Consider the following 57,671-nt stretch of genomic DNA (forward strand, 5'->3'; position numbering starts at 1 on the left):
CCGCGACGTGCTCGTGGCCGTGAACGCGCGCAAGGTGCGCTACGCCGTCGACAAGGTGCGAACGGCCACGAGGTAGCCGTCCCCGGCCGTCCCGCTCGAGGCGGTGCGGGCGGTGCGTGCCGTGCGGGCCCTCAGGTGGTCCGGCCAGGTCCTGCCGTGACCGCGTCCTGCCCCGCGCTCGTGCTCCGTCGGACGACCGCGCCGTCGGGCACGTCGCCGTCCGGGCCGTCGGGCGCGGGGTCCCCGGCCGCGTGGAGCGCGGCGAGCGTGAGCAGGGGCACCGCCGGGATCAGGGCGATGAGAGCGATGCGCACCCCGAAGTCGTTGACGACCGACCCGGCCACGCACACGATCCACAGCGCCAGGACCGTCGGGCGCAGGAGCGGCCAGGCCGCCTCGGTGCGCGCGAACCAGCGCGGCGTGAACCGGCGCGGCGCGAAGAGGAGCAGGGCTGCCGCGACGAGCACGAGGATCGTGATCCAGACGGGCACGCCGCCCAGCACCGACCGGAGCGCGTAGCCCGCCTTGCGCAGGAGCGTCTCCCAGGCCGAGCCGTCGACGACCTGCTCGACGAAGCGGCCGAGGTGCGAGCGCTGGTCCGCGGGGCGCAGGTAGTCCAGCACGCCGACCGCGGCCACGGCCGCGACGCCCGCCGCCGCCACCACGAGGAACCGTCGCCACGTGACGCGCGCGCCCGACGCCGCGAGGCCCAGCACCGCGAAGGCCGGCACGACGACGAGCCCGCCACCGAGGTCGGCACCGAGCGTCGGCCACACGTCGACGACCATGGTCACGACGCCGATCCCGGCGACGACCGCGGCGGCCGTGCGCGGGCGCTCGCGCCGCACGAGCCACTGCGCGAGCGCCGCGGCGAGCACGAGAGCCGCGACCGCGTACACGGAGAACGTCGGGTTGCCGAAGCCGTAGAACCGCGCGCCGAACGTCGGTGCGGAGCCCAGCGGGCTCGCCCGGTTGAGCGGCGTCCCCACGAGCGCGTCGAGCGTGAGCACGCCGAACGTGATCCCCGCGACGAGGCCAGGGCCGAGCCACACGGGTCGCCGTGGGGCGAGCGCGCCGAGGCCCGCGACGGCGGCGGTCGAGAGCACGGTCGCGACCACCATCGCGACCGTCTGCTCGCCGAACCGCCACCAGCCGGTGAGCGACACGACGAACGCGGCGGCGGGAACCGCCGCGACGACGAGCGCCGCCCCGCGGGCCCAGCGGGCCGCGCGCGCCCAGCGCAGCCGGGCACGGTCGCCCGTGGCCCGTCGTGCGCGCGGCGCGAGCAGCAGGCACAGCCCCGCGAGCGCCAGGCCCGCGTAGAACGGGACGTCGACGAAGTACGTGTACACGGCGCGGCGCACGTGGTCCCGGGACGTGAGGTCGGCGAGCGCGTCCGCGGTGGTCGCCGCGTCCGGGGGGCGCGGGGTGCCCCACGCGAGCGGCGTGTCCTGCACGCGCACCGGCGGTGCGAGCGCCGCGGCGTCGAGGATCGTCGCGGGCACGTCGAGCACGCGGGCGACTCCGTCCGTCCGGGTCGCCGCGCTCGTGAGGTACCGGGCCTGCTCGGGGCCGTCCGACGACGGCCGGACGAGCGCGGTGCCGAGCACCGGCCGGCCGCCCGGCGTCCCGGTCACGTCGACGACGAGCACGGTGGTCCTGGCGGGCACCCGGTCGAGCACGGCGTCGACCGTCGCGTCGACGGCCGCGAGCCGCTCGGCGCGCAGCGCGTCGCGGACGGCGGTGCGCTCTTCCGGGGGGAGCGTCGGGTCGGCGGGCGGGGCCGTCGCGTCCCCGGCGTCGACGACCGTCACCGGGCAGTCGTACGCGTCGCCGTCGGCCGTGGTGGCATCGGCCAGCTCGCGGTAGCGCGCGACGTCCCCGTCCGCGTCGGCGAGCGCGAGGGCGGCACCCGGTCCGACGGCGGTCGCGCACGCCGCGCGCCCGGCCCTGGCGAACGTGTCGCCCAGGACGCCGAGGCGCGCCTGGTACCCGGAGCCCTGCTGGAGCGCGACGAGGTCGTCCCAGCCGTCGACCCGGGCGCCGTCGCCGGCAGGGACGGGCTGCGCCGTCGGGCACTCCCACGTGCCGTCCGCGGCCCGGCCGGACGCGACCTCGGTGAGCTGTCCGGCGGAGAGCGCGAGCCACCCGCCCGCGGTGCACCGGCTCGCGGCGCCCGTCGGCTGCGCGACGCCCGCGGCGCCCGCGCCGTCGGTGAGCAGCGCGTTGAGCGTCGGGGTGCGCAGCTCGGCGACGTCCTCCCACGTGACGCCGGTCGTGCCCACGACGACGAGCGGTCGGTCGGTCGCGACGGCGTCCGCCCGGGTGGGGGAGACCTCGGCGCCCGCTCGCGCCGCCGCCGACGCGGGGCGCAGGCCGCTCGAGCCCAGGACCGCCGAGGCGAGCAGGACCACGAGCAGGAGGCCACCGCCGACGGCGAGCAGCATCGACGGCATCCGGCGGACGCCCGGCTCGGGCAGCGCGCGCCCCTGCAGCGCGCGATCCGGCCGGTCGCGCCCCGCCGTCGGAGCCGCGGCGGGCAGCGCGGTGAACCCCGGCACGACCATCGCGGCGCCGACGACGAGCACCATCGCGCCGATGATCACGCCCGAGTCGTTGAGCAACGACCCGACGCCCGCCACGACCACGAGCGACACGACGACGGGGCGCAGCAGCGACCACCTCTCGTACGCGCGGGCGACCTCGGGCAGTCGCGCCCGGTCCGGCCGCAGCACCGCGAGGGCCACGAGGACGACGAGCACCGCCGCGACCGCCCCGACCGGGTTCGCGACGGTCGCCCACGCACCGAGAGCCTTCCGCCAGACCACCTCGAGGGCACCGCCGTCGACGACCGTCTGGACGAACCCGCCGAGGTGCGACGAGCCGCCGGGCAGGAGCCAGTCGACCACCGCGACGAGCGCGACCGCGAGGACTGTCACGGCCGCGACGACGAGCACGCGCGCTCCCGTGATGCGGACCTGCGCGACGAGCAGCGCGAGGACCGCGAACGCGGGGACGAGCGCGAGGATCCCGCCGAAGTCGGCGCCGAACGCGGGCCAGCCGTCGATGACGACCGTCACGAGGCCGACGGCGACGACGCACCACGCCGCGAGGCGTCGCCGGCCGCGGCCGATCGCCGCCGTCGCGAGACCGCCGGCGAGGACGAGGCCCGCGACGGCGTACACCGCGAACGTCACGTTGTTGAAGCCGTAGAACCGCGTGAAGCCGACGACGGCCGACGTCCCGAGGAGCGACGCCTGCTGGAGGGTCGTGCCGGTCGCGCCGTCCACGGTGAGGACGAGCCAGGTGACCCCGGCGAGCGCCGTCGGGAGCGCCCACGGCTCCCGGGGCAGGAGCCGCGACACCCCCCAGGCGGCGAGGGCCACGACGACGGCGCTCACCGCGAGCGCGAGCGTGAGGGCTGCGGCGGGCGAGCTCCAGACCCACCACCGGGACAGGCTCGCGAGCGACGCGGCGACCGGGGCCGAGGCCGCGATCATCAGCACGGCGGTGACGACGCGGCGCCCTGCCGGACCGGGACGCGCGGGCTCGCCGCGCCGGGCGGCGGAGCGTCTGACCCACAGCGCGCCGCCGAGAGTCGCGACGAGGGTCGCCACGAGCAGGCCGACGAGCACCGGGTAGTGCGTCGGGATGGTGCTCGTCAGGACGTTGAGGTATTGGCGGTTCTCGACCGTGCGCGCCACGTCGAGGCGGCGGGTCTCGCCGAGCTCGAGCGGCGCGCCGACGAGACCCTCGGTGCTCCCGCCCGCCGCCTCGACGACCGTCGCGGTGAGGTCGACGAGCTGGACGATGCCGTCCTTCTGCGTGCTCGGCGAGTGCAGCCACTGCCCCGTCGCCTCGCCCTTGCGCCAGTCGACGACGACCTGGAGCCCCGGCTCGCCCACGGGGTCGGCCGAGATGCCCGCGACGAGGACGCGCGTTCCCCGCGCGACCTCGCCCATGACGCGGTCGAGCGTGTCGTCGAGCGCGTCGAGGCTCTCGCCACGACCCGCGGCGGTGTCGACGAGCTCGCCCTGGTCCACGACCGTGACGTCGCACGCCTCGAGCCCGCCCTCGGGCAGGGCGTCCAGCGTCGGCGCGTACCGGGCGACGTGGCCCGTGCCGTCGGCCAGCATGAGGGCCGCGCCCGGTCCGACGGCCGTCGTGCAGACCCCCGTGGGCGCGAGGCGCGCGGCGAGGGTCCCGGGCGCGTGCTGCGTCGCCGTCGGCGGGTCCGCCTCGGTGGCGGGCGTGACGAGCGTCGACCAGCCGGGGACGTCGACGGGGGCCGGTGTCGTGGCCCCGACCGGCGTGGGAATCGGCGGGCACCCGGTCGCCGCCGGGTCCTCGGCGGTCGTCGAGCCGGCGTCCGCGGTCCCGTCGGGGACGGGCTCCGCGACGTGCTCGGCGGTCGAGATCGTCTGCCCGGCGGAGAGCGTGAGCCAGGCGTCGGTGGGGCACGTGCGCCCGACGTTCATCGACGCCACCGACCCGGACCGGATCATCGTCCACAGCGACGGTGTCGCCGAGGGGGAGACGTCGCTCCAGTAGAGGCCGGCGACGGCGACGAGGACCACCGGCTCGGGGTCGTGCGTCGGCACGGTCGTGGCGTCGTCCGTCTCGGCCCCCGCGGCCGTGAGCGCGGGGAGGCCGAGGAGCACCACGGCCAGCAGGGTGAGGACGGCACGAGCACCGCGGGCCGGGAAGGTCACCGGACCAGCGTACGGGGGCGGGTCCGTGCCGTCGGGGCGCCCGGGGGTCACGACGAGGGTCCGACCGGAACGCTCACGCCCCCTCCACGGGGTCCGGCTCAGGCGGTGCGCACCACGAGCGCCCCGGGGTCGACCCGGCACTCGAGCTCGACCGCCTGGCCGAGCACGTCGCCGTCGACCTGCGCCTGCTCGCCGCCCTCGACGCGGACGCGCACCCGGCGGGCCCGGGTGTGGTCGATCCGGCCGATCTTCGCGGGCAGCTCGTTGCGCACGCCGAAGCCCTGCATGACGACCTCGCCGAACAGCTGGGCCCACCCCACGATCCCGCCGCGCGTGTCGACCGCCGCGACGTCGAGCACGCCGTCGTCGATGACGGCGTCGGGCAGGAGCGTGATGCCTCCCGGCAGCCGCCCGCAGTTGCCGATCATGAGCGAGCGCAGGCGCGCGTCCACCGGCGGCCGGTCGTCGAGCTGGATGGTGGCACGCATGCGGCGACCGTGCAGGTGGCGGATCCCCGCGACGAAGTACGCCATCCAGCCGACCTTCGCCTTGAGGACGTCGTCCGCGTCGGCGACCATCGCGGCGTCGAACCCGAGCCCGGCGATCACGAGGAAGATGTGCTCCTTGCCGCCCGGGCCGTCCGGGGGCGTGACCGGGGGGATGCGGTCCTCGTCGCCCGGGACCTCGCCGGGCTTCTCCGCCCAGCGCAGGACGCGGGCCCACCCGACGTCTACCGGGCGGTCGGCGCCGGCGATGACGACCCGCAGCGCGGCACGCGCGTCGCCGACCGGGAGGTCGAGGTTGCGCGCGAGGAGGTTGCCCGTGCCGACGGGGACCAGGCCCATCGGGCGTCCGCTGCCGACCATCGCCTCGGCGACCGCACGCACCGTCCCGTCGCCGCCCACCGCGACGACGACGTCCGCGCCCCTGGCGAGCGCCGCGCGCGTCTGACCGACGCCCGGGTCCTCGATCGTCGTCTCGAGCCAGAGCGGGGCGGGGAGCGCGGCCTCCGCGAAGGTGGCGCGCACCGTGGCCTCGAGGGCGGGGACGCCGGGCTTCGACGGGTTGGCGACGAACGCGACGAGCTCGCGCGGGTCGTCCTCCGGCCCCTCGGCGTCCGGCGCGCCGCCCGCCGCGCGCTCCACGGCGCGGCGCTGGCGCTCCTGCTGCGCACGCAGCGACAGCACGAGCACGAGCGCGACCAGCGCGACCGCGAGGGCGGCGAACGCCAGCCACAGCTCCCATCTCATGGGCGCCACCGTAGTCCCCGGCCTCTCGACGCAGCCCCGGGCCGGTCCGGTCGGGGACCCTCCGGCCCGCAGGCCTCCGCGTTCGTTAGGCTGCACGGGTGATCGACCTCCGCCTCCTGCGCGACAACCCCGACCTCGTCCGAGCCAGCCAGGTCGCCCGTGGTGACGACCCCGCGCTCGTCGACTCCGCCCTCGACGCCGACGCGCGCCACCGCGCGTCGCTCACCGAGTTCGAGCAGCTGCGTGCGGAGCAGAAGTCCCTCGGGAAGCAGGTCGCCCAGGCGCAGGGCGAGGAGAAGACGGCGCTGCTCACGCGCACCAAGCAGCTCGCGCAGGACGTCAAGGCCCGCCAGGCCGACGCCGACGCCGCGGCCGAGGAGCTCCGTGGCCTGCAGTACCGCATCTCGAACGTCATCGCGGGTGCCCCTCCCGGCGGCGAGGACGACTACGTCGTGCTGCGCGAGGAGGGCACGATCCGCGACTTCGCGGCGGAGGGCTTCACGCCGCGCGACCACCTCGACATCGGCGAGGGCCTGCGCGCGATCGACACCGAGCGCGGCGCCAAGGTGTCGGGCGCGCGGTTCTACTACCTCACCGGCGTCGGGGCGCGGCTCGAGCTCGCGCTGCTCAACGCGGCGATGGACCAGGCGATCGCGGCGGGGTTCACGCCCGTCATCACGCCGACCCTCGTGCGGCCCGAGGTCATGCAGGGCACCGGGTTCCTCGGCGCGCACGCGGACGAGGTCTACCGGCTCGAGGCCGACGACCTCTACCTCGTCGGCACGAGCGAGGTCGCGCTCGCGGGCTACCACGCGAACGAGATCGTCGACCTGTCGGACGGGCCGCTGCGCTACGCCGGCTGGAGCGCGTGCTACCGCCGCGAGGCCGGCTCGTACGGCAAGGACACGCGCGGCATCATCCGCGTGCACCAGTTCCACAAGGTCGAGATGTTCTCGTGGTGCGACCCGGCCGACGCCGAGGCCGAGCACCAGCGCCTCCTCGGCTGGGAGGAGGAGATGCTGCGCAAGGCCGAGCTGCCCTACCGCGTCATCGACACCGCCGCCGGGGACCTCGGGTCGAGCGCCGCGCGGAAGTTCGACTGCGAGGCGTGGCTGCCCACGCAGAACCGCTATCTCGAGCTCACGTCGACGTCGAACTGCACCACGTTCCAGGCCCGCCGCCTCGGCGTGCGCGAGCGCGTCGAGGTCGACGGCCGGACGGAGACGCGGACCGTCGCGACGCTCAACGGCACGCTCGGCACGACGCGCTGGATCGTGGCGATCCTCGAGAACCACCAGCAGGCCGACGGCTCGGTCCGCGTGCCCGAGGGGCTGCGGCCCTACCTCGGCGGCCTCGAGGTCCTCGAGCCGGTCCGCTGAGCATGGCGGACGGGGACGCCCTGCTCGTCGCGCTCGACGTCGACGGCACGCTCATGTCGTACGACCAGGAGATGTCGGACGACGTGCGCGACGTCGTCGCGGACCTGCGCGCCGCGGGTCACCACGTGGTCCTCGCGTCGGGGCGGTCCCTCGTCGCCATGACGCCCGTCGCGGAGGTCCTCGGGATCGACAGCGGCTGGCTCGTCGCGTCGAACGGGTCGGTGACGGCGCGGCTCGACCCCGAGCAGGCCGAGGGGTACGTCCTGCAGGACGTCGTGACGTTCGACCCCGGACCGGCGCTGCGTCTCCTGCGCGAGCACCTGCCGAACGCCCGGTACGCGGTCGAGGACATCGGTGTCGGGTTCCGCATGAACGAGCTCTTCCCCGACGGGGAGCTCGACGGGGTGCACCGCGTCGTCGACTTCGACGAGCTGTGGTCGGGGGAGGTGACGCGCGTCGTCGTGCGCGCGCCGGAGTCCACGAGCGAGGACTTCCACGAGCTCGTCGAGCGGCTCGGCCTCGAGGACGTCACCTACGCCGTCGGCTGGACCGCGTGGATGGACCTCGCCCCCCTCGGCGTCACGAAGGCGACCGCGCTGGAGCAGGTGCGGCGGGCGCTGCACGTCCAGCCGCACCGCACGGTCGCGATCGGTGACGGCCGCAACGACGTCGACATGCTGCGCTGGGCGGCGCGCGGCGTCGCCATGGGCCATGCGGACGACGTCGTGCAGGCGGCCGCCGACGAGGTGACCGGGTCGATCGCCGACGACGGCGCCGTCCAGCTCCTGCGCACCCTCCTGCCCTGACCGCGAGGTAGTACCCCGGTCGCGCGAGGTGGTACGCGGGTTGCGCGAGGTAGCACCCCGGTCGCGCGAGGTAGTACGCGGGTTGCGCGAGGTAGTACGCGGGTTGCGACAGCGGTACTCCCTCGGCCGGTATCGTCGGCGCTCGTGGACGCCGCAGCCGACCCAGCCGCAGCCGAGCCGACGGGCGCCGACGCGACGGCCGTCCGGGTCCGAGGTGCCCGGCCCGACGACGCCGCGGCGGTCTGGCCGCTCGTCCAGGAGCTCGCGACGTCGTACGTCCCGGAGCGCGCAGCGTTCGACGCGTCGTTCCCCGCCCTGCTCGCCGCACCGGACGCGTTCGCCGTGGTGGCGGAGGCGGGCGACGCCCTCGTCGGCTACCTCGTGGCGCACCGCCACGGGACCCTCTACGCCAACGCCCCGGTGGTGTGGGTCGGGGAGGTCGTGGTCGACGCCGCAGCCCGACGCCGTGGGGTCGGCCGGCTCCTGCTCGGCGCGGCCGAGGAGTGGGCGTCCGGGTCCGGGGCCGCCTACGTGTCGCTCGCGACGCGCCGGGCCGCGGACTTCTACACCGCGCTCGGCTACGAGGCGTCCGCGACGTTCTTCCGCAAGCAGCTCGGAGCGTGAACGACACAGGTCCCGACGGCCGACGGCCGACGGGCGCCCGGAGCGCGAAGTAGTACCGCTGTCCGCGAGGTAGTACCGCGGTCCTCCCCGGTACTTCCCCTCGGTAGACCGCGGTACTACTTCGGCCCACCCGGGTGCCACCTCGCGGACCGTTGTACTACTTCGCCGAACTGCGGTACTACTTCGCCGAGCTGCGGTACTGCTTCAGTCGCCTGCGGTACTGCTTCGCGTCAGTCGCGCGGCTCGCGCGCGGTCAGGATGATCGGGCCGTCCGGGGTGATCGCGACGGTGTGCTCGCTGTGCGCGCCGCGCGAGCCGTCGGCCGAGCGCAGGGTCCAGCCGTCGGGGTCGGTGTAGATCTCGTCGGTCGTCTCGAGGAACCACGGCTCGATCGCGACGACCAGGCCCGGCTTGAGCGGGAACCCGCGCTTGCGGCGCCCGTCGTTCGGGATGTGCGGCTCGCCGTGCATCGTGCGCCCGACGCCGTGCCCGCCGAAGTCGGTGTTCACCGAGTACCCGGCCGCGTGCGCGACGTCCGCGATCGCCGCGGAGATGTCACCGACCTTCTTGCCCACCTGCGCGGCCGCGATCCCGGCCTCGAGCGCGCGCTCCGTCGTCTGGACGAGCTTCGCGTCCGCCTCGCCGAGCGCCCCGGCGCGCGGCGTCCCGACGACGAACGAGACAGCCGAGTCCGACACCCAGCCGTCGACCGAGGCGGCGAAGTCGATGCTCAGCAGGTCGCCGTCGCGCAGCGCGTAGTCGTGGGGGAGCCCGTGCAGCACGGCGTCGTTGACGGAGGTGCACAGCACCTTCCCGAACGGGCTCGCGCCGAACGACGGGTGGTAGTCGATGTAGCACGACTCGGCGCCGCGCTCGCGGATCATGCGGTGCGCGACCTCGTCGAGCTCGAGCAGGTTCGTCCCGACCTTCGCCGCGGCGCGGACGGTGGTGAGGACGTCGGCGACGAACCGTCCGGCGGGTCGCATCTGCTCGATCTCGCGCGGCGTCCTCAGCTCGATCATCGGTGTCCTTCCGGGGCAGGGTGCGGTCGTGGGTGCACGACCGCGGTCCACGATATCGGGACGGTGCCCTGCGCGGTCCCGGGGGGTGGGCCGGCCGCCGCGGGGGCCGGAGCCCGGCTGTCCGTGCGCGCGGATGTCGCGTGCCGTGCCCGCACGGGGGAGAATCACCCCTCGTGGCTGGCATCGACGACGTCGCGAGGGCCGCCGGGGTGTCCACGGCGACGGTCTCGCGCGCCCTGCGCGGCCTGCCGAACGTGTCGGAGTCGACCCGTCGGCGGGTCCACGCGGAGGCGGCGCGGCTCGGCTACGTCCCCACGCCGTCGGCGTCGTCGCTCGCGACCGGGCGCACGCGGACGATCGGCCTGCTCACGCCGTGGGTGAGCCGCTGGTTCTTCGCGAACGTCATCGAGGGGGCCGAGCGCGCGCTGCGCGACGTCGGCTACGACGTGCTGCTGCACACCTTCGTCGTGCGCCGGGACGAGGAGCGGCGCCGCGTCGACCCGAGCGTCCTGCGGCACCGGGTGGACGGCACGCTCGTCGTGGGCCTGCCGCTCGACGACGACGAGGTGCTCGCGCTCGTGGGCCTCGACCGCCCGCTCGCCTTCGTCGGGTCCGGTCCGGTGGACCAGGTGACGGTGCGGCTCGACGACGTCGCCACGGGCCACGCCGCGACCCGGCACCTGCTCGACCTGGGTCACCGCGTCGTCGGGCACGTGACGGGGACCCCCGACCTGGTGTCGTCGTGGTCGCCTCCGTCCGAGCGGTCGCAGGGCTACGCGCGGGCGCTCCGGGAGGCGGGGGTCGTGCACGACCCGGACCTCGAGGTGAACGGCGACTTCGACGTGCAGGGCGGTCGCGTGTCGACGGCGGACCTGCTGCGTCGTCGACCGGACGTCACGGGCATCTTCGCCGCCTCGGACGAGATGGCGATGGGCGCGCTGCTCGCAGCGCGCGACCTGGGCCTGCGGGTGCCCGAGGACCTCTCGGTCATCGGGGTCGACGGCCACGACCTGGGGGAGGTGGCGGGGCTGACGACGATCGCCCAGGACGCCTACCAGCAGGGCGCCGACGCGGCGACGCTCCTGCTCGAGATGATCAACGGCGCGCCGGTGCCCGCGAGCCTCACCTACCCGACGGAGCTCGTCCGGCGGGGCTCGACAGCGCAGCCGCGGTCCGGTCCTCCGCCCCACGCGTCCTGACGGCGCGCTCCGGCGCGCACCTCCCCGCGGGGTGTGGGAGCGTGGCCACCGCAGGGCTGTGCCGTCGACGCCTCCGCCGCTCCCGTGACGGAATCGTTACCCAAAGGCCGCCGCCCTGTGCTTGCAGAACGCCGATGTAAACGCTTGCATGGATCTCGGGCGAGAGCGCACCCGCGCTCGCGACGTCGCGACGCGCCAGACCGGACCGGTCGGCGCGTGCTGCGTCAGCACTCACGACGAGGTGGAGGCTTGACATGACCAGGAGCACGATGTCCCGCGCCGGGCGCCGGCGCGCGATGGCCGTGGCGGCGGGCGGGGCGAGCCTCGCGCTCGTCCTCGCCGCGTGCGGCGGTGGCGGCGACGGGGGAGACGGCGGCGGCGAGGGCGAAGCCGAGGCGGCCGAGATCGACTGCGCGCCCTACGAGGAGTTCGGCGACCTGGAGGGCACCGAGGTGTCGGTATACACCTCGATCGTGGAGCCCGAGCAGGAGACGCAGGAGGCGTCCTACGACCCGTTCGAGGAGTGCACGGGCGTCACGGTGAAGTACGAGGGATCGCGCGAGTTCGAGGCGCAGCTCCTCGTCCGCATCCAGGCCGGCAACGCTCCGGACATCGCGTACCTGCCGCAGCCGGGCCTGCTCAACACGATCGTCAACGACTTCCCCGGGGAGATCGTCGCTGCTCCGGAGGGAACCGTCGCGAACGTCGACGAGTTCTTCAGCGAGTCGTGGAAGGAGTACGGGACCGTCGACGGCACGTTCTACTCCGCGCCGCTCGGCTCGAACGTCAAGTCCTACGTCTGGTACTCGCCCTCGATGTTCGAGGACGCCGGCTACGAGGTCCCCACCACGTGGACCGAGATGATGGACCTCAGCGACCAGATCGTCGAGGACGGCGCCATGCCGTGGTGCGCGGGCGTCGAGTCCGGTGACGCCACCGGCTGGCCCGCCACGGACTGGATCGAGGACGTCGTGCTGCGCACGGCGGGGCCCGAGGTCTACGACCAGTGGGTCACCCACGAGATCCCGTTCAACGACCCGCAGATCGTCGAGGCGTTCGACACCGCGGGCGAGATCCTCAAGGACCCGGCGATGGTCAACGCGGGCCTGGGCGGCGTGGACTCCATCGCGACCACGACGTGGACCGACGCGGGCTACCCGATCCTCGACGGCACCTGCTGGCTGCACCGCGCCGCGAACTTCTACCAGACGCAGTGGCCCGAGGGCACGGAGGTCGCCGAGGACGGCGACGTCTACGCCTTCTACCTGCCGACCGACCAGACCGACATCAAGCCGGTCCTCGGCGGCGGCGAGTTCGTCGCGGCCTTCGACGACCGCCCCGAGGTCCAGGCCTTCCAGACCTACCTGTCCTCGGCGGACTGGGCGAACACCAAGGCGACCACGACCCCCATGGGTGGCTGGGTCAGCGCGAACAACGGCCTCGACCCGGAGAACCTCGCCACGGACTTCGACAAGCTGTCCGCGGAGATCCTCGCTGACCCCGACGCGGTCATCCGCTTCGACGGGTCGGACCTCATGCCGGGCGAGGTGGGCGCCGGGACGTTCTGGACCGGGATGGTCAACTGGTTCACCGGGTCCGACACGCAGGAGGTCGTCGACACGATCGAGGCGTCCTGGCCGGCCTCGTCCTGACGACGCCGCGCGCGCCGAGAGCATGACCGGACGGGGGGTCCGCCGAGACCGGCGGACCCCCCGCACCGGCTCCACCCGTTGACCGTGCTCGACCCTCAGAGCCGTGGGCGAGCAGACCGGAGGCCACCATGGACTGGTTGACCGACCCGAGCTCTCCCGTGGAGAAGTTCGGCCTGATGTTCCTGGCGATCGTGCTGTTCGTCGTCGTCATGGGCGCGATCCTGCTGGCGGTGGACCGGCCCAAGCGGGTACCCCGCTGGGTCGTCGTCCTCGCGTTCGTCGGGCCGGCCGTGATCGGCCTGGCCTGGGGTCTGGTGAGGCCCGCCATCATCACGGTGTGGAACTCGCTGTTCGACCGCCGGGGCAACGAGTTCGTCGGCCTCGACAACTACGTCACCGCGTTCACGACGGACCAGTTCCAGCTCGTCCTGCGGAACACCGCGATCTGGGTCGTCGTCGTGCCGCTCCTCTCGACGCTCATCGGCGTCGTCTACGCCGTGCTCGTCGACAGGACGCGGTTCGAGAAGTTCGCGAAGGCTCTCGTGTTCCTCCCCATGGCGATCTCCATGGTCGGCGCGTCGATCATCTGGGGCTTCGTCTACGAGTTCCGCCCGGACCAGCCCGGTGTCCAGCAGATCGGTCTGCTCAACCAGGTCATCGTCTGGCTCGGCGGTCAGCCGCAGCAGTTCCTCATCGGTCAGCCGTGGAACACCTTCTTCCTCATCGTCGTCATGATCTGGATCCAGACCGGTTTCGCCATGACGGTGCTCTCGGCGGCCATCAAGGCCATCCCTGACGACATCGTCGAGGCGGCCCGCCTCGACGGCCTCAAGGGCTGGGGGATGTTCCGCTACATCACGATCCCGAGCGTCCGGCCGGCCCTCGTCGTGGTCCTCACGACGATCGCGATGGCGACGCTCAAGATCTTCGACATCGTCCGCACGATGACCGGCGGCCAGTTCGGCACGCAGGTCGTCGCGAACGAGTTCTACACGCAGGCGTTCCGCCAGAACAACCAGGGCCTGAGCTCGGCGCTCGCGGTGATCCTCTTCATCCTCGTCGTCCCGATCATCGTGTACAACGTCCGTCAGATGCGTCTCGCCGAGGAGATCCGATGACCAGCACCCCGATCCCCCCGGTCGCCTCCACGACGGACCTCACCACCGAGGCCGAGCTCGAGGGCCCGCGGGCACCGCGCAAGATCAGCCGGCTCGAGAAGCGTGCCATCGCGGCGAAGGGCAAGCTCAGCTCGCCCTGGGCGTCGTTCATCGCGATCCTCATCGCCATCCTGTGGACGGTCCCGTCGATCGGCCTCCTCGTGACGTCGTTCCGCCCCGAGCTGGACATCCGCCGCAGCGGGTGGTGGACCGTCTTCACGGGGAACGCCGAGTTCACGCTCGACAACTACGACCAGGCCCTCTACGGCAGCGGGTCCTCGCTGTCGACGTACTTCGTCAACTCGTTCGTCATCACCCTGCCGGCCGTGTTCATCCCGATCACCATCGCGCTGCTCGCCGCCTACGCGTTCGCGTGGATCGACTTCCGGGGGCGCGAGATCCTCTTCGTCGCGATCTTCGCCCTGCAGGTCGTCCCGCTCCAGGTGGCGCTCGTCCCCCTGCTGCGCGACTACGTGAACGTCGGGCTGAACGGCACCTTCTGGACCGTGTGGCTCTCCCACTCGATCTTCGCGCTCCCGCTCGCGATCTTCCTGCTGCACAACTTCATGAAGGACATCCCGCGCTCCCTCGTCGAGGCCGCCCGGGTCGACGGTGCGGGGCACGTGAAGATCTTCTTCCAGGTGCTCCTGCCGCTCCTCGTCCCGGCCATCGCGTCGTTCGCGATCTTCCAGTTCCTGTGGGTCTGGAACGACCTTCTCGTCGGCCTCACGTTCGCGAACACCGAGTCCTACCCGCTGACGGTCCGCATCGCCGAGATGGCGGGCTCGCGCGGCGGGGACTGGCACATCCTCACGGCCGGCGCGTTCATCTCGATCATCGTGCCGCTGGTCGTCTTCATCGCGCTCCAGCGGTACTTCGTCCGCGGCCTCCTCGCGGGGTCGGTCAAGGGCTGACCGTCCGGTCCGGCGCGCGGCACCCGCCCGCGCCGGACCGGTGCGGGCGGGTGGGCGCCTAGAGTCGACGGGTGCCCGTCCGTCCTGCCGCCGCGCTCGGGCGGGTGCCCGTGCCCGCCCTCTTCGTCGTCTCGGGGCTGACGCAGTACCTCGGTGCGGCGATCGCCGTCGGGCTGTTCGCGGTCGCGGGGGCCGTCGAGGTCGGGTGGTTGCGCATCGCGGCGTCCGCCGCGCTCCTGCTCGTCTGGCGGCGACCGTGGCGCAGCCGGTGGACCCGGCACGACGTCGCGTGGGTCGCGGTCTTCGGCGTCGCCCTCGCGACGATGAACCTTGCGTTCTACGTCGCGATCGACCACCTGCCGCTCGGGACGGCGGTCGCGATCGAGTTCTGCGGCCCCGTCGCCGTCGCGGCGGTCACGGGGCGGGGCTGGCGCGAGCGCGGCGCCATCGGGGTCGCGGCGCTCGGTGTCGTGCTCCTCGCGGGCGTCACCGTCGAGTCGGGGCTGCCGCGCGAGGACGTCGTCGTCGGGCTCGCGGCGATCGGCGTCGCGGCCGCGTGCTGGGCCGCGTACATCGTCCTGGGCCGGCGGGTGGCGGTCGCCGGGTCGGGCGTGACGTCGCTGTCGGTCGCCATGACGCTCGGCGCGCTCGTGTTCGCGCCGTTCCTCGCGTCCTCGGCCCTCCCCGTGCTGGCCGACTGGCGGTACGCGCTCGCCGTGGTCGGCATCGCGCTGTTCTCGTCGGTGGTGCCGTACGCGCTCGAGCAGGTCATCCTCCGGCGTGTCAGCGCCGCGACGTTCTCGGTGCTCCTCGCACTGCTGCCGGCGACCGCCGCCGTGATCGGAGCCGTCGTCCTGCGGCAGATCCCCACGGCGCCGGAGCTCGTCGGCCTGCTGCTCGTCTCCGGCGCGATCGCGATGACGGCGCGCCGGACGCCCTAGAGGTACTGGCCAGGCGACGGGCGACCGTCGTGCGGATCGTGGCCACCCTGCTGCCCCGGCACGCCGGGACCGCCCGGGCCCATGGGCATCGCCCCTGGCGGCAGGGCGCGTCGCATCTGGGAGAGCTGCGACTGCGCCGCCATCTGCTGGGCGACGAGCGCCGTCTGGATGCCGTGGAAGAGCCCTTCGAGCCACCCGACGAGCTGGGCCTGGGCGACGCGCAGCTCGGCGTCCGTGGGGACGGAGTCGTCCGAGAACGGCAGCGTGATGCGGTGCAGCTCCTCGACGAGGTCGGGCGACAGGCCTTCCTCGAGCTCGGTCAGCGACCGCTCGTGGATCTCCGCGAGGCGCGAGCGCGCGGCCTCGTCGAGCGGTGCGTCGCGCACCTCGTCGAGCAGCTTCTTGATCATGCCGCCGATGCGCATGACCTTCGCCGGCTCCTCGATCACGGTCGCCGGGTTGCGGTCGGCGTCCGTCGAGTCGTCGCTCTCGACGACGCTCACCCCGACGCCGTCCGGCGTGACGACCGTGACGCGGTCGGGTCCGTCGTCGGTCTCCGGGGTCTGGACGGGCTCGTCGGGGCGGGGTTCGCGCGTCTCGTCAGCCATGGGGACAGTCTTGCGTGCCCCGCCCACGCGCGCACAGGCCACGCGGTGCGGCCCGCCCGCAGGAGCCGTCCCGGGGCCGGCGCCCGAGATCCGGGACCGGGGCGAGCAGGGGCTACGGGACGAGCAGGACCTTGCCGAACACGTCGCCGGACTCGAGGAGCTCGTGCGCCCGGGCCGCCTCGGCGAGGGGGACGCGCGCGTGGACGACCGGTCGGACCCGCCCGTCCTCGACCATCGGCCAGACGTGCGTGAGGACGTCGTGGACGATGCGCGCCTTCTCGTGCGCGGGACGCGAGCGCAGCGTCGTGCCCGCGACCGTGGCGCGGCGGGCGAGGAGCCGGCCCAGGTCGAGCTCGGCACGGGCTCCCTTCTGCATGCCGATGACGACGAGCCGACCGTTGGTCGCCAGGGCCTCGAGGTTGCGGTCGAGGTAGGCGGCTCCCACGACGTCGAGCACGACGTCCGCGCCGCGTCCACCGGACGCCTCGCGCACCGCCGCGACGAAGTCCTCCTCGCGGTGGTCGACGGCGAGGCTCGCCCCGAGCGTCAGGCACCGGTCCGCGCGCTCACGCCCGCCGGCGGTGACGGCGACCTGTGCCCCGAGCGCGGCCCCGACCTGCACCGCGATCGTCCCGACGCCGCCCGACCCACCGTGCACGAGGAGCCACTCGCCCGCGGCGAGCCGGCCGACGTCCACGAGGTTGCTCCAGACGGTGCACGCCGCCTCGGGCAGCGCCGCGGCGTCGACGAGGTCCACCCCTGCCGGGACCGGCAGGACCTGCGTCGCGCGGACGCGGACCTGCTCGGCGTAGCCTCCGCCGTCGAGCAGCGCGACGGCCCGGTCGCCGACGGACCACCCGCTGACCTCGTCGCCGAGGAGGGCGACGGTGCCCGAGACCTCGAGCCCCGGCCAGTCCGGTGCGCCGGGCGGCGGAGGGTAGGATCCAGCGCGTTGTAGCAGGTCAGCGCGGTTCACGCCAGCGGAAGCGACGTGCAGGACGAGCTCCCCAGGCCCAGGGGTCTGGTCAGGGAGCTCGGAAACCGTTAGTTTCGCAGGGCCGCCGGGGCCGGATATCGTGACGCCTCGCACGACGTCGAGACTACGCGTGGGCCGCCGGGGGCGCCGGTCCGCCGCGGGGCGAGGGGGCCGACAGCAGGTGTGGGAGCGCTTGCGTCCGGATTAGGCGTCCGGGGGAAGTGCACCGATAGTTAGTACGCACGACCGGGGAGACGGGACGCAACGGACGCGTCGGGGGCGCCGATCCGGGTTGACCAGGGTGATGGAGGCAGGTTCGAATGCTCCGCAGGTTGAGCGTCCGCGGGAAGATCCTTGCGGCTCTCGCGGTGCCGGTCCTCGTGCTGTTCATCGCCGCGGCCGTGATCTCCGGTCAGGCGATCGCGTCGGCACGCACGGCGAGCCAGACGAGCGCGCTCGTCGACGCCCTCGAGAAGCAGGACGTCGCCGGGACGGAGATCGCGGCCGAGCGCTCGCTCTCGATCCTCGAGTCCTACCGGGCGGAAGGCGCCGAGGAGCAGATGCTCGCACAGCGCGAGAAGACCGACCGCGCGCTCGACACCCGTGACCGGGCCTACGAAGCCTTGAACCTCTCGGCGCTGGACACCCGCGTGCAGGACGCGGTCGAGCAGACGATCGCCGACCGGCAGGAGCTCGAGTCGATCCGCCGCGGGATCGACCGGTCGAGCCTCGGTGAGCAGCAGCGCACGGCCCTGTACACGGGACTGATCAACAACGCGCTCGACGTGCCGGCGAGCCTCGCGGACACCTCCACCCAGCGTGGTCTCGCGCAGTACCTCGACGCCTACGTGGTGCTGGACCGCCTGCTCGCCCAGCAGGCCGTCGAGCTCCCCGTCGCGGGCAACGTGATCGCCGCGGCGCAGGTCGGCCAGGAGAACGAGACCGCGAACCAGCGGGCCGCGGTCCTCCTGACCACGGGTGACACGCTCAGCCAGGAGGCTCGTCGGTCCATCCGCCTCCTGCCGGACTTCGACCAGGCGCTCCCCGTGCCCGGCGCGGTGTACAACCAGCTCCGCGCCAACGTCGCGGGCTCCCGCCCGGCGTCGGTCACCGCGACCGCCGCGAGCGAGTGGCAGACGTTGTCCACGGAGGACCGTGCGAACACCACGCCCGTGCGTGACGCGGTGCGGTCCGAGACGATCACCGAGGCCTCCGCGCTCGCGACCGCCGCCACCACGCGCGCGATCCTGACCATCGCCGCGACGCTGGCCGCAGTCGTCGCCTCGATCCTCGTCGCGGGCCTCATCGCCCGCGCGATCGTCAACCCGCTGCGCCGCCTGACCGACGCCGCCGAGGACGTCCGTGACCAGCTCCCGAAGCTCGTCGAGCAGGTCGCGGTCCCCGGCCAGGGCCCGGGCATCGACCTGACGCCGATCACCGTGGAGTCCACGGACGAGGTCGGGCAGCTCGCGACCGCGTTCAACGACGTGAACTCGACGACCGTCAAGGTCGCGCGCGAGCAGGCCGCGCTGCGTGGCTCCATCGCCGAGATGTTCGTCAACGTCGCCCGTCGCGACCAGGTGCTCCTCAACCGCCAGCTCGCGTTCCTCGACGACCTCGAGCGCTCCGAGGAGGACCCGGGGACGCTGTCGAACCTGTTCCGGCTCGACCACCTCGCGACCCGGATGCGCCGCAACGCGGAGTCCCTCCTCGTCCTCGCGGGCATCGACTCCGGCCGTCGCGTGCGTCAGCCCATGCCGGCGTCCGACGTCATCCGTACGGCGTCGTCCGAGATCGAGCTGTACGACCGCGTCCGCCTCAACCTCGTCGTCGACCCGCTCATGCTCGGGCACAACGCGCTCAACGCCGCACACCTGCTCGCCGAGCTCCTCGAGAACGCGACGATGTTCTCGGAGCCGCACACGCCGGTCGAGGTGACGACGGGTCGCGACGAGCACTCCGTCTACATCACGGTGCGCGACCACGGTCTCGGCATGACCGCGGAGGAGGTCGCCGAGGCGAACCGCAAGGTCGCGACGCACGCGGCGTCCGACGTCGTCGGCGCGCAGCGCCTCGGCCTCTTCGTGGTCGGCCGCCTCGCGGACCGCCTGGGCGCGCGCGTCCGCTTCGCCACCGGGTCCGACGGCAACGGGACCGAGGTCACCGTGTCGTTCCCGGGCGTGCTGTTCGTGCCCGACTCCAACGTGCCGCTCCCGCAGCCGACGGACCCGCTGGAGACGCGCACGCAGGCCGCCGCCCAGCAGCTCGCCGCCACCGGTGTGGTGCCGGCCGTGGAGGCGCCCGCGCCGCAGCAGGCCCAGCAGCTTCCCGCCGCCCCGACCGTGACGTCCGCGACCCCGGCCGTCGAGCCCGAGGCGGCACCCGTCGCGGTCCCCGTCGACCTCGCCGCCCTCACCGACGGCACGACCCAGACCGGGATGCCGCGTCGTCGGTCGCGCACCGTCGACCCCGCGGCGTCGGCGCCGAGCGCGTCGTTCGCGTCCGGTCCGCAGACCGGGGCGATCGTCCTGCCGCCGCTCGCGACCCCCGCGCTGCCCGACGAGCTGCCCGCGGGCGAGGACGCCTGGACCCCGCCTGCCGAGGTCGCTCCCGCGGGCAACGCCCTCCCGAGCCGCGCGCGCCAGGCGGCACCGACGGTCGAGCCGGTCTCGCAGGAGATCCCCGTCCTCGACGTGAGCACCCGCAGCGCGCTGTTCTCGAGCTTCCGTCCGGTCGGGGAGCGCGCTGCGACGGAGAACCCGGTCGACCTCCCGGCGGCACCCGAGGTCACCGCGACGGACATCCCGCTCGCCGCGGACACCGTCGTGAGCGAGCCGGTCGCCGAGTCGCCGTGGGCGCCGCAGGAGCCCGTGGTCCAGCAGGAGCCTGTGGTCCAGCAGGAGGCATGGGCGCCGCAGGCGCCGGCCGAGCAGCCGTGGGCCCCCCAGCAGGCCTGGTCCGACGAGACGCTCTCGGGTCGGGCGACGGCAGCGGTCACGGACACGTCCGACGCGACGCGCGTCGTGCCCGCGGTCCCCGTAGAACCCGAGCGCTGGAGCGAACCCGTCGACGACGCGACGGTGGCTCGTGCCCCGCTCGCGCAGCGGGTGCCGGCCCCCGAGCCGGCGCGTGTCCCGGACCCGGTGAGCGACGTGCCCGTCGTGCACGGCGAGGCCGACCAGGAGGTGCCGGCAGAGCTGTCCTTCGAGGCGCTGCCGCGCTTCGAGGAGCTCATGGCGGACCTGCCGACGCGACGTTCGCTGCGGGAGAGCCAGGTGCGCAAGCGTGGCCTCTTCGGCCGGCGCCCGCGCACGACCGCCACACCGCGGGCGACGGTGGCCCCGGACGGTCCGTCCGCGGCGGCCCTCGCCTCACGTCCTGCGGGGCCCGTCCCGGCCGAGCCCGCTCCGTCGGCACCGCTGACGCTCACGCCCGCCGAGCTGGTCGACGACGTCCCGGCACCGGTCCGTGCCTCGGCGTTCGCGGCTCAGGCGCCGTCGTCCGCGCCGGGGGCGGACGCCGCACCGTCGCCGTTCGCGGCGCCGGCACCGGCTCCTGTGACGGGGTCCCAGCCTGCGCCCGCCGTGGCCCGCGCCTCGGTCTTCGCGCAGCCGGAGCCCGCGACGCGTCAGGCTGTGGAGACCGTCGCCCCTGTCGGGGCGGCCGGCACGGACGCGTACGTCCCGGTCGACCCGGTCCGGCCCGCGGTCGCGACCGCGCCGGGCACGGGGTTCGGTGCGCCGACGCCGCTCGTCCGTCGCCAGGTTCCCGAGGCGATCGAGCCGCTCGAGCCGGGCTACGTGAGCGACTCGGTCGAGGCGCGCTCCGACTGGATGGCCTCGGCCGTCCTGTACGAGGAGATGTCCACCCTGCTGCGGGGCAGCACCGACTTCCAGGAAGCGACGTTGGCGGACCCGAACGACGGCACGTACCAGCCCCTCACGGTGGAGTCGGCCCCGCCGGCCGGCCTCACCCGCCGTTCGCGCGGCGAGAACCGCGAGGGCTACGTGGACCGCTTCACGGCCCGCATCGACCGTGACCCGGAGCAGCTGCGCGCCCGCCTGTCGGCCTTCCAGTCCGCCACGGCACGAGGCCGCGTCGAGGGCCAGGACGAGCCGGGCTCGACGTGGACCCCGGAGACCATGGATTATGTCCCTGATTCAGCGCCGCAGGCGCGGTGATCACGTGCCCGCTGCGGCAACTGACGAGGAGGAAGTGTGAACGCGCTCAGCACCGAGGCCACGAATTTCGGGTGGCTGCTCGACAACTTCGTGCGAACGGTCCCGGGGAGCCGGCACACGCTCGTGGTGTCGGCCGACGGCCTGCTCATGGCGATGTCGGACCAGCTCGACCGGACGAGCGGTGACCAGCTCGCGGCCATCGTCTCGGGCATGTCGAGCCTGACGCGCGGGGCCGCGCGTCAGCTCAACGGCGGCAACGTCCGGCAGGCCATCGTCGAGATGGACAACGGCTTCCTGTTCCTCATGAACGTGTCGAACGGGTCCGTTCTCGGGGTCGTCGCGGAGGCCACGTGCGACATCGGGCTCATCGGCTACGAGATGGCGCTCCTGGTCTCGCGCACGGAGGCTACGCTGACCCCGCAGCTGATCTCCGAGATGCGGGGTAGCCTCCCCGTTGACGGTGCCACCCGAGCCCCCGTGGGATGAGGTCTGATCGATGACGAACGTACCTTTCGGCCGTGCCGGAGCCCACTCCGACGGCTACGAGGCGTCGACGGTGCGTCCGTACGCCGTGACGGGCGGTCGTGTGCGCTCGGCGACGTCGGACCTGCCTCTCGAGGCGCTCGTCGAGGTCATGCCGGGCGCCGTGAACAGCTACGGGCTGCCGCCGGAGAAGCGCTCGATCCTCCAGCACGCCGCGCACACGTACGTCTCGATCGCCGAGCTCTCAGCCCTGCTGCGGCTCCCCCTCGGCGTGACGAAGGTGCTCGTCGCGGACCTGCAGGAGGACAACTACATCACCGTGCACACGTCGACCCCGCTCAACGTGCACACGGGTCACGGAAGCAACCACTCGGGCCTGTCCCTGAGCGTCTTGGAGAGTGTTCTCAATGGCATTTCCACCCTCTGAGGGCTCGGGCGTCGCGCCTCAGGGCGGCCAGCCGTCCGGTGTGATCTCCGCCGTCCCCGGTGGCGCGAGGGCGGCGAGCGGACCGTCGTGGACGCCCGTCGCCGGGGGAGGGTCGCCGACGACGGCGCCTGCAACCCCCGCGCAGAACGCTCACGCGCAGAGCTCGCCCGTGGCTCCCGCGTCGGTGGCTCCCGTCCAGGGCGCGGCGACCGCGCAGCAGGGCGTGCCGGGTCAGGCTCCTGCGCAGGCGTCCGCGCCTGCCGCGCAGCCCGCGCCCAGCCCGACGGTGGCGCCGGTCGCACCGACCTCGTCGCACCAGCCCGCGGCCCAGGCGCCGGCCGCGCACGTGCCGGCAGCCCAGGTGCCCGTCGCCCAGGCACCGGCGCCGCAGCAGCCGCGCACCGCACCGCAGCCGATGGCCTCCGCCCAGGCGGGTGCGGCGCCGTCGGCGCCTCGCACGGCGCCGACGGTCGTGAAGATCGTCGTCGCGGGAGGTTTCGCCGTCGGCAAGACGACGTTCATCGGCTCGATCTCCGACGTGGAGCCTCTCAACACCGAGGCGGCCATGACGGAGCACTCGGTGGGCGTCGACGACGCGGGCGGCGTCACCGACCGCAAGACGACGACCACGGTTGCCATGGACTTCGGCCGTGTGTCGCTCCCCGGCAACCTGTGGCTCTACCTGTTCGGCACGCCGGGCCAGGACCGCTTCCTCTTCATGTGGGACGACCTGGTGCGCGGCGCGATCGGTGCGGTCGTGCTCGTCGACACCGACCGTCTCGAGCAGTGCTTCCCGGCGATCGACTACTTCGAGTCGCGCAACATCCCGTTCGTCGTGGGTGTGAACTGCTTCGACGGCGTGGCCAAGCACAAGCTCGAGGACGTGCGCGAGGCGCTGCAGATCCCGGCACACGTGCCGATGCTCTACACGGACGCCCGGTCGCGGGCCGCCACCAAGCAGACGCTCATCGCGCTGGTCCAGCTCGCGATGCGCCAGCTCCGCGGCGCGGCCTGACGCTCCGCCCGGCATCACCACCGACCACGGCGGGTCACCCTCCACAGGGCGACCCGCCGTCGTCGTGCACGGGGCTGACGTGCCAGAATGGCACGCCGGGCCCGCGAGGCCCGAGGAGGGCTGACAGAGCGGCCTAATGTGACGGTCTTGAAAACCGTTGTGCGGCAACGCACCGGGGGTTCGAATCCCTCGCCCTCCGCTCGAGGACCATGAACACCACCACGTCCGGATCCAGCCTCTCGGTGCCCTCGCCCCGCGCGCACGCCGCACCGGCGGCGCGTCGTGCCGTCCTCACGCTGTGCGTCGCGGCGGTGGTGCTCGGGGGGTGCGCGGCGCCGTCGTCCGTCCCGAGCGTCGAGCTGTGCTCCGACCTGCACCCCGCTGACGTCGTCCCCGGGCCCGGCGAGGTGAGCGACCACGACGAGTGCGTGGCGGGAGTCCAGGCCGGTCTCGCCGCGGAGCGGCCCGACACGGTGGCGGTGGACGACCTGGGCCGGATGCTCGACGACCCGACGTCGGACGGGCAGATCACCGCGCGCACGGCTCAGGTGATGGACCTCGCGCTGGCCGAGTTCCCCGGCTCCTCCTGGTCGTGCTGGTCGCCGCGACCCGGGACCCGTTCCGAGCACCCCCTCGGCCGGGCGTGCGACGTGACGTACGGCAACGCTCTCGGCGAGGCGGCGACCGGCGACGCCCTGGAGCAGGGGTGGGCCATGACGGCCTGGTTGCAGACCCACGCCGAGGTGCTCGGGGTGGACTACGTCATCTGGCAGGGTGGCATCTGGTCGTCGCGGTGGTGGGGGGCCGAGTGGCGGCCGTACGACGGCGGAGGCATGCACGACCCCGCAGCCGTCACGGGCGGTCACTTCGACCACCTCCACGTCACCGTGCGCGGCTGAGCCCGGACGTCGTCCGCTCGGGCGCGCCCACGGGAGCCGCTGGAGGTGGCGCGACCTCCCGGCACGGGACACGCGCGGCCGCGTGCGCCATCATGGCTGAGTGACGCGCCAGCCCCCCGGTCCCTCCTCCGACGAGGCATCGCTCGAGCCGGTCGAGCTCATCCGACGGTCGGGGACCGTGCTGCGCATCGGCAGGCTCGCGCTGTCGGCGGGAACGGGCAGCTACCGCGTGAAGTCGCACATGTGGCGCGCCGGGCGGGCGCTCGGCCTCGACCGGGTCGCGGCGCACGTGACGCTCACGGAGATCACGGCGACGTCGTACCGCGGTCCGATCTTCCGCACGGAGCTCACGGAGGTGCGCTCCGTCGGGATCGACGCCGACAGGCTCAGCGAGCTCGAGCGCTTCTCGTCCGCGCTGCCACGGGAGGCGGACCTGGACGCGGTGGACGCCGAGCTCGACCGCATCGCGCGCAAGCCGCCGCTCTACGGGGCCTTGCTCAACGCGACGTGGGCGGGCATGGCGTGCGCGGCGTTCGCGTTCCTCAACAACGGGGGAGCGGTCGAGTGCGGTGCCGTGCTCGTCGCGGCGGCGCTCGGCCAGCTCGTGCGCCGGGCGATGCTGCACCGGGGGATCAACCAGTTCGGCGTGACGATGCTCGCCGCGGCGGTGGCGAGCATCGCGTACCTCGTCCTCGTGCTCGGTCTGTCCGACCTCGCCGGCGTCAGCGGGAGCCACGAGGCGGGCTATGTCTCCGCGGTGCTGTTCCTCGTGCCGGGGTTCGCGCTCGTCACCGGGGCCCTGGACCTCGCGAAGCTCGACTTCTCCGCAGGGGTCGCCCGGCTGACGTACGCGTTGATGATCCTCGCGTCCGCAGCCCTCGCCGTGTGGGGGGTGTCCGCGATCGCGGGGCTCGCTCCCGACCCCGTCCCGCCGCCGGGCCTCGACGAGCCGGCGCTCGTCGCCCTGCGCACGCTCGCGAGCTTCCTCGGCGTGCTCGGCTTCGCGCTGATGTTCAACAGCCCGTGGGCGATGGCGGTCGGTGCGGCGGCGATCGGGACCGTCGCCAACGTCGGCCGGCTCTTCCTGGTCGACGGCGGCGTGGTGTCGCAGGCCGCGGCGGCAGGGGCGGCGCTCCTGGTCGGTCTCCTCGCCGCGACGCTCGCGCCCGCGCTGCGCGTGCCGCGCATCACCGTCTCGGTGCCGGCCGTGGTGATCATGGTCCCGGGCGTCACGGCGTACCGCGCGGTCTACGAGTTCAACACCGGTGCGACGACGCAGGCGCTCGCCTATGCGGTGGAGGCCGGGCTCGTCATCGTGGCGCTGGCGATCGGGCTGGCCGTCGCGCGCATGCTCACCGACCGGCGGTGGACGTTCGAGCGGTAGGCGGCCGTCGCAGGCCCGCGCGGCCCGCAGGTCCCGGGCGGCTCAGCGGGCACGGCGCCGTCGGCGGGGCGCGGTTTGGTCGTGCGCCGAGGCCCCGGTACCCTGGGCGACGCGGGTGCAGCTCCGTCGTCGATGCGTCGGCACGAGCAGGACCCGCGAGGAGACGTCGCATAGTCAGGTCTAGTGCGCCACCCTGCTAAGGTGGTAACGGGGCAACCCGTTCGAGGGTTCAAATCCCTCCGTCTCCGCCAGGAAGGCTCCGGCAGCCCAGCGCCCGGAGCCTTTTCTGTTGCCCGCGCACGGTCGACCGCGTCCCGCGCGCCACGACGCCGAACCCCGGCATGTGCGTGACCCGCCCTCGCCGAACCCCGGGTTGTGTGTCACCCGCCCTCGCCGAACCCCGGGTTGTGGGTCACCCAAGGCGTTGAACGCCGCACAAGCCGGGGTTCGGCAGAGGACGTCCGCCCACCGGAACCTCGAGCGGACCCGGTCCGGGGGAGCCTGTCGGCTACGCCGTGCCCGACGTCGCGAGCGCGGACCGCACGACGAACCGGGAGGCACCCGCTCCCGCCAGGACGAGGCCCGACGCGGCCGCGACGCAGAGCAGGAACTGGACGACGACGCCCACGTTCGCGAACGCGTTGAGCCCGATCACGGGGACCATGAACATCAGTGCCCCGACGGTCGCGACGCCGACGCTCACCGCGAGCGGGACGAGGGTCTCGCGGAACCGTGCCTGGTCGAGCGTGCGCAGGTCCGTGCCGGCGAGCACGAGCGTCCGGTACTCGCCGCGCTGGTCGATGACACGACCGGCCTGCATGACGCCCGTCGAGACGGCGGCGAGCACCCCGGAGATCGCGAGCGTCAGGAAGCCGCCCGTCTTGAGGTCGGTGAGGAACTGGACCTCGGCGGAGTCGGCTCCTGCGCCCGGGTCGAAGAGCGCGAAGATGCTCGTCAGTCCGGCGATGAAGGTCGCGAGCGCGACTCCGCCCACCGATCGCCACGCCGTCTTGGGGCTGTCGACGATGCGACGTCCCGCGAGCAGCGTCGGCACACGGCGCGCGCGGCCTGCCGTGATCCTCCCGACGAGCCAGATGACGAAGGGCCCGACGAGGTTGAGCGTCGCGAACCCGACGAGCAGGATCACGGTCAGCACGGTGATGACGACGGCGGCCGACCCGAACGACATGTTGGTGACGACGATCAGGGCGACGAACGCGACCCCTGTCGACAGCAGGCGCACGGCCTTGAGGCCGGGGGGAGTGACGCGGGCCGCGACGCCGAGCGGCGTGATCGCGACGCGGCGCAGGCTCGCCAGCGACGAGACGAGCGCGACGACCACCACGAGCGCCACCGAGCCGAGCAGCGCGGGAACCCCGACCCACAGCTCGCCGATCCCGAAGGTGCGGCCCTGGAAGCGCAGCTGCGCGACGAGCGGCAGGAGCGCCGCGTAGCCGACGATCCCGGCGAGCGCACCGGCCACGGCCTGCGCCGCGGCGTCGAGCACGGTGAGGGTGGTGACCTGGCCGGTCGTGGCGCCGGCGAGGCGCAGCGCGGAGAGGCGCGCGTCCCGCCGCGCGACGGCGAGGCGCGCAGCCGCTCCACCCAGGGTGACGAGCGGGATGAGCAGCAGGAGCACGGCGATCCCCGCGAGGACGGGGTACTGGGTGTCGTAGTCGCTCCCGTCGGCGATGCCCGTGCGCATCCCCTCGAGACCTCCACCACGGGCGAGGAACGCGCCGAACCCACCGACCACGACGAGCAGCACCGCGGTCGTCGTCGCGAACGCGATGACGGCGAGGACGGTGGTCAGCCGCTGCGGGTCGCGGTCGTCGGCGCTGCGGCGGCGCAGGAGCCACCAGAGGTCGACTGTCCTCATCGTGCACCCTCCGAGCTCGTCGCCGGGGGTGCGGGGACCGCGTGCTGGACGGCGGCGCTCGCCGGCGCCGCCTTCGTCCCGGGGGCGTAGAACTCGCCCGAGATGCGTCCGTCGCGCATCGTCACCGTGCGGGAGCAGTGCCGGGCCACGCCGGCGTCGTGCGTGACGATCACGAGGGCGGCGCCCGACGCACGGGTCGCGTGCGTGAGGACGTCGAGGACCTCGGAACCGGTGGACTGGTCGAGCGCGCCCGTGGGCTCGTCCGCGAAGACCACGCCGGGCGAGCCGACGAGCGCCCGTGCGATGGCGACGCGCTGCGCCTGGCCGCCCGAGAGCTCTCCCGGTCGCCGCTGCTCCATCCCCGCGAGCCCGAGGTGGGCGAGCCACCGGGCCGCGACCGCCGTCGCCTCGGCGCGCGACGTGCCCGCGAGCATGAGCGGCAGCGCCGCGTTCTCCACCGCGGGAAGCTCCGGCAGGAGCTGCCCCGACTGGAAGACGAAGCCGAAGTCGTTGCGCCGCAGCACGGTGCGGCGCGCGTCGGAGAGCGTCGCGACGTCCTCCCCGCGCCAGGCGACCGAGCCGGACGTCGGCGTGAGGATCCCGGCGAGGCAGTGCAGCAGCGTGGTCTTGCCGGAGCCGGACGGGCCCATGATCGCGAGCGACTCGCCCGGGTGGACGGTGAGGCTCACGCCGGCGAGAGCGTGCGTCGTCGCCTCGGCGGTGCCGTAGACCTTCGTGAGGGCGCTCGCGACGAGCGGCGAGCCACCGGGGGAGGGGGCGGGGTGCGTGGACGTCATGGTCCGATCCTCGGGCGTCGACCGCCGACGCGGCGTCGGGCTGCGGGAGGGACGTGTCGCCAGGCGTGTCCCACCGTGGGAGGACCGGGTGTGCTGCGCCAGGCGGACACGGGACCGCCGCGCGGTCGGGAGCGAGCGGGAGGGCGGTCGTGGCGTCCGTCACCTCCGGCCTCCCGGGGCCGTATCGGTTTGGGATCGCCGCCGGGACACGGTAGTCTTCTGGACGGCCGGTGAGCGATCGCCGGCCCTGCGAGAGCAGAGCACGACCAGCGCCCGTAGCTCAACGGATAGAGCATCTGACTACGGATCAGAAGGTTGGGGGTTCGAATCCCTTCGGGCGCACAGCTGAAGCCCCGGAACTGTGACGGTTCCGGGGCTTCGTCGTTCTCGGCTCCGGAGGTCCGGGCACGGCCGTCTCCGCGCCCCTAGACTGCCGCCGTGCTGGGATCGGACCGCGACGTGCGGGTCTGCTTCGTCGGCGACTCCTACGTCGCGGGAGTCGGTGACGAGACCGCGCTCGGCTGGGTCGGGCGCGTCGCCGCCGTGTCCGCGATGCGCGGGCTGCCGCTGACGTCGTACAACCTCGGCGTCCGGCGCGACACGTCGGCGGACGTCGCGGCACGGGTCGCGGGTGAGGTCGCGCCGCGACTCCGGGAGGCGACCGAACCGCGGGTCGTCGTCTCGTTCGGCGTGAACGACACGGTCCTCGACGGCGGTGCGCCCCGGCTCTCCGTCGACGAGACGCTCGCCGCGCTCGACCGGGTGCGCGTCGTGGTCCGCGACGAGCTGGACGTCCCGCTCCTGGTGGTCGGACCGGTCGCCGTCGCGGACGTCGAGCACGACGTGCGGATCGGGCGGCTCGACGACGCGCTGGCGGTCGAGACGGAGAGGCTCGGCATCCCGTACGTCCCCGTGTTCGACGCGACGTCGCGCGACGAGGCGTGGCGGCACGCCGTCGTGGCGGGGGACGGCTACCACCCGGGCGCGAACGGCTACGAGATCCTCGCCGACCTGGTGGTCGCCCGGGTCCTCGACTGGGTCGGCTGAGCACCGAGGTCTCACCAGGAGAGACACGCGGTGTGTCCGTGATCGAATCGATACCTGACAGGCACGAACCGCGGTCCGTTGCGGATCCCGGCCTGTCTCCGGCTCGCTGTTCGTCACGGGATCACCATCTCCGGGTGTCGGTCCGGCGCGGATGCGCCTAGGGTCGTCGACGGTATGGACACGACGCCGAACGCCGCGCCCACAGCACCTCCGACCCCGAGCAGGACCCCGGGCACCGCCCGGAGCGCGAGCCCTGCAGCGCTCGCCGACCACGACGGTCCGCCGGCAGGCCTGCGCGTCCGCCGGCCCGCCACGGCCGACGGCGCCGCCATGTGGCGCGTGGCCCGCGACTCCGGGGAGCTCGACCTCAACTCGTCCTACGCGTACCTGGTGCTGGCCGAGCACTTCGCGGAGACCTGCCGTGTGGCGGTCGTCCCGGACGGTGCGAGCCCGACGGGAGAGCGGGTCGTCGGGTTCGTCTCCGGCTATCGGCTCCCCGACGACGTCGCGCACCTCTTCGTCTGGCAGGTCGCGGTGGACGAGGAGGCGCGGGGCAACGGGATCGCGGGGCGGCTGCTCGACGCGCTCGTCGACGACGCGCCCGACCTGACGACCGTGAAGACCACCGTCGCCGAGGACAACGTCGCGTCGCGGACGCTCTTCGTCCGCTGGGCCGCGCGTCGCGGCGCGACGATCGGCACGACCCCGCTCTTCACCGCGGACCACTTCCCCGACGCCCACGTCGACGAGCCGATGCTCGTCATCGACGGCGTCCACGCTCGCTGACCGCACGACATCGGGCTGCGCCGGTCCGGCGCGCGGGTGACGACGCAGCCTCCGACATGCCACGCACCCGTGCGCACCAGCACAAGGAGAGCTCCTTCGTGACAACCTCGACCGCCCCTACCGCCGCCGCGTACACCGCCGACGACCCGCTCGGCTTCACCTCGCTGGAGTCCGGTGTCCGCAGCTACTCGCGCGCCTGGCCCGTCGTCTTCGACCGGGCACGTGGCGCTGCGGTGTTCGCCGAGGACGGCACCGAGTACCTCGACTTCTTCGCCGGGGCGGGCTCGCTCAACTACGGCCACAACGAGCCGCGCCTGAAGAAGGTGCTGATCGACTACCTCGCGGACGACCGCATGGTGCACAGCCTCGACATGCTGACCACCGCCCGTCGTGACTTCCTGGAGACCTTCGAGTCGACGATCCTGCGGCCCCGCGGGCTCGACCACAAGGTCGTGTTCCCCGGTCCGGGCGGCGCCAACGCGGTCGAGGCGGCGCTCAAGCTCGCGCGGAAGGTGACAGGACGCGAGTCGGTCATCAACTTCACGAACGCGTTCCACGGCATGACGCTGGGCGCGCTGTCGGTGACAGGGAACTCGATGAAGCGCGGCGGCGCGGGCATCCCGCTCGTCCACGCGACGCCGATGCCCTACGACGACTACTTCAACGGCGACGTCGACGACTTCGTGTACCTCGAGCGCCTGCTGGGCGACGGGGGCAGCGGTCTCAACGAGCCGGCCGCCGTGATCGTCGAGACCGTGCAGGGCGAGGGCGGCATCAACGCCGCACGCGCCGAGTGGCTGCGCGGGCTCGCGGACCTGTGCACGCGCCACGGGATCCTGCTCATCGTCGACGACATCCAGATGGGTTGCGGCCGCACGGGCGGGTTCTTCAGCTTCGAGGAGGCCGGGATCGTCCCCGACATCATCTGCCTCTCGAAGTCGATCTCGGGCTACGGGCTGCCCATGGCGCTCACGCTCGTGCGTCCCGAGCTCGACATCTGGGAGCCCGGCGAGCACAACGGCACGTTCCGCGGCTTCGCGCCCGCGTTCGCGACGGCGGCCGAGGCGATCCGCACCTACTGGTCGGACGACGCGCTCGAGCGCGCCACGCTCGCGAAGGGCGCGCTCGTGGAGTCGCACTTCAACGCGGCGGTCGCGCAGCACCCCGACGCCGGGCTGATCTCGAAGGGCCGTGGTCTCGCGCGCGGCCTCCAGATGGCTGACGGCGAGGTCGCGGGCCGGGTCTGCGAGGAGGCCTTCGCGCGGGGCCTGCTCATGGAGACGTCGGGCCCCGACGGCGAGGTCGTCAAGCTGCTGCCGCCCCTCACGATCACCGAGGACGAGCTGCGCCGAGGGCTCGCGATCCTGGACGAGGCGATCGCCGTCGTCCTCCCCTGAACCGTCCCGCACCCGGGCCCGTCGTCGTGCTCGGGAGCGGGACGCCCGTCGACCGACCTGCCGAACCAGCACTGGAGGTACCCATGATCGTGCGCACCATCGACGAGATCACCGACACCGACGCCGACGTGCGGAGCGAGAACTGGCGCAGCAAGCGCATCGTCCTCGCGAAGGAGGGCGTCGGGTTCTCCGTCCACGAGACGACGCTCTACGCGGGCACGGAGAACGAGTTCTGGTACGCGAACCACATCGAGGCGGTCTTCGTCGTCGAGGGCGAAGGAAGCATCACCGATCTCGCGACGGGCGAGACGCACGAGCTCGCGCCGGGCTCGCTGTACCTGCTGGACGACCATGACAAGCACGTCGTGCGACCCCGCACGCAGATGCGCACCGTGTGCGTGTTCAACCCCCCGGTGACGGGTCGCGAGGTGCACGACGAGAACGGCGTGTACCCGCTCGTCACCGAGGAGCCCGCGTCGGTCTGACCGGCTCGACGCCGAACCCCGGGTTGTGAGGCGATCCGACGCCGGATCGCCTCACAACCCGGGGTTCGGCGCACGCAGGTTCGGGGCCGTCCGGAGTCGGGGGCGCGAGACCCTCGCCGTTTCAGCACGGTCGTGCTAACGTCGCGAGCGTGACCAAGGGCGACGAGACGCGGCAGGCGATCCTGCACCACGGCGTGGAGGCCGCCTACCGCGTCGGGCTGTCCGGGCTGACCATCGGCGAGCTGGCCCGGAGCACGGGCATGTCCAAGAGCGGGCTGTACGCGCACTTCCGGTCGAAGGAGTCGCTGCAGCTGGCCGTGCTGGAGCAGGCGCGCGCCGAGTTCGTCGAGTCGGTCGTCCTGCCCGCGCTCCGCACGCCGCGCGGCGAGCAGCGCCTGCGGACCCTGTTCGAGCGCTGGGTGTGGTGCGACCTGGTCCAGCAGCCCGGCGGGTGCCTGTTCGTCAAGGCGGCGACGGAGCTCTCGGCGCAGTCCGGCCCGGTCCGCGACCAGCTCGTCCGCGACCATCAGGACCTCTACGACGCGATCGCCCAGGTGTACCGCACGTGCGTCGACGACGGGTTCCGCGACGACGTCGACGCGCAGCAGGTCGCGTCGGACCTCTACGGGATCATGCTCGCGCTCCACCACGCGCACGTGTTCATGGGCGACGCCGCCGCCGAGGACCGCGCCCGGCGCGCGTTCGAGGCCCTGCTCGACGCCGCGCGCGTCCAGACCCCGGTCGGCTGACCGCGCCGCCCAGGCCGCCCGACCCAGACCCGCCCGACCCGGGCTCGCCGCCGAGCACCCGCCCGACACCCACCCTCGCCGTCCCACCCCGAACGCCCCACCCCCCGAGAGGAAGTCGCCATGACGGAGTCAGGCGCTCAGAAAAGCACGATCGTTCGTGCTGAGTCGGATCGTCGCGTCGCGCGCCGTCGTGCTGCCCGCCGTCGGCGAGCAGCGCTGCAGCTCGCCGTCGTCCGTGCGCGCCTCGGGCTCCTCCAGCGCATCGCTCCGCGCCGGGCCGCGCAGCACGCCCTGGACCTGTGGGCCACGCCGCCCGACGGGGCCGGCCGCCGCCGCGACGACCGGCCCGCGCCCGGCACGCTCGGCTCGGTGACGACCGACGGAGGGTCGCACCTCGTCGTCGAGACGTGGTCCCCGCCGTCCGGCCCGGTGCCGGCGGAGGTGCTGGTGACGGGGGCGCCGACCGCGGTCGCGCCGTCGTCCGGGTCGACGCCGGGCGGGACCGTCGCAGACCTCGGCGCCGTCTACCTCGTCCACGGCTGGGGCGGGTGGCGCGGCCAGCTCGGCGCGTTCGTCGAGCCGCTGCGGGCGGCGGGGTACCGCGTCGTGGCGTTCGACGCCCTCAGCCACGGTGACTCCGGCCCCGGGCGCTTCGGGCCGCGCCGGAGCACGGTGCCCGAGATGGCGGAGTCGCTCGCCGCGGTGGTGCGCGTCCACGGCGAGCCGACGGCCGTCGTCGCGCACTCGCTCGGCACGGCGACGACGACGCTCGCCGTCCGGGACGGGCTGGAGGTCGGTCGCCTCGTGCTCGTCGCCGCGATCACCGACCCGCTCGGCGAGCTGGAGCGGTTCGCCGACGCCCTGCGCCTCGCGGCACCGACGCGTGCGCTGCTCCGTGCGCTGATCCTCGACGTGGCGGGCCGTCCGCTCTCGGACCTGGACGTGCTCGACACCGTCCGCAGCCACCCGCTGCCACCGGCGCTCGTCGTGCACGACCGCGCCGACAAGGAGGTGCCGTTCGAGGTCGGGGCCGCGCTCGCGGCGGCGTGGCCCGAGGGTGAGCTCCTCGCCACGGACGGCCTCGGGCACCACCGGCTGCTGCGCGACCCCACGGTGGTGCGCACGGTCGTCGACTACCTGGCGCCGGTCGGCGTGCGGGCGGCCGGGGTCGGCGACGCGTAACGTCCCTCCCATGGCCGCCAGCGACGACGCCCCGCCCAAGGTCGACCTCAAGAGGCTGCACCGCGAGCTGTACGCCCCGCCGCGCGGACGGTTCGTCGAGGTCGACGTCCCGTCGCTGACGTACCTCGCGGTCGACGGCGAGGGCGACCCCAACACCGCGGCGTCGTACCGCGAGGCTGTCGAGACGCTGTTCGGGCTGTCGTACGCCGTGAAGTTCGCGAGCAAGCGGGAGCTCGGCAGGGACTACGTCGTCGGGCCGCTGGAGGGGTTGTGGACGGCCGAGGACCCCCGCGCGTTCGTGCGTCGGGACAAGGACGCCTGGCGGTGGACGATGCTCGTCCTGCAACCCGACTGGGTCGACGCGGACCTCGTGGCCGACGTGACGTCGACGGTCCGGGCGACGAAGGACCTGCCGGCCCTCGACCTCGTCGAGCGGCGCCCGATCACCGAGGGCCGATCGGTGCAGACGCTGCACGTCGGGTCGTACGACGCCGAGACGCCGGTGCTCGCGGAGCTGCACGACGTGTACCTGCCCGAGCACGGGCTGACGTTCGCCGGGCCGCACCACGAGATCTACCTCAGCGACCTGCGCCGCACGGACCCGGCGAAGCTGCGGACGGTCCTGCGGCAGCCGGTGCGACCCACGGCGTAGCGCCGAGCACGGGGCTGCCGACGGCCGAGCACGGGGTAGTCCACCGGTTCCGCGCGGAAACGGTGGCCGACCCCGTGCTCGGCGTCAGGCGGTGGTGCGGCGGCTCGCCCAGGGCAGGTCGGTCTCGTCGAGGACGTCGGCGAGACGTCGCCCGGTGAGCGTCGCGGCCCAGGCCGGGTCCGCGCCGTCGGGCCGCGCCTCCTGGAGGACCCAGCGTCGGACGCCGAGGCGGTGCAGGTGCGTGCCGAGCGCGAGGAGCTCGGGACGGGTGTGGACGTGCGGGTCCACGGTCGTGCGGACCTCGTGGTCGACACCCGACCGCAGGAGCACGGCGAGAGACTCGAACGCCCGACGCCCGGACGGCACGGTCCCCGTCACGGCGGGATAGCGGGACGGCAGGTGCTTGACGTCCAGCCCCACCCAGTCGAGGAACGGCAGGATCCGGGCGAGCCGGGCGGGCCAGGCGCCGCCCGTGTGCAGCCCGACGGCGAACCCGAGCGAGCGTGCGTCGTCGATCGCACCCAGCAGTCCGGGATGGAGCGTCGGCTCGCCGCCGGAGAACACGACGCCGTCGAGGAGACCGCGCCGTCGTTCGAGGAACGCGAGGACCTCCGACCACCGCGGAGTGCCCTCGGTTGCGGCTGCGCCGGGTGGCGGGACCGGCACGAGACCCGGGTTGTGGCAGTACGCGCAGCGCCAGGGGCAGCCCTGCGTGAAGACGGTCGCGACGAGCCGCCCGGGCCAGTCGACGGTGGAGAGCGGGGACATCCCGGCGAGCACGAGGTCAGGCCGGGACACGGTCGCCCGCCTCGACGTCGTGCCCGCGCGCCTCGACGTCCTGCTCGGGCTCGCGGTCGACGTGCGCCGCTGCGCGCTCCTCCCGGAACGGTGTGCGCTCGGCGTACTCGCCCTTCTTGCCGATGTTGAACGACGACACCGGCCGGAAGTACCCCATGACGCGGGTCCAGACCTCGGCGGTCGCGCCGCAGGCCGGGCACGTCCAGTGCTCGCCCACGAGGTAACCGTGCGTGGGGCACACGGAGAAGGTCGGGGTGACGGTGAGGTAGGGCAGGCGGAACCGCGTGATCGCGCGCCGCACGAGCTCCTTGCACGCTTGCGTACTGGAGACGGCCTCGCCCATGTACAGGTGCAGGACGGTCCCGCCGGTGTACCGGGTCTGGAGGTCTTCCTGGCGTTCGAGGGCCTCGAACGGGTCCTCGGTGAAGCCCACGGGGAGCTGGGTCGAGTTGGTGTAGTACGGGTTGTCGCCCGTGCCCGCCTGGAGGATGCCCGGGAAGCGCGCGCGATCCTCCTTGGCGAAGCGGTAGGTCGTGCCCTCGGCGGGGGTCGCCTCCAGGTTGTACAGGTTCCCGGTCGTCTCCTGCGCCGCGACGAGCCGCTCGCGCGCGTGGTCGAGGAGGCGGACGGCGAGGGCGTGGCCGTCCTCGCTCGTGAGGTCGTGCGTGTCGCCCGTGACGTTGCGGATCATCTCGTTGACGCCGTTGACCCCGACGGTCGAGAAGTGCGCGTCGAGAGACCCGAGGTAGCGACGCGTGTACGGGAAGAGGCCGTCGTCCAGGAGGCGCTGCACCGTCGCGCGCTTCGTCTCGAGCGACTCGACCGCGAGGTCGAGCAACCGGTCGAACGCGCCGAGCAGCCCGTCGACGTCTCCTCGGTGGAGGTGCCCCAGGCGCGCGCAGTTGATCGTCACGACGCCGACCGACCCCGTCTGCTCGCCGGACCCGAACAGACCGTTGCCGCGCTTGAGCAGCTCGCGCAGGTCGAGCTGGAGCCGGCAGCACATGGACCGGACGTCGCCGGGGTCCATGTCGGAGTTCACGAAGTTCTGGAAGTACGGCGTGCCGTACTTCGCGGTCATCGCGAAGAGCGCGTCCGCGAGCGGCGAGTCCCAGTCGAAGTCCTCCGTGACGTTGTACGTGGGGATCGGGAACGTGAAGGCCCGCCCGGTCGCGTCGCCGGCCGTCATGACGTCGATGTACGCGCGGTTGATCATGTCCGCCTCGACCGCGAGGTCGCTGTACGTGAAGTCGGCCGTCGCGCCGCCGACCACCGGGTGCACGTCGGCGAGGTCGTGCGGGCACGTGAGGTCGAACGTGAGGTTGGTGAACGGCGTCTGCGTGCCCCAGCGCGACGGCACGTTGAGGTTGTGGACGAGCTCCTGGACGCCCTGCCGCACCTGCTCGTACGTCAGGCCGTCGACGCGCACGTACGGTGCCATGAGCGTGTCGAACGAGCTGAAGGCCTGCGCGCCCGCCCACTCGTTCTGGAGGATCCCCAGGAAGTTGACGACCTGGCCGATCGCCGAGGAGAAGTGCCGCGGGGGAGCGGAGTCGACCGCGCCGGGGACCCCGCCGAGCCCTTCCGCCAGGAGCGCGCGCAGCGACCAGCCGGCGCAGTAGCCACCGAGCACGTCGAGGTCGTGCACGTGCAGGTCTCCGCTGCGGTGCGCCACGGCGAGGTCGGGGGCGTAGACCTCGTCGAGCCAGTAGTTCGCCACGACCTTGCCGGCCGTGCTGAGGACGAGCCCTCCGAGCGAGAAGCCCTGGTTGGCGTTCGCGTTCACCCGCCAGTCCGACCGGTCGAGGTACTCCGAGACGGTGCTCGCGACGTCGACGTGACCCATGGGCGCTTCCTTCCGGCCGAGTTGAGGCGCCCACCTCCCGCCGGCGACGGGACATCGTCACCCTAGACCATGTGAAGGCTTTCACATGGGCTACCGCACGCGCGCTCCTCGGCCGGTCCCCGACGGACCCAGGGGCATGAGAGTCCTCTCACAGCACGTTCACGGGCGTCTCACCGCGCGCCGACATCGTGGCGGTCATGACAGGGGCACCCGAACACCTCGCCGGTCGCGGTCACCGCACCCGCCGGCGCATCGCGCTGTACTCGCACGACACGCAGGGCCTGGGCCACGTGCGCCGCACGTCGCTCCTCGCCCGCGCCGTCGTCGAGGCCGACCCGGACGTCGACGTCCTGCTCCTCTCCGGCGCGGCCGAGGCGACCAGCCTGCCGCTGCCGGCGCGGACCGAGGTCGTCACGCTCCCGGGCATCACGAAGGACCCGGCCACGGGGTACGGGCCGCGCCGCTGGGGCGGCGACCTCGGCGGCGTCGTCGACGTGCGCGCCGGGGTGCTCGACGGCGCGCTCGCCGCGTTCGACCCCGACGTGCTCGTCGTGGACAAGGTCCCGCTCGGCGTCGGCGGGGAGCTGCGCCCGGCGCTGGAGCGACTGCGCGCCCGGGGCCGCACGGCCTGCGTCCTCGGGCTCCGCGACGTGCTCGACGTCCCGGAGGTCGCCGTGCGCGAGTGGGACGACCAGCGCAGCACGTCGGTCGTGGCCCGGTTCTACGACGAGGTGTGGGTCTACGGCGACGCGCGCGTCTACGACCCGCTCGTCGAGTACGCGCTCCCCGACGTCGTCGCGCGGCGGACGGTCTTCACCGGGTACCTGGGCCACGGCCGGTCGGTCGCGGCGGCCCGGGTGGGCTCGCCCGCCGACCACCGCGCTGCGCGCGCCGTGGCCGTCCCGGACGTGCCGTACGTCCTGTGCCTCGTCGGCGGCGGGCAGGACGGCGCGGAGCTCGCCCGGTCGTTCGCCCGGACCGCCCTGCCCGACGGCGTCCGGGGCGTCCTCGTGACCGGCCCCTACCTGCCCGCCGCCACGCGTGCGGTGCTGCGCCGCGCCGCGCTCGCCCGCCCGGACCTCGAGGTGCACGCGTTCGTGCGCGACGTCGTCCCGCTCGTCGAGGGAGCGCGCGCCGTCGTGACGATGGGCGGCTACAACTCGGTGTGCGAGGTGCTCGCGAGCCGCCGCCCGGCGCTCGTGGTGCCCCGCACCCGACCCCGAGCCGAGCAGCTCGTGCGCGCCCGGCGCCTCGCCGAGCTCGGCCTCGTCGACGTGCTCGACGGCGACCCCGCACCCGAGCGGCTCGCGTCCTGGCTGCGCGGGGTCGCCGGGGGCGACGGGACCGCCGGCCGCGCGGCACGCCGGGCCGACGGCGCGCCGTCCGCCGTCGAGGTCGACCTCGACGGGCTCGCGCGAGTGCCCGCCCTCGTCGCCCGGCTCGTCGCGCGTGCGCGCTCCGCCGACGTCACGCCGGACGTCACGGCGGCTCGGGACGCCCGCGTCCGGACCGCACCGCTCATGACCGCCCCGACCACGACCGCGCCGACCGAGGAGGACCACCGTGCGACCGCCTGAGAACCCGACCGCAGGACCGACCACCGTTCCGACCTCCGTGCCGCCCGCCGCGCTGCGCGTCGGGTACGTCACGAAGATGTACCCGCGCTTCTCCGAGACGTTCGTCGTCAACGAGGTGCGCGGCCTCGAGCGCCGCGGTGTGGAGATCGCCATCTTCTCGCTGCGCGCACCCGTCGACACGCGCTTCCACGCTTCCCTCGCCGCCGTGCGCGCGCCCGTCCGCTACGTGCCGCGCACGACGCGGCCGTCGGACGTGTGGCGCGCGCTCGCCGCGGCGCACGCCCGGTTCGGTGACGCCCTCTCGGGACCGGTGCTCGACGAGCTCCTCGCCGCCGACCCGGAGGACGCGACGCAGGCCCTGGAGGTCGCGCTCGCGGCCGACGCCGCCGGGATCACGCACCTGCACGCGCACTTCGGGTCCGTCGCCACCACGGTCGCGCGCCTCGCGGCGGTCGTGCTCGGCGTCGGGTTCACGTTCACGGCGCACGCGAAGGACATCTTCCACGAGGACGTCGACGCCGCGGACCTGCGCCGCAAGCTCGCCGACGCGCGCGCCGTCGTGACGGTGAGCGACCACAACCTCGCCCACCTGCGCACGACGTTCGGCCCCGCGGCCGACGGCGTGCGCCGCGTGTACAACGGCCTCGACCTCGTCGAGCACGCCCGTTCACGCGACCCCCGCACGCCGGGCCGGATCGCCGCCGTCGGGCGGCTCGTCGAGAAGAAGGGCTTCGGCGACCTGCTCGACGCCGTCGCCCTCCTCGTGCGCGACGGCCGTGACGTCCACCTGGACCTCGTCGGCACCGGACCGGAGGACGAGACGCTGCGGGCCCTGGCGGCGCGGCTGGGCCTCGACACGCAGGTGACCTTCCACGGGCCGCTGTCCCAGGACCGTGTGCGCGACGTCGTGGCACGGGCCACGGTCCTCGCCGCGCCGTGCGTGCTCGGCGCGGACGGCAACCGGGACGGGCTGCCGACCGTGCTGCTCGAGGCCATGGCCGCCGGGACGCCCGTCGTCTCGACGCCCGTCACGGGGATCCCCGAGGCCGTGCGCGACGGCGAGACGGGCCTGCTCGTCCCCGAGCGCGACGTGCCGGCGCTCGCCGCGGCCCTCGGCCGGGTCCTCGCCGACCCGGCGCTCGCGGGCCGGCTCGCCGACGGCGCCCGCGCTCTCGCGGAGGCGGAGTTCGACGTCGAGCGCACGTCGGCCGCGCTCCTCGACCTGCTCCGGTCCGCCGCAGATCCCTCCGGGGCCGTCCCGCGCGGGTCCACGACCGGCGCACCGACGAGCGCCACGTCCGAGGGGAGGGCGGCATGAGGATCGCCTACGTCAGCACCGACCCCGGTGTCCCGGTCTTCGGGCGCAAGGGCTCGTCGGTCCACGTCCAGGCCGTCCTGCGCGTGCTCGTGCGGGCCGGCGCCACCGTCCACCTCGTCACCACGCGCCCGGGCGACGACGTGCCGCCCGACCTGAGCGACGTCGTCGTGCACACCCTTCCCGTGGCCGCGACGCGCTCGATCGCCGAGCGCGAGCGGGCGCTGCAGGAGGCCGACGCGCTCGTCGGGCCGCTGCTCGACGACCTCGCCGCCGGCGGCGGCCTCGACCTCGTCTACGAGCGGTACGCGCTGTGGGGCACCGCGGCGACCGCGTGGGCGCGCCGGACGGGGACGCCGAGCGTGCTCGAGGTCAACGCGCCGCTCCCGCAGGAGCAGGCACGGCACCGCGAGCTGGTCGACGCCGAGGGGGCCGAGCGCTGCGCCCGGGCCGCGATCGGCGCCGCCGGGGCCGTCGTCGCGGTGAGCGGGCCGGTGGCCGCGTGGGCCGCGGAGCGCGCCGTCGACCCGGCGCGGGTGCACGTGCTGCCCAACGGCGTCGACACGACGCGCGTCACCCCGGCCGCGCGCCCGGCGGACCGCTTCACCGTCGCGTTCGTCGGGACGCTCAAGCCGTGGCACGGCGTCGACGTGCTGCTCGACGCGTTCGCGCGGGTGCTGCCCCGGGTGCCGCACGCGCGGCTCCTCGTGGTCGGGGACGGCCCGCAGGCCGACAGGGTCGACGAGCGCACCCGCGCCCTGGGGATCGGCCCCGCGGTCGAGCGCACGGGTGCCGTCGCGCCGTCGGACGTCCCCGCGCTCCTGCACCGCGCGGACGTGGGCGTCGCGCCCTACCCGGCGCTCGACGACTTCTACTTCTCGCCCCTCAAGGCGTACGAGTACCTCGCGGCAGGCCTGCCCGTGGTCGCGAGCGCGGTCGGCGAGCTGCCCGCGGCGCTCGCCGGCCCGGACGGCGACGCGCTCGGCGTGCTCGTCCCGCCGGGCGACGCCGCGGCGCTCGCCGACGCTCTCGTGGGGCTCGCGCACCATCCCGCGCGCCGCGCCGCGCTCGGCGCACGGGCCCGGGAGGCCGCCGTCGCGCGGCACGACTGGACGGTCGTCGTCGGGCGCGCGCTCGACCGGGCGGGCGTCGGCCTGCCCGACGCCGCGCGGGCGGAGGTGTCCCGTGGCTGAGACCCGGAGCCCGCGCACGGGCCGGACGTCCCTCCGCGGGACGGGCCGTTCGTTCCGCCGCTCGTGGCCGCACCTGCGCGAGCACGTCGGGCCGCAGCGCCGGCTGCTCGTCCTCGGGACCCTCGCGCTGTTCGCCGAGGTCGCGATGCGCCTCCTCGAGCCGTGGCCGCTGAAGGTCGTCGTGGACGGGATCGTCGCGGCGACCGGGTCGACGGTCGCCGGGCCCGCGCCCGCGAACCTCGGGCTCGTCATCCTCTACGCCGCGCTGTCGCTCCTCGTGATCGCCGTGCTGCGCGCGGCCGCCGCGTACGCGAGCACCGTGTGCTTCGCGCTCGCGGGCAACCGCGTGCTCACGGGCGTGCGCGCCGACCTCTACGACCACCTCCAGCGCCTGTCGCTCGCGTTCCACGACCGGACGCCGACGGGCGACCTCGTGACGCGCGTGACGAGCGACGTCGGGCGCCTCAAGGAGGTGTCCGTGACGGCCATGCTCCCCATGCTCGGGAACGTCGTGACCCTCGTCGGGATGGTCGTCGTGGTCGCGGTGCTCGACCTCCAGCTCGCGCTCGTCATGCTCGTCGTGCTGCCGGTCTTCCTCCTCACGAGCACGCGGCTCACGCGGCGCATCCGCACGGTCTCGCGCGACCAGCGCAAGGCCGAGGGCAACCTCGCCTCGCTCGCGACCGAGACGTTGTCGGCCGTGAAGGTCGTGCAGGCGTACTCGCTCGAGGACCGGATGCGCGCCGGGTTCGCGCGCTCGAACGACACGTCGCTGCGCGAGGGCGTGAAGGCCAAGCGCCTGTCGGCCGGGCTCGAACGCTCGACCGACGTGCTCGTCGGCGCCGCGACGGCGCTCGTCCTCTACGTCGGCGCACGCCGCGTGCTCGACGGCGCCCTCACGCCGGGCGAGCTCACCGTGTTCCTCACCTACCTCAAGGCGGCGTTCAAGCCGATGCGCGACCTCGCGAAGTACACCGGGCGGATCGCCCAGGCGGCGGCGTCGAGCGAGCGCGTCGTCGACGTGCTCGAGGAGCGGCCCGACGTCGTGGACGCGACCTGGGCGCGGCCCCTCACCCGGGTCCGGGGCGCGGTCCGGTTCGAGGGGGTGTGGCTGTCCTACGTGCCGGGCCACCCGGTCCTGCGCGGTCTCGACCTCACGGTCCGGCCGGGGGAGCGGATCGCCGTCGTCGGGGCGTCGGGCGCGGGGAAGTCGAGCCTCGTGGCGCTGCTGTCCCGCCTGCGCGACCCCGACGCGGGCGTCGTCCGGATCGACGGCTACGACCTGCGCGAGCTCACCGTGCGCAGCGTGCGCTCGTCGGTCGCGGTCGTGCTGCAGGAGAGCGTGCTGTTCCGGGGCACGGTGCGCGAGAACATCGCGACCGGGCTCGACGACGCGACCGACGCCGACGTCGAGCGCGCCGCGCGGCTCGCGGGCGCGCACGACTTCGTCCTCGCGCTGCCGCACGGGTACGACACCGTCGTGGGAGAGCGGGGGGCGACGCTCTCGGGCGGTCAGCGCCAGCGCATCGCCATCGCGCGCGCCGCGATCCTCGACGCGCCGATCGTCGTGCTCGACGAGGCGATGACCGGTCTCGACGAGGACACCGAGCGCGAGGTCGTCGAGGCGATGGGCCGGCTGACGTCCGGGCGCACGACGATCGTCATCACGCACGACCTCGGCGCCGCGCGCGGGTGCGACCGCGTCGCGCGCGTCGAGGGCGGGCGCGTCGTCGCGCAGGGGCGGCCGGCGGACGTCCTGGGCGGCCTCGCGACCGTCGGTCGCGCGGCGGGCGATCCGGACGGTCGAGAGGTCACCGATCCGGACGGTCGAGCGCTCGAACGTCCCGCGGCCGGCGATGGCCCGTCCACGCGCGAGGCGGTGCGCCGTGGCTGACACTCCCGCCGTCCCCGCCGCTGCGCCGGCCCTGCCGGCGCCCGCCCGCGCCGTGGCCCTCGACGCCCTCGCCGGTCGCCTCTCCGAGGTCACCGGGAGGGCGGGCTCTCTCACCCGGCCGTACCTGCGGCTCAAGCCCGGCACGAGCTGCGTCCTCGCCGCGACGTGGACGACGGTCGACCGCGAGCCCGAGGGTGTCGTCGCGCGGGCGTACGCGCCGCACGCGCTGCCGAAGCTCGACAAGACGGTCCGCAAGGCCGACCCCGCGGACGTGCTGCTCGTCGACCGCGACGCCGGCCTCGTCGTCACGACGTGGCGCGCCGACCGGGACGTCCCGGGCCTCCGCGTCCTCACCGACGGCGGCCGTCGTGCGGCGTGGGCCGCGACGCTGCCCGCACGGTTGCGCCCGTCGTTCGACCGGGCGCCCCGCCTCGTGCGGCACAACCCCGAGCGGCGCGCCGTCCTCCGCGCGGACGGCCCGGGAGGCACGCTCCTCGTCCGTGCGGTCCGGCCCGACGACGTCGCGCGCGTCGTCCGGGGATACGCGGCCCTCGCGGCCGGTCCGGTCGCGTCGCCCGCCGTGCTCGCCGTCGACGAGGTGCTCGGCCTCGTGGTCACGGAGTGGCTCGACGGGACACCGGTCGACACGCTGCCGCGCGACGTCGCGCTGCTCCGGCGGGTGGGGGAGACGGTGGCGACGCTCCACTCCCACCGTGCCGACGGTGCCGACACTGCTGACGGTGCTGACCGGGCCGACCGGGCCGACGGTGCCGACCGTGCCGACGGGGCCGGTGCGCCGGTCCCCGGTGCCGGTCGCCCCGGTGCGGTGCCGGCCGCGGCGGAGTCTGTCGCGGTGCTGCTGCCGGACCTCGCCGAAGACGCGCGGCGGCTCGCGGGGCGCCTCTCGGCGACCGTCCCGGGCCGGGCGGGCCGCGGGCGCGTGCTCGTGCACGGTGACCTGTCGCTCGACCAGGTCGTGCTCGCGCCGGACGGTGCGCTGGGTCTCGTCGACGCGGACGCCGCCGGGCCGGGCGACGCCGTCGACGACCTCGGGTCCCTGGTCGCGTCGCTCGTCCGCGCCGACGCCGCCGGTGCGCCCGATGCGGCACGTGCGGTGCTCGACGGGTACCGCGCCGCGGGCGGGCCGCCGCTCGCCACGGACGCGCTGCGGCACGCGACGGCCGCCCGGCTGCTGCGCCGCGCGACGGAACCCTTCCGCAGCCTCGAACCGGGCTGGGACGGGTCGTGCGCCGCGCTGCTCGTCGCGGCCCGTGACGTGCTCGACGGCCTGGGCGACCTGGCGCGCGCACTCGACGGCTCCGCGACCCACAGCGGTGAGACGCGAACGGCAGGGCGGAGCCCGTGGGACCGGCCGCGCCGTGACCCGTCGGGACGATCCGCCTCCTCGCGCGTGCGGTACGCGCCGCGCGCGGTCGAGATCGCGGTCCGCCTCGCCGAGGGTGGTCGCACCCTGCGCGCGACGATCCCGCGCTCCGCGGAGCACCTGCTCCTCGTCGGGGCCGAGGGCCCCGCGTGCCCGACGGCGGCCTCGTCACCTGGTGGCGACCCGCGCGTCCTCGCGGGCCAGTGGTTCGCGGACCCCGGCCGTGCGGCGCGTGTCGCCGACCGGCTCGGGGTGGACGGGACGTCCGTCGCGACGGACCGCGGCGCCGTCGTCGTCCACCACGACGGCGCGGACCTGCACCTGCCGGGGCTCGCGGAGGCGGTCCGCCGCCCGGGGGCGCGGCTCGTCGCGCACCGGCCCGGCCGACGCGGCGTCGTGCGGGACCCCGAGGGGACGTACACCAAGCTCGTCCGTCCCGGCCGGTCCGTGCCGGAGCCCGTCGTGCCCGACGGCGCGTTCTCCACACCCGCGGTGGTCTCCCGGGGAGACGGGGCGGTCACGACGAGCGCCCTGCCCGGGCGCACCCTGCACGCCCTCCTCGCCGACCAGTGCGTCCCCGACGAGGCGCTGGCCCGGGCCGGCCGAGCCGTCGGGCGCGGGCTGCGCGGTCTTCAGGCGGGGCCCGGCGCCGCGCCCGGGGAGGCGCCGCGGACCGACGTCGGGCACCGAGCCGCGGTGCCTCCCGCGCGGCACGACGCCGCGGCCGAGCTCGCGGTCGTCGAGCGCTGGTGGTCCTGGGCGGTCGTGCACGAGGCGGTGACGCCGTCGCTCGCCCACGAGGTGCTCGCGCACGTCGAGGACGCGCTGCGGCGGTGCGGCGCCGAGGATCCTCCGCCCGTGCCGACGCACCGCGACCTGCACGACAAGCAGCTCCTCGTCGACGAGCACGACCCCGACCGGGTCGGCCTGCTCGACCTCGACCTCGCGACGACGGCCCACCCGGCCCTCGACCTCGCGAACCTGCTCGCCCACCTCGAGCTGCGCGCGCTGCAGGGCGTGTGCGGGCCGACCCGGGCGCGTGCGGTCGCGGCCGCGGTCCTCGACGGCTACGCCCCGCACGACGACGTCCTCGCAGCCCTGCCCGCGTGGACCACCGCCGCGCGGGCGCGCCTCGTCGCGGTCTACGCGTTCCGCCCGGCTCCCGGCGACGTGCCGGCCCGGCTGCTCGACGCCGTCCTCGCCGGCGCCCACCGACCGACACTCCTGGAGGCATCATGACCAGCACCGGAACGACCACGCCCGCCCCGACCGCGCGGTGCCCGGCTCAGCAGCCCGCCGAGTCGTACGCGCACAGCAGCTCCCACGCCGCCTGGGCGTTGCCGGTGACGGTCTCGCGCGCGACGCCGACGGTGCTCTCGCCCCCGTCGAGCGCGACGAGCGTCACCGCGGTGCCCCGGCGCGTCGTGGCGAGGTAGGTGCCGAGCGCGTCGTCGAGCCCGCCGCCCTCGGCGGCGCCGTAGTAGTCCGTCGCGAGCCCGGTGCCCTGGGCGCCGACCTCGACGGGCTCGGCGACGTACGTCGTGCCTCCGGACGCGTCGTCGGGCACCTGCTCGGCGCACGCGGCGACGGCGGCGGCCAGCCGGTCCGCCTCGGCCGCGGCGGCGTCCGCGTCGGCGAAGAGCGCGACCTGCTGCACCCCGACGGGCGCCTCCTCGGCGCCGTCGCCCTGCGTGACGGTGCGCATCGTCGTCGCCGTCGTGGGCTCGCCGGCGGTGCAGGCCTCGGGCAGGCGCCAGGCGCCGACGCCGTCGGACTCCTCGCGCGGGCCGGTCGACGCCTCCCAGGCCGAGCCCGGGAGCAGCGCCTCGGGCGGCAGGTCGGTCGGCACGTCGTCGCTCGGCGCTCCGGTCTCCGAGACATCGGGGCTCTCCGGGTCGTCGGGCGCCTCGGACGACGCGGGAGGGGCTGACGGTAGGTCCGATCCGTCGGGTGCGGGCGACGCTGAGCAGGCCGCCAGGAGGAGGGCGCACACGGCGAGGGCAGACGTCCGGATCGTGAGTCGCATGCACCTCACCCTCGCAGAGGCCGGCGCGGCCCGCGACGTCGCTCCTCGTCCCGCGCGCGGGAGCGGCGTCCTGCCGCTGCGCGCCACCGGTGCGAGGTGCGGCCACCGAACCGTCCATCGAAGCTCCCGTCCGAGAACCCCGTCCTCGACAGCGGCACGGCCTTCCCGGGACGTGCCGAACCCGGGGCTACCGGTCACCAGACTGCTCTGGTGACCGGCAAGCCCCGGGTTCGGCGCCGTCGGGTTCGGACGCCTCAGCCGCAGGCCGGCGTCTCGTACGACGCGCTCGTGACCGTCTCGCGCTCGTCGGCGTCGTCTCTCGGGCGCACCGTGACGGTCGCGTCGCCCGCGGGCGCGTCGGCCGCGCGGACGGCGAACGACTGGTACGCGTTCTTCCCGGGCACGACGTGCGTGAACGTCCGCGAACCGAACGGCGTGGTGACCTCGACGTCGAGGGCCGTGTCGTCGTCGTTGACCACGCGCACGGCGACGTACGGCTTCCCGGCCAGGCAGCGCACCTCGGCCGTCGCCGTCACCGCGACCGGCGCCGGGAGGTCCGGGTCGCTCGCCCCGGGGGCCAGGACGCGCAGCGCGGCGAGCCCGGGGTCGCCGTCCGTCCACGACGTGCTGAGCGCGACGTACCGCGCGGTCCGGTCGACCGCGAGCGAGCCGCGGACGGTGGTGCCGTCGACGACCCCGCCGATCGTGCCCACGTCGGTGAACGTCAGCCCGTCGTCGCTCACCGAGACCACGGCGTCGGGTGCGCCGTCGGCGTCCCAGGTCGTGACGACGGACCCGATCTCGCGCGGTGCGCCGAGGTCGGTGACCATCCGCCCGTCCGCCCCGGGGACCCAGGCCGTGGCCGGGTCGCCGTCGACGGCCAGCGACGGCGACGTCATGCCCTCGGGCAGCACCGACGCCGGGAACGTGAGCGTGCTCAGCGCGTGGTCGGCGACCGGGTACGGCGTCGCGTCGGGGAAGCGCACGGTCGTGCCCGACGCCGAGACCTGGGTCTCGCGGGCCTCGCCCGTCTCGGCGTTGCGCACCTCGACCGACGCGGAACCGCCCTCGACCGAGAGACGCACCGTCCGTGCGTCGGGCACCGTCGCCGTCACGCCGCCCGTCACGTCGTCCGGTGCCCCGTGCTCGGCGGACAGCGTGGCCCGCGGTGCCAGGACGACCGCCGAGCCCGCGGGCACGGTGACCTCGACGGACGACGTGTCCGCGCCGACGACCTGCGTGCCGGCGTAGAGCGCCACGTCGGAGCCCTCGTGGGGGACCGTGACGGTGGTCGTCACGTCCGACCCCGAGAGGTTGAACGCCGTCAGATACCCGTCGAGCGTGCTCACGAGCACGTCCTCGGCGTCGGCGGTGGCCTGCGGCGCCGCGGCCCGCGCGGCGGTCGCCGACGCGTCGCCGGGCAGCATCTCGACGAGCCGCGGCCCGTCCGCGCCGTCCGCGAGGCGCACGACGTGGCGGGTGTCGGTCGCCCGCGAGACGCTGATCGGCGCCTCGGAGCCCCGCACGACGAAGCCCGCAGTGCCCTCGACGTTCAGCCAGTCCCCGGCGCTCTCGAGCACCTGGTCGCCGGTGTACCGGAAGCTCGCGGCGTCGTGCCAGGTCGTGCCGTCGAGCGAGGTCTGGACCCGGTACTCCTGGCCGGCCGCGGACTCCCAGCCGAGCTGGACCTGCGCGACGTCCACGGCCGCGCCGAGGTCGACCTGGACCCACGAGTCAGGACGCGTGCGGTCTTCCCGCGACACGGCCCACCGGGTCGTCGCGCTGCCGTCGGTGACGGCGCCCGCGCCGTTGCTGCCGTCGGCGCTCGACGCGGTCGCCGGACGGCCCGCCGCGACGTCCGTGCCCGCGGGCGAGAACGCACGCAGGTGGTAGAGCGAGTAGCCGTACTCGGGGTTGCCCCGCACGCCCTGCATGCGCACGTAGCGGGCCGAGACCGGGGCCGGCTCCGTCGCACCCTCGGGGACGAGGTCCACGGTGTCGAGCCGCGCGACGTTCACGTCGGCGGGTGCCTTGCCGTAGGCGGTCGCCGTCGTCCAGGTGACGCCGTCGGTCGAGGTCTGGACGAGGTACCTGGCCCCGGCGCTCGCCTCCCACGCGAGCCGGACGCCGCCGACCGTGGTCTGCTCGCCGAGGTCGACCTGGATCCACGAGTCGGGTCGGGTGCGCTCGGCGACGGCGACGGCCCAGCGCGTGGTCGGGTTGCCGTCGGTCACGCGGGCGGCGGTGCGGCCGTTCGCGGAGTCCTGGCTGGACGCCGTGGCCGGCCGGCCGGCAGCGAGGTCGACGGGGGACGCGTCGTCGGCGCCGTAGGCGTGGAACGCGTGCATCGAGTAGCCGTACTGCGCGTTCCCCTGCTGCCCGAGCATCCGCACGTAGCGCGCCGTGACCGGCTCGAACGTGAGGTCGTCGACGCGCGCGGCCCGGGCGTCCGCGGGGTCGGCCGGCCGGGTCACGGGGAGCGACGCCGTCGTCTCGCCCTCGGCGGTCGTGTAGGTGCGCGAGCCGTCGAGACCGGAGTAGCCGTCCATGTCGAGGTTGCGCACGGACAGGCTCGCGTCGTCGGCCCCTGCGCCGGTCGAGGCGTAGAGCGCCGAGCCGGTCGGCAGGGTGACCTGGCCCGCGTAGCCGGCACCGATCCGGAACACGGACGACGTGCCCTCGAAGCCGTCGCGCGGCTCGGTGTACGTCGTGACGGCGCGGTCGTCGACCGTCGCGCCCGGCGTCGGGTAGAGGAACGGGGTCGAGCCCGAGACGTGGAAGAGCCACGAGTCGTGCCCGGGCACCCACGGGAACTTGAGGAAGCCCTTGCGGCTCCCGGCCGCGGCCCACGCGGCGCCGGTCTGCTGGACCGTGAGGCCCGGACCTGCGCCGAAGTCGCGGACGCCCGCGAGGCGGTCGAAGAGCTCGTCCTCCGGGGTGGGTACGACGGGGCCGTCCTCGTGCTCCGCCGCCTCGACGTGCAGGAGGTAGGAGATGGCGATCTCGGCGCGCGCCTCCGGCTCGTACTTCGGCTCGCCGGAGAACTTGGTGAGACGGTACTCGGGCGCGTAGCCCTGGTAGTCCTCGAGCGCGGCGGCGAGACCGGCCTCCGCGCGGGCGGCGTCGGGGTCGCGCAGAACCTGCCCGAGGAAGGCCATGGGCAGCACGTCGCGCCCGTAGAGGAACTCGCGGTCGTTCACCATGGGCATGAACGGCTCGCCCTGCTCGGACATGACGAGCTTGATCGCCTCCCACAGCTCCGCCGAGTTCGGCTGGCGCGTGAGGATCTCGGGCAGTGGCTCGTCGTGCAGGAGGAAGTGGATCGCGTTGCGCGCGCCCGACCGCCAGATGTCCGACTGGTAGTGCGGCCCGAACGAGCCGTGGTTCTCGACGAGGTACGTGTCGTAGATCGTCTGCATCGTGTTGGAAGACACCGGCTTCCCGGCCACGACGGCCGGGTTGTTGCGGTCGGCGGTCGGCTGGCCGGCGGCGTTGCGCCCCCAGTCGCCGAGCTGCTCGTCCCAGCGGGCGGCGTCGGGGTCGTCGGGTGCCCACGCGAGACCCGGCGCGAGGGCCTGCGTGTAGACGCCGGCCTCCTCCTGCGCGGTGTCGCCGACGTGCTTGCCGGTCGGCCAGTCCGCGGTCCAGCTCCCCGACAACGGGTCCTTGCCGAAGTCCAGGTCGGCCGTGTAGCGCGACTGCTCGACGGCGATCGTCGTGAGGTTCGCCCGCGTCGCCTCGTCGAGCTCGTCCCACATCAGCGTCCCCGCGTCGAGGAAGTACGACTGGAACGTCGAGTCCCAGAACAGCTTCTTGCCCCACGTCCCCGCCGGGTCGACGAAGCGGTTCGTCGCCGCGTAGTGCTCGATCGTCGCGATCGTCTGCGCGCGCAGCTCGGCCTCGGGGACGCCGGCGATCTCGGCGTCGTACTCGCCGTGCGTGAGGAGCACCGCGTTGCCGAGGACGACGGCGAAGTTCATGTCCTTCGCCTGGTAGACGCCTGCGGCGTCGTCCCAGACGGTCTCGACCCAGTTGGTGTGCCGCAGCAGGGCCTCGTAGTAGTCGGCGGCGATCGGGTCGGGTGCGCCGTGGTCGACGGCGGCGTCGGCGGTGGTCTCGCCGTGCGCCGCGGACGCGGGCACCAGCAGGGTCCCGGTCAGGACGGCCGCGAGCAGCGCACCCGTCCGTCGGGCGCGCGGCGGGCGCGTGGTCGGTGTCGTCATCGACATCCTCTCGTCGGTCCCGTCGTCGACGACGGGTAGGAGATCCGGGGGCGTGTCGCCGTTCGGGGCAACCGGCTCACTGAGGTGACAGCGCTATCAGCATACGGTGCTCGGACAGCGGGCGGTACTGCCGAACCCGGGGTTGCGCGTCACCAGACCGCTCTGGTGCCGCGCAACCCCGGGTTCGGCGTCGGGAGTGCGTCGACGGCTCAGCCGCAGTCGACCGCCGGGACGTCGACCGCGACCTCGGCGGCGAGAGGCTCCCCGCCGACCGTGCCGCTCGCCACGACCGTCGCGGTGGACGCGTCGACGGCGACGGACCGGGTCGCGAACGACTGGTAGGCGCTGGTCCCGGGTGCGACCGACGCGGACGTCCGCTCGCCGACGGCGGTCCGCAGGGTGAGCGCGAGGTCGACGGGCACGTCCTCGGCGTTGAGCGCCCGCACGGACACGTACGCCTTCCCCGCGAGGCAGCGGGACTGCGCCTCGACGGTGACGTCGACCGCGTGCTCGGGCGTGCTCACGAGGACCCCGCGCGACGGCACGAGCCGCACGTGGTCGACGTTGACGTTGCCCGTGTCGCCTGCCGCGTACAGCAGGCCGACCGTGCCGGCGTCCTCGTCGAACGTGACGCGCGCCGACGGCGAGTAGTCCCAGCGCCGCCACCGGTCGGCGTCCTGGCCGAGGTTCGGGAACGCCTGCGGACCGACGTTCTCGCCGTCGACCGTGAGGGAGAGCTGACGGTCGAGCGGCGCGACGACCATGCCGTTCGCGTAGCGGAACGACACGTCGTAGGCCGTCCCCGCGACGACGTCGGCGTCGACCTCGAACGCCGCTCCGAGCTTCGACAGCGTGCGCACGAACCCGGTACCCGTGTAGCCCGGGTGCTCCTTCGTCGTGATCGCTCCGCCCGACAGCGTGCCGTTCTCCGCCTCCAGGACGAGGTCGACGCGCTGCGCCTCGACCCTCGCGGAGAGCGCGGCGACCGCGTCGCCGTCCGCGGCGTCGAGGGCGTCCACCGCACGACCGAGCGTGCGGTCCACGGCGTCGTCGTCGCCCCGGACCGCTGCCCGGAGCGCTGCGGCGAGGGGCTCGCGGACCTGCGTCGCCGACGCGGGGTCGACCCCGCCGTCCGTCTCTGCCGCACTCAGGTCCGACAGGACCTCCGGCAGCCCGACGGCGTCCCCGAGCCACGGCGAGACCGTGTCCTCGAGCGCGGCGAGGGTCGCGGCGTCGACGTCGGACGGGCCGCGCGTGACGGCGACGGTGCGGATGCTCTGCGCCGCCTGCTCCGTCCCCGCGAGGTCTCCGTCCGCCGCCGCGGACACGAGCGCGTCCGCGCGGTCGCGCAGGACCCGAGCCGTCGCGGACGACAGCGCGCCGTCCGCCTGCGCGTCCTCGAGCAGCGCCGTCAGCGCGGCGCCGTCGGGGAACGGCAGGAGCGCGACGTCGATGGGCTCGCCGGCGTCCGCGTCGCCCGCCACGAGAGCGAGCGAGGAGGACGCGACGTACGGGACGTCGTCGGCGGCGAGCGTGTAGACGAGGTCGCGCGACCCGCCACCGGCGATGCGCGCGGCCGGGACGTCCGCGGGCTCGCCGTCGAGCACGAGCCGCACGTCCGCGACCGACGTGCCGGCGTTTTGCGCCTCGAGCGTCACCGTGACGGTGCGCGTCACCGGGTCGTACGACGTCGCCGGTGACCCGACGGCCTCGACGCTCGGGCGCGCGTACGGCGCGAGGGTCGCGACGTCGTCGTCCGTCGCCGGGCGCAGCCGCACGGCCTGCCCGCCCGCACCGACGAGCGACGCGCTGAGGACGTCGTCCGCCGTGACGAGGGACCGGGTCACCTCGACCGCGGTCGGGTTCCCCTTCCAGCTCGCGTCCTGGGCGTCGGCCCAGACCTCAGCGACGTAGGTGACGTCGGCGTCCAGCATGTCGAGCGGGACGTCGAGCGTGCGGTCGTTCTCGTCCGTGACGACGCCGACGTACCAGTCGTCGCCGCTGCGGCGTGCCGTCGTGACGTGGTCACCGATCTCGGCGTCGACGTGCGACTCGTCCCACGTGGCCGGCATGTCCTTCAGGTACTCGAACGCCTCGGGGTGCTTCGCGTAGTTCTCCGGGGTGTCGGCGAGCATCTGCAGCGGGCTGTAGAAGGTCGTGTACAGCGCGAGCTGGGTCGTGGTCGTCGTCTGCACGCGCGTGCCCAGGTTCGCCGGGTCCCACAGCACGTCGAGCACGCCCGGCGTGTAGTCCGCCGGGCCGCCGATCCAGCGGGTGAACGGCAGGATCGTGGCCTGCTCCGGCGGGTTGCCGTTCGAGCCCATGTAGTTCTGCTGCTCCATGCCCGCGACGCCCTCGCCCGTCATCATGTTCGGGTAGGTGCGCTCCTTGCCGGTGGGCTTGATCGCCTCGTGCGCGTTGATCGAGATCTTGTGCCGTGCCGCGGCGTCGATGACCCGCTGGAAGTGCTTGACCGCCTCCTGGTCGAAGGTGCTGCGGTTCACGCCGCCGAGCTCGAACCGGGTCGCGTAGCCCGTCTTGATCGCGTGGACGCCCCACTCCTCGTACTGGCTGAAGATCTCCTCCATGTGCGTGTCGTAGTAGTCGACGTAGCCGCGCGTCTCGTTGTGGGCGACGAACCCGACGCCCTTCGACTCCGCGTAGGCCAGCACCTCGTCGATGTCGACGTCGGCCTGCGGGGTGACGAAGTCCTGGTTGGTCCACGACCCGCCCGCGTTGGTGTTCCATCCCTCGGCGAGCACGTACTTCGCCCCCGCGTCGGCCGCGAGGTCGACGTAGTCCTTGATGCGCTGGGTCGTCGCACCGTGCTTCGGGCCCGCGTTCCAGGTCGTGTGGCGGCGCTGCAGCTCCCACCACACGCCCGTGTACGTGGCGGGATCGATCCAGTCCGTCGTGTCGTCGACGCCGTCGCCGTCGGAGTCGACGTCGCAGATCGCGCAGGGGTCGTTGAGGTTCTGGATCAGGTGCGACTCGGCGAGGTCGCCCGCCTCGCGGCCGATCTGCACGGTCCGCCACGGCGTCGCGAAGTCGTCCGCGGTCGTGTCCAGGACCGCCTTGGTCCCGTCCGGCAGGGAGTTCAGCTCGCTCACGAACGTGCCGGGCCTCCCGCTGACGCGCTTGAGGCTCATGCTCGCGTAGTCCGTCAGGTCCGCCTCGTGCACCGCGAGGAACAGGTCCCCGCCGCGCGAGAACGTGATCGGGGTCTGGGCGGTCGCGACGTCGCCGATCGGCGCGGTCCTGTAGTGCTTCTCGTCCGCACGCCAGTCCTTGCCGGCCTCGAGGTAGTACGCCGTGAGGTCGTCGGGGAGCGCGATCTCGGTCGACTCGGACAGGACGACGAACGGCCCGTCGAGCGCGGGCTGCTGCGGGAAGACGTAGCGGAACCCGACGCCGTCGTCGAAGACGCGCGCGACGACGTCGACCGCGAGACCGGACTCGTGGCGCGCGTGCACCGTGAGCTCGTTCGCGTGGTTGCGGACGGAGGACTGCGTCCCCCAGGCGGGGGTCCAGGTCTCGTCGACCTCGTCGCGCTCGACCGACTCGATCGTCATGCCGGTGGTGAGGTCGACGTCCGGGCCGCGCAGGGCGAGGCCGAGCCCGGACGCGCCGACGACGCTCGTCGAGCCGTCGCGCACGACGTCGTAGGTGAGGCGCCCGTCGACGACGCCGAGCGTGAGGTCGAGGCTGCCGTCGGGGGACACGACGTCGTGCCCGGTGATCTGCGGGACGGCGGCGGGGACCGCCGTCCGGGACCCGGATGGCAGCGCTGTCGGCGCCGCGAGGGCGGGCGTCGCGGCGGCGACGGGGGCCAGCAGGGCGAGGGCGAGACCGACGCCCGTGAGTCGTCGGGCGGTGTGCGAGCGGGACGCGCGAGGCCCGGGGGACGGGGGTCGAGAGGCGGTGAGATGCATGCGGTGGGGCTCCTTGGGACGTCGTCGTCTTGCGGATGCCGGCGGGGTCCGCGCGGTGGCGCGGCACCGCGCGGCGCCGCGGTCGCGCTGGGTGGGGCGACCGGCGTCGTGCGGGTGGTGGCGGAGGCGTCGCGGCCGCGAGGTGGAGCCCTGGTCAGGGACCGGGGCTCCACCTCGCGGGACCGCTCTGCCGTGCGGGGAGAGGGTGCGCGGTCGTCAGCCCTTGACCGAGCCGGACATCAGGCCCCCGACGAAGTACTTGCCGAGGAGGATGTAGACGACCAGCGTGGGCAGGGACGCGAAGAGCGCTCCCGCCATCGACACGCCGTAGTTCTGCAGCAGCGCGCCGTTCGCGAGGTTGTTCAGCGCGAGCGTGACGGGGCCGTTCTGGCTGGACGAGAAGAACACCGCGAAGAGGAAGTCGTTCCACGCCGAGGTGAACTGCCAGATGAGCACGACGACGAACGCCGGGACCGAGATCGGCAGCACCACCGACCAGTACGTGCGCAGCATGCCCGCGCCGTCCACGCGCGCGGCCTCGATGAGCTCGTGCGGGATCGTCTGGTAGTAGTTGCGGAAGATGAGCGTCGTGATCGGGATGCCGAAGACCACGTGCAGCAGGATCAGGGTCGGGACGCCGCTCGGGATGCCCAGTCCCAGCACGAGCTGGTTGAGCGGGATGATCACGGCCTGGTACGGGATGAACATTCCGAACAGGATGAGCGTGAAGACGAGGTTCGCGCCCTTGAAGGACCACCGCGCCAGGACGAAGCCGTTGAGGGACCCGAGGAACGCGGCGATGATCGAGGCGGGGACGACCATCTGCAGCGTGCGCCAGATGGCCGGCGCCAGCGAGTCCCACGCAGCCTGCCAGTTGTCGAGCGTCCAGATCTCGGGCAGAGCCCACGCGCGTGCCGGTGACGCGTCGCCGGCGCCCTTGAAGCTCGTCACGAAGAGCACGTAGACCGGGATCAGGACGATGAGCAGGAAGGCGATCAGGGCCGCGTAGCGCAGCGTGCGCCCGAGGGAGAAGCGCTCGCGTCCCCGCGGGCGGCGGGTCTCGGTCGGCGTGCCGACGACGTCCGGAGCAGGGACGGCCGGGGTCGAGGTGGTCGTCATCACTTCTCCTGACGGTTGGTGCGGATCAGGTACGGCACGATGACGACGGCGACGATGACCAGGAGGATCGAGCCGACGGCCGCGGCGCTCGCGTAGTCGAAGCTCGACTTGAACACGTACATGTCGACGGCGGGCACCTTGGTCTGGTAGTTCGCCGGCTTGGAGATCGACATGATGAGGTCGAACGCCTTGAGCGACATGTGGCCGATGATGATGAGCGCCGAGAGCGCGATGGGCGACAGCTGCGGGAACAGCACGTGGCGGTACAGCTTCCACTCGCTCGCGCCGTCCATGCGCGCGGCCTCGCGCAGCTCGTCCGGGATACCGCGGAACCCGGCGAGGAACAGGGCCATGACGTACCCGGAGAGCTGCCAGATCGCCGGGATGGCGATCGCGGTGATGCCCCAGGAGACGTTGTTCCACCAGTTGTTCTGCAGGAAGTCCAGGCCGACCATCTGGAACAGGCGGTTGAGCCCGCTCGCCGACTCGTCCTGGTTCGAGTTCAGCAGCCAGCGCCACACCACGCCGGACGCCACGAACGACACGGCCATGGGGAACAGGTAGACCGAGCGGAAGATCCCCTCGCCCCGCAGGGGCTTGTCGAGGAGCCAGGCCCACAGGAATCCCATGAGCATCGTGCCGACGAGGAACACCACCGTGTACAGCACGAGGTTCTTCAGCGAGTGCTGGAACGCCTCGCTGCCCAGCAGGTCGGTGTAGTTCTGGAACCACACGACGACCGACGGCTGCTGGCCGGTGGCCTGTGCGGCGGTGTGGTTGTCGGTGATCGAGGTCTGGAAGTTCGCGCCGATGAGCCCGTAGACGAAGACGCCCACGAGGATCAGCGAGGGGGCGAGCATGAGCAGCGCGGGGCCTGCTCGCCGCAGGGACTTGAGCATTGTTGGACTTCCCGGGTCGGGGACTGTGCGTCAGGCGGTCGGCACGGGCCGGCCGCGCGTCGTCGGGGCGGTGCCCGACGACGCGCGGCGGCCCGGGCGTGCGGGTGCGGGCCCTGCGCGTCGCCCGCGCAGGTCCCGCACCCCGGAGGTCAGCCCTGCGCGGCGGCGGCGAGCTCGGTCTGGTAGGTCGCGAGGTCGGACCCACCGGACGTGAACTTGCTCGTCGCGTCGGAGACCGCGTTGAGCGTCGCGACGGGCGCGGCGGCACCGTGCGCGAGCGAGGACACGATGGTGTCCTGGCCGAACGACTCGATCGCCGTCTGCTGGTACTCGGAGAACTCCGAGGGGTCGGCGTCGGTGCGGGCTGGGATGGAGCCCTTGGCCTTGTTGAACGCGACCTGGCCCTCGAGGGAGCCGACGGTCTCGAGCCACGCCTTGGCGCCGTCGGGGTGCGGCGCGCCCACCGGGAGGGTGAACGAGTCGGCGAGGAAGTCGAACACGCCGTCGGTGCCCGGCACGGGGAACGCGATGAAGTCGGTGCCGAGGGCCTTGTCCTGCTCCTCGAACGCCGCGACCGCCCAGTCGCCCATGACGTTGAACGCGGCGTTGCCGTCGATCACCATCTGGGTCGCCTCGGGCCAGTCGAGCCCGTCACGGTCGGTGTTGGTGTAGCTCATGAGCGTCTCGAACTTCTCGAGCGCGCCGGTGACCTCGGCACCCTCCCAGTCGGTCGAGCCGTCCCACAGACCGGTGTACGACTCGGCGCCGAGCTCGGCGAGGAGCACGGTCTCGAGCAGGTGCACCTGGGTCCACGTCGTCGCGACGGACAGCGGCGTGACGCCGGCAGCCTTCAGCGTCTCGA

Annotated in this window: 42 protein-coding genes and 3 tRNA genes (2 of these 45 only partly in view); 30 read left to right on the forward strand and 15 right to left on the reverse strand. The window is 74.0% G+C overall.

The features are described from left to right. Nucleotides 1–76, forward strand: the 3' portion of a protein-coding gene (locus tag NFS20_RS13065; RefSeq protein WP_463103710.1) for a glycosyltransferase family 2 protein. 812 nt of this gene lie to the left of the window's left edge; 76 of the gene's 888 nt are visible here — the last part of the coding sequence; its start codon lies beyond the left edge, outside the window; its stop codon occupies nucleotides 74–76. A 55-nt stretch (nucleotides 77–131) separates the two neighbouring features. Here NFS20_RS13065 and NFS20_RS13070 read toward each other — a convergent pair whose 3' ends face one another. Next, nucleotides 132–4,712 (reverse strand): RodZ family helix-turn-helix domain-containing protein, encoded by a 4,581-nt coding sequence (locus NFS20_RS13070; RefSeq protein ID WP_251152216.1) that lies wholly within the window; start codon nucleotides 4,710–4,712, stop codon nucleotides 132–134. A 98-nt stretch (nucleotides 4,713–4,810) separates the two neighbouring features. Next, a complete protein-coding gene (locus NFS20_RS13075; RefSeq protein WP_251152217.1) occupies nucleotides 4,811–5,962 on the reverse strand; it encodes a diacylglycerol/lipid kinase family protein in 1,152 nt (383 codons plus the stop codon). Between the two features lie 98 nt (nucleotides 5,963–6,060). Here NFS20_RS13075 and serS point away from each other — a divergent pair, with 98 nt between their 5' ends. The 3 genes from serS to NFS20_RS13090 all read left to right on the forward strand — a co-directional run bounded on the left by serS (nucleotide 6,061) and on the right by NFS20_RS13090 (nucleotide 8,771). Then, nucleotides 6,061–7,341, forward strand: coding sequence for a serine--tRNA ligase (serS, locus tag NFS20_RS13080; RefSeq protein WP_251152218.1), 1,281 nt, complete (start codon nucleotides 6,061–6,063; stop codon nucleotides 7,339–7,341). A 2-nt stretch (nucleotides 7,342–7,343) separates the two neighbouring features. Beyond that, entirely contained in the window at nucleotides 7,344–8,147 is an 804-nt protein-coding gene (locus NFS20_RS13085) for an HAD family hydrolase (protein ID WP_251152219.1), read from the forward strand. Between the two features lie 144 nt (nucleotides 8,148–8,291). Continuing rightward, on the forward strand, nucleotides 8,292–8,771 hold the full coding sequence (locus tag NFS20_RS13090) for a GNAT family N-acetyltransferase (RefSeq protein ID WP_251152220.1): 480 nt from the start codon (nucleotides 8,292–8,294) through the stop codon (nucleotides 8,769–8,771). 230 nt (nucleotides 8,772–9,001) lie between these two features. Here the strand turns inward: NFS20_RS13090 and map are convergent, their stop codons facing one another. After that, complete coding sequence (gene map, locus NFS20_RS13095) at nucleotides 9,002–9,793, reverse strand: type I methionyl aminopeptidase (protein ID WP_251152221.1); 792 nt, start codon at nucleotides 9,791–9,793, stop codon at nucleotides 9,002–9,004. A 173-nt stretch (nucleotides 9,794–9,966) separates the two neighbouring features. Between map and NFS20_RS13100 the strand changes: the two genes are divergently transcribed. The 5 genes from NFS20_RS13100 to NFS20_RS13120 all read left to right on the forward strand — a co-directional run bounded on the left by NFS20_RS13100 (nucleotide 9,967) and on the right by NFS20_RS13120 (nucleotide 15,656). After that, nucleotides 9,967–10,992 (forward strand): LacI family DNA-binding transcriptional regulator, encoded by a 1,026-nt coding sequence (locus NFS20_RS13100; RefSeq protein ID WP_251152222.1) that lies wholly within the window; start codon nucleotides 9,967–9,969, stop codon nucleotides 10,990–10,992. 254 nt (nucleotides 10,993–11,246) lie between these two features. Then, nucleotides 11,247–12,644: an ABC transporter substrate-binding protein gene (locus NFS20_RS13105; protein WP_251152223.1), complete on the forward strand. Its 1,398-nt coding sequence runs from the start codon at nucleotides 11,247–11,249 to the stop codon at nucleotides 12,642–12,644. 128 nt (nucleotides 12,645–12,772) lie between these two features. Further along, complete coding sequence (locus NFS20_RS13110; protein WP_251152224.1) at nucleotides 12,773–13,762, forward strand: carbohydrate ABC transporter permease; 990 nt, start codon at nucleotides 12,773–12,775, stop codon at nucleotides 13,760–13,762. Then, nucleotides 13,759–14,715: a carbohydrate ABC transporter permease gene (locus tag NFS20_RS13115; RefSeq protein WP_251152225.1), complete on the forward strand. Its 957-nt coding sequence runs from the start codon at nucleotides 13,759–13,761 to the stop codon at nucleotides 14,713–14,715. The genes NFS20_RS13110 and NFS20_RS13115 overlap by 4 nt, the downstream gene beginning before the upstream one ends. 71 nt (nucleotides 14,716–14,786) lie before the next feature. Then, nucleotides 14,787–15,656 (forward strand): EamA family transporter, encoded by an 870-nt coding sequence (locus tag NFS20_RS13120; RefSeq protein ID WP_502800817.1) that lies wholly within the window; start codon nucleotides 14,787–14,789, stop codon nucleotides 15,654–15,656. Here NFS20_RS13120 and NFS20_RS13125 read toward each other — a convergent pair. Together NFS20_RS13125 and NFS20_RS13130 are read right to left on the reverse strand one after the other, a co-directional pair. Beyond that, nucleotides 15,653–16,264: a bacterial proteasome activator family protein gene (locus NFS20_RS13125; RefSeq protein ID WP_251152226.1), complete on the reverse strand. Its 612-nt coding sequence runs from the start codon at nucleotides 16,262–16,264 to the stop codon at nucleotides 15,653–15,655. The genes NFS20_RS13120 and NFS20_RS13125 overlap by 4 nt on opposite strands. A gap of 112 nt (nucleotides 16,265–16,376) precedes the next feature. Beyond that, nucleotides 16,377–17,354, reverse strand: a complete 978-nt coding sequence (locus NFS20_RS13130; RefSeq protein ID WP_251152227.1) for an NAD(P)H-quinone oxidoreductase — start codon at nucleotides 17,352–17,354, stop codon at nucleotides 16,377–16,379. A gap of 218 nt (nucleotides 17,355–17,572) precedes the next feature. Between NFS20_RS13130 and NFS20_RS13135 the strand changes: the two genes are divergently transcribed. The 8 genes from NFS20_RS13135 (at nucleotide 17,573) to NFS20_RS13170 (ending at nucleotide 25,880) form a co-directional block, all read left to right on the forward strand. After that, nucleotides 17,573–21,421, forward strand: coding sequence for an ATP-binding protein (locus tag NFS20_RS13135; protein WP_251152228.1), 3,849 nt, complete (start codon nucleotides 17,573–17,575; stop codon nucleotides 21,419–21,421). Nucleotides 21,422–21,457: 36 nt separating this feature from the next. Further along, on the forward strand, nucleotides 21,458–21,907 hold the full coding sequence (locus tag NFS20_RS13140) for a roadblock/LC7 domain-containing protein (RefSeq protein WP_251152229.1): 450 nt from the start codon (nucleotides 21,458–21,460) through the stop codon (nucleotides 21,905–21,907). A gap of 10 nt (nucleotides 21,908–21,917) precedes the next feature. Next, on the forward strand, nucleotides 21,918–22,331 hold the full coding sequence (locus NFS20_RS13145; protein ID WP_251152230.1) for a DUF742 domain-containing protein: 414 nt from the start codon (nucleotides 21,918–21,920) through the stop codon (nucleotides 22,329–22,331). A gap of 415 nt (nucleotides 22,332–22,746) precedes the next feature. Next, entirely contained in the window at nucleotides 22,747–23,346 is a 600-nt protein-coding gene (locus NFS20_RS13150; RefSeq protein WP_251152294.1) for a GTP-binding protein, read from the forward strand. 114 nt (nucleotides 23,347–23,460) lie between these two features. Further along, a tRNA-Ser gene (locus tag NFS20_RS13155) sits at nucleotides 23,461–23,545 on the forward strand. A 10-nt stretch (nucleotides 23,546–23,555) separates the two neighbouring features. After that, nucleotides 23,556–24,245, forward strand: a complete 690-nt coding sequence (locus tag NFS20_RS22280; protein ID WP_353050456.1) for a VldE C-terminal domain-containing protein — start codon at nucleotides 23,556–23,558, stop codon at nucleotides 24,243–24,245. 100 nt (nucleotides 24,246–24,345) lie between these two features. Continuing rightward, the gene (locus NFS20_RS13165; protein ID WP_251152231.1) at nucleotides 24,346–25,629 is read left to right on the forward strand and encodes a threonine/serine exporter family protein; all 1,284 of its coding nucleotides are present in this window, start codon (nucleotides 24,346–24,348) and stop codon (nucleotides 25,627–25,629) included. A 159-nt stretch (nucleotides 25,630–25,788) separates the two neighbouring features. Beyond that, nucleotides 25,789–25,880, forward strand: a tRNA-Ser gene (locus tag NFS20_RS13170). Nucleotides 25,881–26,137: 257 nt separating this feature from the next. Here the strand turns inward: NFS20_RS13170 and NFS20_RS13175 are convergent. Next, a complete protein-coding gene (locus NFS20_RS13175; protein ID WP_251152232.1) occupies nucleotides 26,138–27,508 on the reverse strand; it encodes a hypothetical protein in 1,371 nt (456 codons plus the stop codon). After that, nucleotides 27,505–28,305 carry an ABC transporter ATP-binding protein gene (locus NFS20_RS13180; protein WP_251152233.1) on the reverse strand — a complete coding sequence of 267 codons (801 nt, stop codon included), beginning with the start codon at nucleotides 28,303–28,305 and terminating at the stop codon, nucleotides 27,505–27,507. The genes NFS20_RS13175 and NFS20_RS13180 overlap by 4 nt, the downstream gene beginning before the upstream one ends. Nucleotides 28,306–28,574: 269 nt before the next feature. Between NFS20_RS13180 and NFS20_RS13185 the strand changes: the two genes are divergently transcribed. From NFS20_RS13185 to NFS20_RS13220, 8 genes are all read left to right on the forward strand, one after another. Continuing rightward, nucleotides 28,575–28,647, forward strand: a tRNA-Arg gene (locus tag NFS20_RS13185). 96 nt (nucleotides 28,648–28,743) lie between these two features. Further along, nucleotides 28,744–29,352, forward strand: a complete 609-nt coding sequence (locus tag NFS20_RS13190) for a GDSL-type esterase/lipase family protein (protein ID WP_251152234.1) — start codon at nucleotides 28,744–28,746, stop codon at nucleotides 29,350–29,352. 174 nt (nucleotides 29,353–29,526) lie between these two features. Continuing rightward, a complete protein-coding gene (gene ectA, locus NFS20_RS13195; protein ID WP_251152235.1) occupies nucleotides 29,527–30,138 on the forward strand; it encodes a diaminobutyrate acetyltransferase in 612 nt (203 codons plus the stop codon). A gap of 98 nt (nucleotides 30,139–30,236) precedes the next feature. Further along, entirely contained in the window at nucleotides 30,237–31,535 is a 1,299-nt protein-coding gene (gene ectB / locus NFS20_RS13200; RefSeq protein WP_251152236.1) for a diaminobutyrate--2-oxoglutarate transaminase, read from the forward strand. Between the two features lie 83 nt (nucleotides 31,536–31,618). Next, a complete protein-coding gene (locus NFS20_RS13205; RefSeq protein WP_251152237.1) occupies nucleotides 31,619–32,020 on the forward strand; it encodes an ectoine synthase in 402 nt (133 codons plus the stop codon). Between the two features lie 149 nt (nucleotides 32,021–32,169). Beyond that, a complete protein-coding gene (locus NFS20_RS13210) occupies nucleotides 32,170–32,769 on the forward strand; it encodes a TetR/AcrR family transcriptional regulator (RefSeq protein WP_251152238.1) in 600 nt (199 codons plus the stop codon). A 120-nt stretch (nucleotides 32,770–32,889) separates the two neighbouring features. Next, nucleotides 32,890–33,951 carry an alpha/beta fold hydrolase gene (locus NFS20_RS13215; protein ID WP_251152239.1) on the forward strand — a complete coding sequence of 354 codons (1,062 nt, stop codon included), beginning with the start codon at nucleotides 32,890–32,892 and terminating at the stop codon, nucleotides 33,949–33,951. Between the two features lie 10 nt (nucleotides 33,952–33,961). Beyond that, the gene (locus NFS20_RS13220) at nucleotides 33,962–34,603 is read left to right on the forward strand and encodes a GyrI-like domain-containing protein (RefSeq protein WP_251152240.1); all 642 of its coding nucleotides are present in this window, start codon (nucleotides 33,962–33,964) and stop codon (nucleotides 34,601–34,603) included. An 84-nt stretch (nucleotides 34,604–34,687) separates the two neighbouring features. Here NFS20_RS13220 and NFS20_RS13225 read toward each other — a convergent pair whose 3' ends face one another. Both NFS20_RS13225 and NFS20_RS13230 read right to left on the reverse strand, forming a co-directional pair. Beyond that, nucleotides 34,688–35,401 (reverse strand): anaerobic ribonucleoside-triphosphate reductase activating protein, encoded by a 714-nt coding sequence (locus tag NFS20_RS13225; RefSeq protein WP_251152241.1) that lies wholly within the window; start codon nucleotides 35,399–35,401, stop codon nucleotides 34,688–34,690. After that, on the reverse strand, nucleotides 35,388–37,247 hold the full coding sequence (locus NFS20_RS13230; protein WP_251152242.1) for a ribonucleoside triphosphate reductase: 1,860 nt from the start codon (nucleotides 37,245–37,247) through the stop codon (nucleotides 35,388–35,390). The genes NFS20_RS13225 and NFS20_RS13230 overlap by 14 nt, the downstream gene beginning before the upstream one ends. A 197-nt stretch (nucleotides 37,248–37,444) precedes the next feature. Between NFS20_RS13230 and NFS20_RS13235 the strand changes: the two genes are divergently transcribed. Genes NFS20_RS13235 through NFS20_RS13255 form a run of 5 tightly spaced genes read left to right on the forward strand, consistent with a single transcriptional unit; the run spans nucleotide 37,445 to nucleotide 45,849 of the window. Next, a complete protein-coding gene (locus NFS20_RS13235; protein ID WP_251152243.1) occupies nucleotides 37,445–38,824 on the forward strand; it encodes a glycosyltransferase family protein in 1,380 nt (459 codons plus the stop codon). Then, entirely contained in the window at nucleotides 38,811–40,142 is a 1,332-nt protein-coding gene (locus NFS20_RS13240) for a glycosyltransferase family 4 protein (protein ID WP_251152244.1), read from the forward strand. The genes NFS20_RS13235 and NFS20_RS13240 overlap by 14 nt, the downstream gene beginning before the upstream one ends. Next, complete coding sequence (locus NFS20_RS13245) at nucleotides 40,139–41,332, forward strand: glycosyltransferase family 4 protein (RefSeq protein WP_251152245.1); 1,194 nt, start codon at nucleotides 40,139–40,141, stop codon at nucleotides 41,330–41,332. Before NFS20_RS13240 ends, NFS20_RS13245 begins: the two co-directional genes overlap by 4 nt. Continuing rightward, nucleotides 41,325–43,226: an ABC transporter ATP-binding protein gene (locus NFS20_RS13250; protein WP_251152246.1), complete on the forward strand. Its 1,902-nt coding sequence runs from the start codon at nucleotides 41,325–41,327 to the stop codon at nucleotides 43,224–43,226. The genes NFS20_RS13245 and NFS20_RS13250 overlap by 8 nt, the downstream gene beginning before the upstream one ends. Further along, complete coding sequence (locus NFS20_RS13255) at nucleotides 43,219–45,849, forward strand: aminoglycoside phosphotransferase family protein (protein ID WP_251152247.1); 2,631 nt, start codon at nucleotides 43,219–43,221, stop codon at nucleotides 45,847–45,849. The genes NFS20_RS13250 and NFS20_RS13255 overlap by 8 nt, the downstream gene beginning before the upstream one ends. Before the next feature lie 46 nt (nucleotides 45,850–45,895). On the opposite strand, the gene NFS20_RS13260 is transcribed toward NFS20_RS13255, so the two are convergent. The 6 genes from NFS20_RS13260 to NFS20_RS13285 form a co-directional block, all read right to left on the reverse strand. Next, nucleotides 45,896–46,459, reverse strand: a complete 564-nt coding sequence (locus NFS20_RS13260; protein ID WP_251152248.1) for a hypothetical protein — start codon at nucleotides 46,457–46,459, stop codon at nucleotides 45,896–45,898. A 431-nt stretch (nucleotides 46,460–46,890) separates the two neighbouring features. Next, on the reverse strand, nucleotides 46,891–50,859 hold the full coding sequence (locus tag NFS20_RS13265; protein WP_251152249.1) for a discoidin domain-containing protein: 3,969 nt from the start codon (nucleotides 50,857–50,859) through the stop codon (nucleotides 46,891–46,893). Between the two features lie 209 nt (nucleotides 50,860–51,068). Further along, nucleotides 51,069–54,791, reverse strand: coding sequence for a glycoside hydrolase family 97 N-terminal domain-containing protein (locus NFS20_RS13270; RefSeq protein ID WP_251152250.1), 3,723 nt, complete (start codon nucleotides 54,789–54,791; stop codon nucleotides 51,069–51,071). Nucleotides 54,792–55,007: 216 nt separating this feature from the next. Next, entirely contained in the window at nucleotides 55,008–55,910 is a 903-nt protein-coding gene (locus NFS20_RS13275) for a carbohydrate ABC transporter permease (protein ID WP_251152251.1), read from the reverse strand. Next, nucleotides 55,910–56,809, reverse strand: coding sequence for a carbohydrate ABC transporter permease (locus tag NFS20_RS13280; protein WP_251152252.1), 900 nt, complete (start codon nucleotides 56,807–56,809; stop codon nucleotides 55,910–55,912). The genes NFS20_RS13275 and NFS20_RS13280 overlap by 1 nt, the downstream gene beginning before the upstream one ends. Before the next feature lie 149 nt (nucleotides 56,810–56,958). Further along, on the reverse strand, nucleotides 56,959–57,671 hold the 3' portion of the coding sequence (locus NFS20_RS13285; protein WP_251152253.1) for an ABC transporter substrate-binding protein. It continues 580 nt past the right edge of the window; 713 of the gene's 1,293 nt are visible here — the last part of the coding sequence; the start codon falls outside the window, past its right edge; its stop codon occupies nucleotides 56,959–56,961.

This window comes from Cellulosimicrobium sp. Marseille-Q4280 (assembly GCF_943181405.1).
Classification (GTDB): Bacteria; Actinomycetota; Actinomycetes; order Actinomycetales; family Cellulomonadaceae; genus Cellulosimicrobium.

Bases quoted from the DNA above. Each gene is read 5' to 3' on its own strand.
- NFS20_RS13075 (WP_251152217.1), bottom strand. From the start codon at position 5,962: ATGAGATGGGAGCTGTGGCTGGCGTTCGCCGCCCTCGCGGTCGCGCTG.
- NFS20_RS13085 (WP_251152219.1), top strand. From the start codon at position 7,344: ATGGCGGACGGGGACGCCCTGCTCGTCGCGCTCGACGTCGACGGCACG.
- map (WP_251152221.1), bottom strand. From the start codon at position 9,793: ATGATCGAGCTGAGGACGCCGCGCGAGATCGAGCAGATGCGACCCGCC.
- NFS20_RS13105 (WP_251152223.1), top strand. From the start codon at position 11,247: ATGACCAGGAGCACGATGTCCCGCGCCGGGCGCCGGCGCGCGATGGCC.
- NFS20_RS13110 (WP_251152224.1), top strand. From the start codon at position 12,773: ATGGACTGGTTGACCGACCCGAGCTCTCCCGTGGAGAAGTTCGGCCTG.
- NFS20_RS13115 (WP_251152225.1), top strand. From the start codon at position 13,759: ATGACCAGCACCCCGATCCCCCCGGTCGCCTCCACGACGGACCTCACC.
- NFS20_RS13125 (WP_251152226.1), bottom strand. From the start codon at position 16,264: ATGGCTGACGAGACGCGCGAACCCCGCCCCGACGAGCCCGTCCAGACC.
- NFS20_RS13145 (WP_251152230.1), top strand. From the start codon at position 21,918: ATGACGAACGTACCTTTCGGCCGTGCCGGAGCCCACTCCGACGGCTAC.
- NFS20_RS13150 (WP_251152294.1), top strand. From the start codon at position 22,747: ATGGCCTCCGCCCAGGCGGGTGCGGCGCCGTCGGCGCCTCGCACGGCG.
- NFS20_RS22280 (WP_353050456.1), top strand. From the start codon at position 23,556: ATGAACACCACCACGTCCGGATCCAGCCTCTCGGTGCCCTCGCCCCGC.
- NFS20_RS13175 (WP_251152232.1), bottom strand. From the start codon at position 27,508: ATGAGGACAGTCGACCTCTGGTGGCTCCTGCGCCGCCGCAGCGCCGAC.
- NFS20_RS13180 (WP_251152233.1), bottom strand. From the start codon at position 28,305: ATGACGTCCACGCACCCCGCCCCCTCCCCCGGTGGCTCGCCGCTCGTC.
- ectA (WP_251152235.1), top strand. From the start codon at position 29,527: ATGGACACGACGCCGAACGCCGCGCCCACAGCACCTCCGACCCCGAGC.
- NFS20_RS13205 (WP_251152237.1), top strand. From the start codon at position 31,619: ATGATCGTGCGCACCATCGACGAGATCACCGACACCGACGCCGACGTG.
- NFS20_RS13215 (WP_251152239.1), top strand. From the start codon at position 32,890: ATGACGGAGTCAGGCGCTCAGAAAAGCACGATCGTTCGTGCTGAGTCG.
- NFS20_RS13220 (WP_251152240.1), top strand. From the start codon at position 33,962: ATGGCCGCCAGCGACGACGCCCCGCCCAAGGTCGACCTCAAGAGGCTG.
- NFS20_RS13230 (WP_251152242.1), bottom strand. From the start codon at position 37,247: ATGGGTCACGTCGACGTCGCGAGCACCGTCTCGGAGTACCTCGACCGG.
- NFS20_RS13235 (WP_251152243.1), top strand. From the start codon at position 37,445: ATGACAGGGGCACCCGAACACCTCGCCGGTCGCGGTCACCGCACCCGC.
- NFS20_RS13245 (WP_251152245.1), top strand. From the start codon at position 40,139: ATGAGGATCGCCTACGTCAGCACCGACCCCGGTGTCCCGGTCTTCGGG.
- NFS20_RS13265 (WP_251152249.1), bottom strand. From the start codon at position 50,859: ATGACGACACCGACCACGCGCCCGCCGCGCGCCCGACGGACGGGTGCG.
- NFS20_RS13270 (WP_251152250.1), bottom strand. From the start codon at position 54,791: ATGCATCTCACCGCCTCTCGACCCCCGTCCCCCGGGCCTCGCGCGTCC.
- NFS20_RS13275 (WP_251152251.1), bottom strand. From the start codon at position 55,910: ATGACGACCACCTCGACCCCGGCCGTCCCTGCTCCGGACGTCGTCGGC.
- NFS20_RS13280 (WP_251152252.1), bottom strand. From the start codon at position 56,809: ATGCTCAAGTCCCTGCGGCGAGCAGGCCCCGCGCTGCTCATGCTCGCC.